Below are 57,671 nucleotides of genomic sequence, written 5' to 3' on the forward strand. Positions count from 1 at the left end.
TTTTGGATTAAAGCTTGCAGGAGAGACAAGACCGGTTCTCGGACAACTTGATTTTTTATCGGGGATCTATGTGCGGACTGTGTAACAAGATTCCCGATAATCCCGCCCAGGCGGGACGGGAATGACAGTTTTAGAAATCAGTTATGAGGTTTGTGAATTATCCAGGTTAAATAATACTCTAGTTCTTTATTTTATGGTTTCCACATTGGGGATCAGGCAGATAAATTTAAATTTTTCAGAGCCGGTATTGCGAAATTGATGCTCTTCATTTGGAGAAACCAACACTACATCTCCAGGATTTAGCTCGTGCTTTTTGTCTTTCCCGATCAATTCACCTTTTCCTTCAAGTACCAGCACTTCATGTTCATAATCATGAAAATGATAGGGTGAACTTCCGTTTTCATCAACTTCAAATAATCGCATCCTGAAATTAGGTGCGCCATCTTCTTCAGAAAGCAACAGGCGCATTTTAACCTTCTCAGCGCCTTGCATATTTACTTCTCTCAAATTCACATTTTCCATTTTTTTTACCAGCATAAAATCCTCCATCATTCATTGTCTGTTTTTTGTGAAACTAAAAAGTCTCTAATTATATCCAACACTTCCAGTTTTTTTGATTTTGTTACTCCATGAATCTCAATGAATTTACTATGCCCTCCACCTTTAACCTCCATGCTTTGTTGAAGTGTGGATATAATTAGACGTAAATCCGGTGAATCTTCACGACTACATGCTACGATGACTATAACCGGATCCTGGTTTGTGTGAAATATGACGCTACCGAGAATTTCTTTACTAACAGCACGCGTCAGAAATTTTAGATCTTGAATACCTTTTTGCTCAAATCCCAATTGCAAAATATCTTCTTTTCTTTTGTGACATCGGGCAAGGATCTCTTTTGCCTCAAACAACAATAATTCTTCCCCCATTTTCCGAACCTGTTTCTCACGTTCGGCGAGGTTGGCTTTCAAAGCGATCACCTCGTCAGCCATTTCAGGATCGGTTAACGACAAGTTCTGGGCAATTTTTTGAGTCGTAATGACACGGTTTTGATAATCTTCCAGCGCCCTCCATCCCGCTTGAAATATAATCCGGATATTACCCCGGACTTTTTCCCAGGATAACATTTTGATCATTCCCACTTCGCCGGTGGTTTTAACATGGGTTCCTCCGCATGGATCCAAATCAAAATCTTTTATTGAAACAAGCCGAATGGGCCGATCCATTTTGGGTGGTAATTTACGGAGATTCAAAGACTCTAATTGATGATGTTGAACCCAGGTACTTTCAACCGATCTATTTTCAAAAACAATTCGATTTGAATACTCCTCTAACTCCAGGGCTTTTTCCCATGAAAATTCCTTTAATTTTACGTCGATAGTACTCTTTGTTTCACCAAGAGAGGATGATAGCGTATCGACACGGAAGCGCTCAAATGTCTGCGCTAAAATATGAAAAGCGGTATGTTGCTGCATAAAAACATAACGGCGATGCCAGTCTATTTTTCCGGTTATTTTATTCTCTTTGAGCGGAATTTCCATTAAATGAAGAACCATATCTCCTTCTTCCAGCACTTCCAACACAGGCTGATCATTCAATGTGCCCAAATCATGCATTTGACCACCCGAGGTAGGATAGAAAGCCGTTTGATCTAAAACGACAGCAAAGTGATCTCCCTTGCGAAATTGTTCAACCAGGTTGGCCTGAAACTTCGTTAAATAGCTGTCATCATAGTACAACCTATTTTCGATGGTACTGGCTGTTTCAAAATCTGCTTCTCTCAACTCAATCCTTTAGTTTCTTTGGATCCTTCGGAAAACCGAAAGATTTACTTTCTATTTTGTAGTAACGCCGGTAAACAATAACACCTAAAACAACCCCGATACAATCGGCAAACCAATCTAGCCATTCACTTGATCTGCCAAGAACAAATAATTGGTGGATTTCATCGGAGGCGCCATAGAGAATCCCTGAAATAATCGAAATTAAAAGAAGCTTTTTGGAAATGGACTCCATGCTGCCAAAATGTATTGCCCTGGCGGTTAACCAACCCAAAATAAAGAATTCAATGATGTGTAATACTTTGTCGCTTAATTTAACGCCAATTGCCGGTAAGCCGCCTTTAAATGATGAAAGATAATAAATAAAAACGGCATAGAAAATGACTGGAAAAACAAAGAACAAAACCTTAAAAATATTTCTTTTTTCGATTTCTGAAATTACTCCTTGTTGCTAATAAATACGTTCAATCTTCGGTCGCGAATACTTAGATACAAGATCTACTTCCTGGTTTTCCAAGTCTGCAAGAGTTTGAGAAACATTTTCCATAATATCTCCGGCGATGACTCCCCTTTGACCCGTTTGCCACGCCGCGCGATCTCCAGCCAATCCATGAAGATAGGCGCCCAATACTGCGGCATCTATGGCCGTCAATCCCTGGCCCAATAAACCCGCAATAATTCCAGTTAATACATCTCCGGCGCCGGCTGTTGCCATACCCGAATTTCCGGTAATATTGAAAAATATATTTCTATTTGAATCACCTATAATTGTCGGCGCTCCTTTTAATAGAAGAACCACTTGCCATTTTTTCGCAAATTCCCGCACAATTTCAACAGGAGCTTTGAGGATCTCTTCAGAAGAAATTTTACATAAGTGTGACAGCTCACCCACGTGTGGAGTTATGATTATATCACCTTCATAATCTTTGAATAAACTTATATCTTCTGCAATACTATTCAAGCCATCGGCATCAATTACAATAGGTAGCGATTGCTCTTTTAGCACACGATGCACAAAAACTATCGTTTCAGAATGGCTGGATAATCCGGGACCAAGCGCTAAAACACGGCTCCATTGCAATGCTTCATGTAGCGCATCATACGCATTGGCTGAAATACTGCCAGTTTCAGTTTCCGGTAACGGGACCGTCATAACTTCTTGCAATGCGGCTTCAAAGATAACGTTTAAACTCTTTGGACATCCCAGCATAACCATTCCGGCCCCTGATCTCAAGGCAGCCTTTGAGCACAGCATTGCCGCTCCTGTTAGCCCGGTAGATCCTGCCAAAACCAGTATTTTGCCGAATTGATTTTTATAGGCATTCTTAGGCCGGTCAGGAAGCATTATTCTATAATCACCTCTTTGAGGCAAAAATGCTTGAGCACCCAATTTTTCAAACGCAAAATCCGGGACATTCAAATCCGCGATAGCTAGCTCTCCGACAAATGTTTTTCCCGGATACAACAGCATTCCGGTTTTTACATTTCCCATTGTTACGGTTAAATTGGCTTCAACGCATTTACCCAGAATTTTGCCTGTATCGCAATCTAATCCCGTGGGCGCATCCACAGCCACAACGTCGCCTTTATGAGAATTTATTTTTTCAATTATATCCAAATAAATTCCCCGAATATCTCCTTTTAATCCTGTCCCCAATAACGCATCGATAAGGATATCATAAGATTGTAAATTCAAATTCGGATCCCAGGATAAAAGCTCGATAATGGGCAACCCTAACTTAACCGCGATGTCCAGGTTGATTTTCGCATCACCGGAAACTTCCGCTTTTTTACCGACCAGCCAAAAATGTGCGTTTGCTCCCATTCTGTTCAACTGTCTGCCAATCACAAATCCATCACCGCCGTTGTTACCCTTGCCGCAAAATATCCCAATGGATTTGCCAGCTATTGGATGAAACTTTTGTGCAATATGCTGGGCGGTTTTTAATCCTGCATTTTCCATTAAAATTAATCCGGGAATACCCAATGTATCGATAGCAAATTGATCGGCTTTACGCATTTGTTCAACAGAGAGTATATATTCCATGATTGTCTTATTTTTCAATCAATTATAACAAATGCAACGGCATATTGGTGGCAATGTGATAGTGACAGGTGAATGGTCGTTTCTCTCAATTCACTTTTTGTGTGAGAATTAAGACAGATTTGGGGGGTCCCGTTTTTTTTGTTAATGATTTCACAATCGTGCCATGGAATGGTTTGTTTCACTACCTGGTTTGCCGCTTTATAAAAAGCTTCTTTTGCTGCAAAACGGGCAGCCAATGAATTAACTCGATAGCTACCATCGGAAAGCCGGCAGTAGTCCAGTTCTCGTTCGGTATAAATCTTACACAAAAAACGCAGACCATATTTATCGGTCATCAACTGAATTCGCTCAATTTCTATTATATCAACTCCAATAGCCTTCAATTTATCTCCATAGGATTCGTAAAAAAAGGATAAGACAAAAGCTCAGTTTATGCAAGTAATTTGCTATAATACGCTTGATATAATCATGAATATACTTTATTTTAATGAAATTATTATCATTCAACTTTGAGCGTGTCGTGATTCAGGAAATTGATCGACTATTAATTCATAGAGTGCTGGCTGGCGAAGATCATGCATATGACGAACTCATGAAAAGATATCGTCAAAGCGTTTACAATCTGGTTTACCGAATGATCGAAAACCCGCAAGTTACAGAAGATATTGTTCAAGAGACATTTATCAAAGCCTATAATGCTTTGTCATCCTTTAACGAAGAATTTGCTTTTTCTACCTGGTTGTTTAAAATAGCGACCAATCATTGCATCGACACATTAAGGAAGAAGAAACTCCGCACCTATTCCCTTGATACACCCATCCAAACTAAGGATGGTACCGTGCAGCGAGATTATGCCGATGATAGCTATAGCCCGGAAAGTTTTACCATCGCTAGCGAACATACTTCCATCATATTAGATGCGGTGGAAGATTTACCGGAAAAATATAAAACCGTTATTAACATGCGGCACCGGGATGATAACTCTTACGAAGAAATTAGTGAAACTTTGCAAATTCCAATCGGAACTGTAAAGGCGAGAATTTTCCGAGCCCGGGAAATATTAAAAAGGATTTTAAAAGAAAAGGGCTACGTCCACCCTATACGGCAGGGTTCGGGGAAATAGTTGCAAGCTACATCCTCAAATTTTGCAGAACTCAATGATACCTATTAATGTATTTCTGCAGGCTCCTTGTTAAAAAACAGCAACTTCCATAATATTAAAAAATTAAAAATAGATTCCCTTCGACGGGTCCGGACACAGCTACCTGTATGACATTTATGGACTTTTTTTGATCTGTGATAATCCGTGTTCGTCTGTGGCTGAAGTGCTTCCACAAAATCCTCGATCATTGGTAGCCAAAAATCGTCGACCGGCCGCTGCGCTTTTCCAGCTTAATATCACTCAATAAACTGGACTTGATATTAATCTTGAAATAGAATCGTTTGTAGGGTCCGGTTGGTGTCCATGAAAAACTCGCCTCCCAGCAGTGCAGATCACGATAAATGGATATATCCTGAGCTACCATAATTTGTTTTTTAAGATCATATCTTGCATTATAATTAACACGCCAATTTTTTGTTAACTGCATGTTACCTCGCATATTCAGCCAAATTGTTTTTGTGGGAAAGTTCGGATTGAATTTTGAAACTTGATAGCTGAAAGAAAAATTGGCCTGCCATGGTGTTTTTCCTGCAGAACGCATCTCCCCCGCTTCTTCAAAGCGGTTTCTTGTGGGCTTTGATCGATCCAGTAAATCTCCTGCAACGGAATCAACTGTTGTTTCCGTTGCCTGTTTGCCAAAGCTAAATGTTTTATAGTCCAACCTTAATGAGGAAGAAATATTAAAATTCGTTAATCGCACCGGTTTCCAAGGATTCTCTTTGTACAAGAATTTATTGACCTGCCCAGTCGTTCCAAATTTGTAGAACGTGTGCCCCATACTCAATGTTAAATTAAATAATCGGCTGGGACTCACCCTGAGATTAGATGAAATACCAGACCACTTTAAAGAGTCCAATTTGAAATTGTGGCTCGTGGACAAACTATAGCTGAATAAATCAACCTTCTTTTCATTTTCCCCACTGCCGGTTTTCATTTGAAATAAGTTATTCAAACTCAAAGCAATACTTTTCTTTCCTCGAGATGGCGTAGAACCAAAGGCGCTGCCGCTAAACCGGTCTTTCCTAACAATGTTTCCCAATGTGTCCTGAATTTCCTGGTAATAACCATAATCCGGATCGGAAAAATCCGGTTGAAATTGAAAGGAAATACTGGGGGTCATAATATGTCGAATCGAAACACCTCCCAACCTACTGGTTTGGAACATACCATATAACTTGGTGTTTGCGCTTATACTGGTATTAAATGTTCGCCTGACTGAAAATCCGTTTTTATCACGAGACTTTATTGTATTGGTCTCTTCATCCAAAAAATACTCCTTTTTACGATCTTGCCAGATCTCTTCATACCTGAGGTTTTGAGAAAATGAGAAATATTTAAACAATCGCAATGGCGCCGAAAAACTGAGGTTATGCTCAACTCCCGCAAATTTGTTGATATTAAATGTGGTGTCAGTCTGAGTAAAAGAGGTATCGGTTTGAACGATGGTACTAGTCTTAATAGAACGAGTTTTTGATCGTCGGTTTAACATCTGGTTGTTGTAGGAAAAATAAATGTTCTCGAACCATCTCTTTTCATTTGAAGCGCTTGATGAATTCTTCTTTGACCGAAACAAATTGACCAACGGTTCTTGACCATGGCGAAAACTTACCTGGGGAAAAGTTTCGGTGAGATTATTTGTGTCCAAAAATTGGCTGCGGGATAAATTAACCGTCAGGCTGTTTCGGCTTTTAGGCCAACTCTTGGTTAGGGTTGCATTCGAACGGATTTGTCTCGTAAGCCTTTGCTCGCGATTAGCGCTGAATTCCTGGTAGTAACTCGCATCACTCACAAAAGAACCGCCGGCACTGATTCTCATTGTTGGCGAAATCGTTTGAGAGTGCCTGAAATTAACATCCCAGCGTCGCTCCTTTTGGGTATCACTTATATTCTTACGTACCATCGATCCGGATATGGACCCATTTAACAGATACCGTAGAGCATAATTTGTGGTTGAATGCAGCATGATACCGGTTTTTTCAAAAAAATCTACTTCCATTCTTGTATCCCAGTATTGACTTGCGGCCCAGTAATAACCAAGTCCACGAAGATATCTTCCCTCAAAAGAACTCTGGCCATAACGGGGAACCAATATTCCCGAATGCCTGCCTTTTTTATTAGGAAAGACACCATATGGCAAAGCAATCAAGGGAATTCCACGAAGATACAGCACTATCGGCTTCGCAATCACTCGGTCTTTAGGAATCATTTTCATCTTACTACTTTTAAAATAATAGTGCGGGTCCGGTAAACTGCAGGTACTAAATGTTCCACCCTTCACAAAAATTTCATCTCTCGAATTTAATTTCACTGTCGATCCGATATAATACCCCTCTTCAAATTTAGTACGGCCTTTTGTGATCCGACCCTTTTGGGTGATAAAATTATAGACTATCTTTTCGCCTGACATTTCCTGTCCATTATCAATAAATACCGGGTAGCCGACCCATTTAGGTTCGCTGCCATTTTTGCCATCGGTAGCCGTTGTGTCCAACATCGGTTCGGCAATCAGGGTGTTCAGCTTCCAATCGATTGTTATTAATCCTGCATTTAATTGCATCCCTTGGTACTTTACTTCAGCGTCGCCGGACAAGCGAGTAATTTTTGAACCCGCTTCAATATTGACATTATGCGCACGATAGTCAATGGTGGTATCGATATCCGGTTGTTCAGTAAATGTATAGTTGCGTAATGTATCAGGGGGTGTTTGCGCAGATAAAGAATCCCCGACCTGCAAAAGAATGAGTATAAACAAAAGAACAATGTAAAAGATCGATTTCATGATCGACTAATTTGTGAATACCATCGATCCTGCCCCGATAATTCCGGCATATTCTCCAAGTTCAGCTCTTCTAATTTCAACCATAGATTGTGGAATTGACATAGAATGTTTTTGTAGGGATTTTTTCATTGGATCAAACAATACCGAACCGGCATTGGAAATACCTCCTCCAATTGCTATCATATCCAGGTTTAATAAATTGATTACGGAACCCAAAGCAATCCCCAAATGCGTGCCTACATTATTCATGACTTGAATGCATAACTTATCACCGGCGTTTGCAAGATCCGATATTCTTTTCGGAGTCCATTCATCCTCAGGCAATTCATTCAATTTGGATTTTGGATTTTGCGAAATCATTTGGTTCGCTTGTTCCACAATCCATTTGGAACCAACATATCTTTCGATGCATCCATTTTGGCCGCACTTGCATTGGGGCCCATCAAAATTCACTGTGAAATGCCCAAATTCTCCAGCTATACCAATTGAACCATGGTAAATCTTCTTATTAAAAACCAATCCAGCTCCGACTCCTGTACCAAGAACTACCAGCATAAAATAATTTGAGTCGCGACCAGCTCCAAATAAACTCTCTGCAAATGCAGCAACCGTTCCATCATTGTCCACAAAAGTTGTTAAACCAAATTCTTTTTCTATGATTTCTTTTAAATTTTCCTTGTGCCAATTAGGAAAATTAGGGGGGTCATACACCTCCCCGGTTCCAACTTTTACCTGACCTGCGCATCCAATACCAATTCCGACAATGTTATTATTAAGATCCAGGAGTTTCTTTATTTCCAATTTTAAATTTCGGATTATTTGTTTTGGGCCTTTTCTTGCTTCGGTATCCCTGTAGGATAAATGTTCATATTCGCCAGATTCCATAACAATCGCTGTCTTTAAATTTGTGCCACCAATGTCAACGCCAATAGATTTCTTCAATATTCTACTTTTCTCCCGCATTCTTGTTTCTTCGTTTTTGCCAAAGATGTATTAAATATTCGTTTACCTGCTTTTCATAACCATTGTTGGAGGGGTGATAATAAATTCTATCTGCAAGTTCCTTCGGTAGATATTCCTGGTTAGTAAAATTATTTTCAAAATTGTGAGGATATTTATAATCTTCTCCATAACCGGCTGTTTTCATCAGGGGTGTCGGTGCATTCCGTAAATGTAACGGAACTGCCAATTGCTTATGGGTTTTTACATCTTCCAGTGCTCTCTGAATGGCTAAATAAGAAGCATTACTCTTCGGTGCCGATGCCAGATAAGTTGCCACCTGGGCAAGCACCAATTTAGCCTCAGGCATTCCTATGTAAGTGACGGCTGTAAATCCCGAAGTAGCAACCACGATCGCCTGGGGATCAGCGTTACCAATATCTTCAGATGCTAGAATGATCATTCGCCGTGCGATAAATTCTGGTTTCTCCCCGGCATCAATCATTCGCGCCAACCAATGGAGCGCGGCGTCGGGATCAGAGCCACGGACACTTTTAATAAATGCAGAAATGACATCATAATGATAATCTGCATTTTTATCGTAATATAATGACCGGCTTTGAAAAGCTTGCTGCAGTATTTCATTCGTTATTTTAACTTCATTTCCATCACTTTTTCCACCCATGGAAACAGCCAATTCAAGAGCGCTTAGTGCGACTCTTGCATCTCCGGATGACATCCGGATCAATAGTTCGATGCTGCTATCCGAAAAATCAATTTGAAGCTTGTTCAATGTTTGATCTGATGATAAGGCATTGTCAATAATCTCCCGGATTTCATCTGCTTCCAGTTGAAATATTTGGAAAACCCGGCAACGAGATAAAAGCGGTGAATTCACTTCGAATGATGGATTTTCAGTCGTCGCCCCAATTAAAATGATCGTACCGTCTTCAACTTCATGCAATAAAACATCTTGCTGCGCTTTGTTGAAACGATGGATTTCATCTATAAAAAGAATGGATCTCTTTTGCAATCGGTTTAAGTTGATTCTGGCCTGCTCCAATACTTTGCGAACCTCTTTTACCCCAGCAGCAACTGCGCTTAAGGAATAAAACGAGCTTTGGGTTTCGTTTGCGATTACTCTTGCCAGGGTGGTTTTCCCGACACCTGGCGGCCCCCAAAAAATCATAGAAAACAATTGATCACTCTTTATTGCTTTGTAGAGAATTTTATCTTCACCTAAAATGTGCTTTTGTCCGACAATCTGATTTAAATTTTGCGGACGGACACGATCTGCCAACGGCCCGGTTGGCTTTTTAGACGAATCTTGAGGATCTTGTTTTTCAAACAAATCTTGCATAAATCTCCTAAAAAGTATCGCTAACCTATTATTTTAATTTGGCTTAATTTAATTGAATTCGCTAGGAAATTCAATAGAAAGCGGGAGCCGCTGGCAGGACATCAAGAGGATAAATTATACTATAAAGAAAAAGCGGCTGATAAAATTAAGTATCAACCGCTTTTTAATAACTAAAGAACTATATATAAGCGAACTAGGACTTGGTTACATCTTCCTCTGCAACAATCACTTCTTCAACTTTTACATCCTTTTTGCCAACCTCTTCAAGCGCTTGTTCTTTTGTTTTTAATTCATCTTTCAGGGAATTGATATCCGTAATCAGTTCCTTTACGCTTTCATCTTTTTCCAATTCGGAGACTTTACCTTCTGTTGTTTTCCCATAAACATATTTGCCAAGCTCTTTGAACTTACCATCAGTTTTTCTTTTCAATCCGGATATGGCCAATTTTAACTTGCTAATTGCTGTGAATTCTTTGGTTTTTTCCGTTGCAAATGTAATCGAATCCTCAACCCCTTTTTTAATATCTTCCCAAACTTTTGCAGCCATTTTTAACCTCCTTTTTTAAGATTTACTTTTTTTATTAAATTGATCAATGATATCAGAAAAATTTCGGAATTCAATAAACTCAATTTCGTTTTTTAAACAATGTTTAGCAAGGTCATTTTTGGCAAAAATTATATCGGCTTCCTTTATTGCACAAACATCTGATAATCCATCTCCTATCAGTATCAATTCATCACCCGGTTCCTTAAACCGGCGAAGATGGTATCCCTTGCAATTAGCACATTTACCACATGACCATTCATAATAAGGAAACTCCGCTTTTAATTTACCATTACTCCAAAATAATTTATTGGAGTATACGGTTAAGTAGTTTAATTCGTTTCGTAATAATAATGGTTGTATATAAAAATCCATCCCATCACTAACAATGCTTACCTGATCTGAACCGGCTTCACATTGTTTGACAAAATCGAAAAAAAACGGATCGATTCTTTGACTGTTTATGAATTCATACAATTGATGCCGGGAAATATTTAACTGCGCAACCGAATGGAGGTACATCTCCTTAGAATCTATCTTGCCTTCTTTCCATAAATCGACAAAACTTTTGGCTTTCCCGTTTGTGAATTTGGTAAAGAACTCGTTTCCTACATCATTGAGGCTAATCGTGCCATCAAAATCGCAGAATACTTTAAACATATCCTGCGACTTTGCTCCCTTCGGTTTCTTGCTGGGGGAAATTGTAATAACTATAAATATTTCGGATCGTCACAAACTTCCTTTAGTTGTTTTATGCTGTCTTTTCAGAACTTGGAAAATATTTTTATCTCATCGCAAAAAAGACAACTATTTCTCTTTTAAAACCGCTTGTGCAGCGGCTAACCTGGCAATTGGCACCCTGTATGGTGAACAGCTAACATAATTCATTCCCACTTTGTGGCAGAATTCAACGGATTTCGGCTCTCCTCCGTGTTCTCCGCATATTCCGATTTTAAGATCCGGTTTAGTAGATCTACCTTTTTCCACACCCATCTTGACAAGCTGTCCGACTCCTTCCTGATCTAATACCTGGAACGGATCTTCCGGAAGAATATTCATCTCTTGATACGCTGCCAAAAACTTTCCTGCGTCATCCCTGCTGTATCCATAAGTAAGCTGGGTTAAATCGTTGGTACCAAAAGAAAAGAAATCGGCAACTTCGGCAATCTTGTCTGCGATAAGAACCGCTCGGGGAATTTCAATCATTGTTCCAATTGAATAATCGACTTCTATGCCGTATTCTTCTTGAACCCTTTTGGCAACTTTCTCAATAATTTCCCGCTGGTGGATCAATTCTTCTTTGGTTCCAATGAGGGGGATCATAATTTCCGGGTAAACGTTGATCCCTTCTTTTACCAATTCACAAGTTGCTGCAATGATTGCATGAGCTTGCATTTCGGTTATTTCCGGGTAAACAATGCCCAGGCGGCAACCGCGATGGCCTAACATCGGATTGAACTCGCTTAGGCTTTCAACTTTGTTCCTCACATCTTCCAAAGAAATACCCATTTCATCGGCCATCTCTTGCTGTTGCTTTTCTTCGTGAGGTAAAAATTCATGCAACGGTGGATCAAGAGTACGAATGGTTACCGGTAAATCTTTCATAACTTTTAGGATTTCGTAAAAATCGCCTTTTTGCATGGGAAGCAGTTTGTCGAGCGCAGAGCGACGACCCGCTTCATCATCAGCTAAAATCATTTCCCGCACCGCTTTTATACGATCCCCTTCAAAAAACATGTGCTCTGTTCGACAAAGTCCAATTCCTTCCGCACCGAAATTCCGGGCCACTTTGGAATCATGTGGCGTATCTGCATTGGTGCGAACATTCAATTTGCGGATGCCATCTGCCCATTCCATCAACCTGCCAAAATTTCCGGATAGCTGGGATTCGATCGTTGCTACCTCTCCCGTCATAACCTCACCCGTCGTTCCATTTAAAGAAATATTATCGCCCTCTTTAATTACGAGATCTCCAATTCGGATTTCTCGATTCGAGTAGCTTATATTCAAAGTGCCAACACCTGCAACACAACAAGTACCCATTCCACGCGCTACAACCGCGGCATGAGAAGTCATGCCACCTCGGGAGGTTAAAATTCCATTAGCTACATGCATTCCCCCAATATCCTCCGGTGAGGTTTCGATTCGGACCAGGATGACTTTTTCTCCTCGTTCCACCCACACCTCCGCCTCATCGGCATGAAATACAACCCTACCCGTTGCAGCACCTGGCGATGCCGGTAATCCTTTAGCAACTACATTTTTTTTCGCTTCAGGATCAAATTGCGGGTGCAGCAGATGTTCGAGTTGATTCGGGTTAATTCTCAGTACCGCTTCATCGCGAGTGATTAATCCTTCATCTACCATTTCCACTGCGATTCGAACAGCTGCTTCTGCTGTTCTTTTGCCATTCCTGGTTTGAAGCATCCACAATTTGTTTCGTTGAATTGTAAACTCAATATCTTGCATATCCCGGTAATGATGATCCAGTTTTTTGTATATTCCAACCAATTCCTGATATGCTTCAGGCATATATTCTTCTAATGATAAAGCTTTTTCTTTCCTGACCTCTTCCGGCATATCGCATTGAATAGCTGTTAGTTGACTATGCTTTTGGGTGATTTGTTGAGGTGTTCGAGTTCCCGCAACAACATCTTCACCCTGTGCATTTATTAAATACTCTCCAAAAAACACATTCTCGCCTGTAGCCGGGTCACGAGTAAAGGCAACGCCGGTTGCACAATCATCACCCATATTTCCAAAAACCATCGCCTGAACATTTATGGCTGTTCCCCAATCTGCTGGGATTCCATTCAGTTTTCGATAAGTGATCGCTCTTTGGTTCATCCAGGAATTAAATACAGCGCCGATAGACCCCCATAACTGTTCCCAGGGATCTGTTGGGAAATCGGCTCCTTTCTTTTCTTTAATCAACATTTTAAAAAGGGTAACCAATTCCTTTACGTCAGCTGCTATGAGATCCGCATCTAGTTTAACGCCCCGAACAGCCTTCATTTCATCGATAATAACTTCAAACGGATCCTCTGCTTCTTTTGATTCCGGCTTCAAATCCATAACGACATCGCCATACATCTGAACAAATCGACGATAAGAATCCCAGGCATAGCGTTCGTTGTTAGATTGTTTAATAATCCCCTGAACGCTTACATCATTTAAGCCGAGGTTAAGGACAGTGTCCATCATCCCCGGCATCGAAGCCCGAGCGCCTGACCTGACCGATAGCAAAAGCGGGTTGGTCGAATCATTAAATTTAGCGCCCATACTATTTTCAACTTCAGAAATAGCTTCTTTAACCTGGGCTTCTAATTCCTGGGGATATTTATGGTCATTTGCATAGTACCTTTTGCAAACTTCGGTTGTAATTGTAAAACCAGCGGGAACCCGAATTCCCAGGTTGCTCATTTCAGCTAAGTTTGCTCCTTTTCCTCCCAACAAATGTTTCATTTCAGATTTGCCTTCAGCTTTGCCATCGCCAAAGGAGTATACCATTTTAATAGACATCAATTGCTCCTTAACTTATTATCATTCGAATATAAAACTTTAATTAAAGACAGCGGAATCTTTACTAAACTCTTACTAAAAAAGAAATTTATCTACTTTAACTCAACTCCTGCAATCCCCTGAAAATCACTTTTTACATCCCTTACAATATGTTACCCAAAACCAATTTTAAGACGGTCGTTTGAAGAGGAAATCTGAAACTAAAGGACGTATCTATTTTCCAAGTTTCATTGAATATTCTGTAGGATTGGTTAGAACTTCAAATGCGGTTTGGAAAATATGGTCTTCTTGAAGATTAGATTCAACCTGACCGCGCGACCCATTTAACTTTGCGGCAATCTCTTTTCTTAGATTCTTTTGGATAAAGTCTCTGTGTGCTTCAAATTGATTGTTTTTGATTTGATTTAACGATTCGCGTATTGAGATCAGTTGATCCTCAAGTCCCGCGAAATTATTTTCTGCAATTATTTTTTCAAGGTTTTTAATTTCTTCTTCTCCCTCCAGATCGAAGGTGAATTCATTTTCTTCTATATATTTTCTAAATTCAGCCAATAATTGATCACTTATGCCCGGCGTTTTAGTAAAACTTCCGGAGTATGAAATGGCAAAATTAAAAAACATGGATTGTCGAATTAGGGCTCTTTCATAACTGGATAATATTTCGGGGTCAAATTCTATATCCGGTTTTATACCTCCGCCGCCATATACGATCCTTCCAGATTTAGTGCGGTATTCTTTTCTATTTGTTTTTGAAGAATCAGAAATTAGTTCGGAATCCTGATTTCTAAATATGTGGCTGTCTCTATTTAAACGGGACAGCTTCTGAATCAATCTACCGCTGGGAACGTAATATTTTGCAGTTGTAAGTCGAAGTGCCGTGTTTCGAGAAAAAGGAACAACTGTTTGCACTAAACCTTTACCAAAAGTTCTTGACCCAATGATTAATCCACGATCCAAATCTTGAATGGCGCCTGCAACAATTTCTGAAGCTGACGCTGAAAATCCATTCACCAGGACAACCATAGGCAAATCCGGTAGAACGGGCTCGTTTGGCGAATGATATTTCATATTCGATCGTTCCGAGCGGCCTTTTGTATAAACAACAAGCTCTCCTTTTGGTAAGAACAGGTCTGCTACATTAACAGCAGAATTCAGAAGTCCACCAGGATTATTCCTTAAGTCTAAAATTAATCCTTTCATGTTTTTGGCTTTAAGTTCCTTCAAAGCTTCTTCAAGCTGATCGGCAGCATACTTGGAGAACCGGGTTAAACGGATATAACCGATGTCATCTTTTATAATGTCAGCATAGGAAACGTCATGAACGACAATCATGGCTCGTACCAATCTAAATTCAAGAATGTCTGCCTCTCCAGATCGCTTGGCTTTTAATCTTACAGATGTACCAGGCTTTCCCCGTAACAATTGTGCAATTTCAGAAAGAGAACGATCTTCTGTGTTCTTTCCATCAACTTCAATAAGTACATCTCCTTCATGAATATTTGCTTTCCCTGCAGGATCGTCTTCATATGGCGGTTCAACAACAACTGTTAATCTCCCTCTTTTGCTTATCGTCATTCCCACACCGCCGTATTTTCCTTCGGTTACGGTACGGAGATTGTCATTTTCTTCCTGTTCCACAAAATTTGTATACGGATCGAGCCGACTGGTCATCCCTTCAATACCGGCTCTTATGAAAGCTTCCGGATCAACCTCCTCGACGTAGCGGAATGATATCTCCTCATAAATACGCTTGAAAAGCGTCATGTTTTTCTTGAGTGTCACATAGAGATCGGGATCCATGGTGGTCGAAGAATTTGCCAGCCAACCACTGAAGGTAATTGCAACTAAAATTAGAACGATGATAACATAAGGTTGAGTTTTTTTACTCATAATTCCTCCGACAGTATTTCGAAAAATAAGGTTCGTTTAATCATTGCTTGAACGAAAACTCGAATAACAGTGTCCCTATTGCAAATTAATTCCAGCTAAAAACATGCGAGAATGACAGATAGGTTCTTTTCGACCAAACACTAATTTAAAAGTTTTTTTTTAAATCTGTTTTTATAAGTTGCCAAATCTTTTTTGAAATTTCCTCTATTTTATCATTTCCATTAATTATTTTTACCCGGTCCGGCTCATCTACGGCAAGTTGTAAATATCCTGCCCGTACTTTTTGATGAAATGACAGCTTTTCATTCTCCAACCGATCACGATTAAAACCCGCTTTTCGCTGACGATCTGCAGCCATTTGTGGCTCCACATCGATAATTAAAGTAATCTTGGGTTTTACACCATGTGTTGCAATGTGATTTGCCATTTTGATTTTGTCAAGTTCAATGCTTCTTCCATAGCCTTGATAAGCTACTGTCGAATCATAAAACCGATCACAAATTACGATTGAACCACGATTAAGTTCTGGAATGATTTTTTCTACGATTAACTGAGATCGTGCAGCAGAGTATAATAGTAGTTCCGTGTAGGAATTCATCATCGTTAATGATCGGTCCAATAAAATTTCTCGAATAAGTTCTGAAATTTTTGATCCTCCCGGTTCTCGAAACAGATATACCGGGCAATTCTTTACAGTATAGCTTTCTTTTGTTTTTTTGTACAATAATTCAGACTGAACGGATTTTCCGCTGAAATCAATTCCTTCAAAACTAATCAATAGTCCTTTACCCGGTTTCATACAGCCTTCCCGTTATAAATCAATCAATTTCCACTTGCCCCCATGAAAACGCCAATAGTTCAACAATACTCTCATCATTTCATCAATACTCAAAACAATCCAAATGCCTCCCAACGAAAAGCTGAAAATAAATGCAACAACCCATGTTGCGCCAATTTCTATGACGATCACAGAAATCATTGAAAGAAACATCAACCATTTAAGATCACCTGCGCCCCGAAGATTTCCACCCATAACCGTATTCAATGCCTTTGGGATTTGAATCAAAGCAAAAATTACGATAATACTCATTGCCATTTGAATAACTGTAGGGTCATCTGTAAAAATTTTGATGAGCGAATCGTTTAAAAATATGATACAAGAAACAATCAAAAGAACAAAAACTAAAGTCACGTAGACCGCTGTTTTACCGGTTTGCTCTGCACGTTGGTGTTCATTCGCGCCAATGTTCTGACCCACCAAGGTCATGGCGCCTAAACTGAATCCCATAAAAACCATGGACAGAACTGCTTGTATTCGCATAAATACTTGATGGACTGCTAGAAATAAAATTCCTAATCTAGCAACATAAAACGTGATAACTATTTGGCCAATTGCCCAGGATAATTGTTCAACAGTTGTTGGTAAACCAATTTTAAAGAGCCTTTTAAAACTCTTAAGATTCGGTGTTGTAATTTCCCGAAACGAAAGAAATAGCCGGCTTTTTCTTGATCGTAATATATATATCGTGAGAAAAAAGCCTATTGAGTGAGAAATACCCACAGAATAGGCTGCCCCACGAACCTCCATTCGAGGAAACCCCAATAAACCAAATATTAAGATTGGCGCCAAAATTAGGTTAAGCGTATTGATGATTAAATTCAAAAACATAGAAATTTTCGTGTCCCCGGCTCCTCGAATAATTCCGACAGCAATAAAATTTGTGACAATCAGAGGGGCAAATACTGAAAGAATTTGCAGGTACTGAACTCCGGCCTGCTGGGCGATAGGTTCGCTTTCGCGAATTAACTTAAATAGTAATGTTGCGCCGAAGTACCATGTGAGTCCCGTTAATATCGAAATAATGATGCCCATTAAAAGAGCCTGGGCCATTATGTGGTTGGCTTCCCAAGTATTGTTCGCCCCTAAATGACGATTGATGATAATAGAGCTACCCACAACGAAAGTCAAAAGAAGTGTGAAAAATAATATGATGATCTGGATGGCCATCCCGACACCGGCGAAGGCAGCTGCACTAATCATACCCACCAGAATAGCTTCGATTGTCCACATGATTGTTTGTGAAGATAAATCGACAATCGCAGGCAACGAAGTTTTTAGTATGTCCTTTAGTGGTGAGCTAGTTCTCATTGGTTAATGAGGTAGAGGAAATATGTTGATGGATTATAATCAAATTATTGGTAATAATCTAAGCCAAGATGCGTAATTTGTTCTTCGCCCATTAAATACCTGAGAGTATTTTTCAATTTCATATGCTGTATAAAAAGATCGTGTTCCGGGTATAAGTCGGGTAAACACATCGGACTTTTGAGATAAAATGACAGCCATTCTTGAATCCCTTTCATACCTGCCCTTTGTGCTAAATTCATAAAAAGGACAAGGTCCAAAACTATCGGCGCTGCCAAAATGCTATCCCGACAAAGGAAATTTATCTTGATTTGCATAGGATATCCCATCCAGCCAAAAATGTCTATATTATCCCACCCTTCCTTATTATCCCCCCGGGGGGGATAATAATTTATACGAACTTTATGATAAAAATCTTTGTACAGATCCGGGTATATATCCGGTTGAAAAATATATTCAAGGACGGAGAGCTTACTTTCTTCTTTGGTTTTAAACGACTCCGGATCGTCTAAAACTTCACCGTCCCGGTTGCCAAGAAGATTGGTTGAAAACCACCCGGATAATCCAAGTAATCTGGCTTTAAGGCCTGGTGCTAAAATTGTTTTCATAAGGGTTTGACCGGTCTTAAAATCTTTTCCTGCAATAGGAACATTTTTCATGTCGGCAAGCTGGATCATTGCAGGAAAATCTACCGATAAATTCGGCGCGCCATTAATAAACGGAATCCCACATTGCAGCGCTGCATAAGCATAAAGCATACTTGGAGCAATTTCAGGATGGTTTGCATCTATAGCTTTTTCGAAAGTATCCATTGATTGGTGAATTTCGCCAGTCTTGATGAAAATTTCGGTACTGGCGCACCAGATCATCACAACATCTCTTAGTTGGTACATTTCCTTAAACGATTGAATATCATCCATCAATTGGTTGGCTAAATCTCGTTTGGAATTTCCTGTCTTTACATGAGTTCCAGATAATTTTTTAACATACTCCTGGTTAAAAACAGCCTTTTGCGGCTTCATGGATTCGAGCTCGTCTTTGACAGAATCCAAATGATGACGTTCCAATACACCCGCTTTTAAAGCAGCTTGATATGCATTATCTTCGAAAATATCCCAAGAGGTAATGACTAAATCATCAAGGTTATATAATGGAACCAACTCTTTTATGAGCGGGTTTTTGTGTTCGGTTCGTTTTCCTAACCGAATGGCGCCCATTTGGGTAAGTGATCCTATCGGTTTGGCTAACCCTTTTTTTATGGTCTCAACACCTGCGATAAAAGTGGTACTGACTGCCCCTAATCCTACCAACATAATCCCAAGCTTACCTTCAACGGGTTTAATATCAGCCCTATTTGTCATCTCAACCTCATCAATTGTTCTTCAAAATTCTTCTTTTCGGCTAAAAACCACATTAACCCATTTTGTCAAATTCATCAATGATTTCATCTTTCTTTCCGTTTTCCTTGCTATAAATGAAGTATATTCTCTGGATAGCCGTGACATTTGTCATTATCGCAAGTATGACCATTCCTACTGACAATGCATATACATGAATGAGCGCCGCCGCACCCATTGTGATTATTCTTTCTGGCCTTTGGAAAATTCCAACTTTGCAAGAAAACCCCAATCCTTCAGCTCGTGCCCGAACATAACTAACCATCACAGACCCACCCAAAGCAATACAACTTGCTATAGATGATTTAAACATATCTTGAGAAATGAAATAATATGCAATACCAAAATAAACAATCATTTCTGCCTATCTATCCAGCGTCGAGTCATACAATGCCCCAAAGCGAGTTACCTGGTTTGATGCACGCGCTATTTTCCCATCCAGAATATCGAATATTCCCGAAAGAAAAACAAAAACGGCTCCCAATCTGAGGGAACCCGTCGCAAAAAAATAACCGGAAAACATACTAATACTAAACCCAACGGTTGTAAAAGCATTCGGATTAATATTTAATCGGACAAGAAAATTGCCTAGTGGTTCAATTATCTTTAGAAATGTGGTCTTCATCGAATCCCAAACATTTTTTATCGAAACCATTTTATCCTTTTCCACCACTAAACCCATCTTCATTTTGACATTCCTTGAACAACTAAAACGAACTCGCCTTTATTAATCCTCTGCTCGTATGTTTGAATTGCTTTTTCTATAGTTGTTCGATTTATCTCTTCATACAATTTAGTTAATTCCCGGGCAATAACTAAGTCACGATTGCCCAAATATTCAAATAATTCTTTTAACGTTTTCAATAACCGATGGCGAGATTCAAATAATACAATTGTCCGTTTTTCCTCACTCAATTGAACCAGTCTTGATCTACGCCCTTTTTTCACCGGTAGAAATCCTTCAAACACAAATCGATTTGTAGGCAATCCGGAAACTACTAATGCAGCAAGTAGAGCTGATGCGCCTGGAGCCGGAATTATCGGTATGTTTTTCTCAATTGCTTGATTTACAAGATAATACGCTGGATCTGAAATTCCAGGTGTACCGGCGTCAGTGATTACTGCAATATTCTCATTGTTCATAAGCTTCTTAATAATAATCGGCGTTTTCTTGGCCTGGTTATAAGAATGAAAACTTGTAACTTTCGTCGAGATCTTATAATGATTTAAAAGCACTCGACTGGTTCTTGTATCTTCTGCAGCAATCAAATCAACTTTTGAAAGAACATCACATGCGCGATATGTAATATCACCTAAATTCCCGATTGGCGTACTAACAATATAGAGAGTCCCGGTTTCCATCTATTAATTTAATACAGCATGAATCGATTTGCTTAATACTTCGATTCCTTCATCGATTTCACTTTCCGAAATTATTAAGGATGGACGAAATCGTATCGATTTTATACCGCTTTTTAGAATCACCATTTTTCGGGAAAACGTCTCGTTAATAATTTTATCTCGTATTTCCCGTGACGATAATTCGAAAGCTAAAAACAGACCTCTGCCGCGAACATTTGAAACTAGTTCCGGAAAATTCCCAACCAGGTTTTTTAATTTACTAAGAAAATATTCTCCCTGAATCGCGGCATTTTCAACGAGATTGTCTTGAGTAATGATCTCTATGTACTTTTTACTGCGAACGATATCAACAAAGTTACCGCCCCAGGTTGAATTGATCCTGCTCGACTCCTGAAACACATGGCCTTCTATATCATCGATCCTTTGGGATACAACAATTCCACAAACCTGTATCTTTTTACCAAAGCACAAAATATCCGGTTCTATACCAAAGTGTTCAAAAGTCCACCACATCCCGGTAATTCCGGCACCGGATTGAATTTCGTCAAAAATCAACAAAATATCATTTTGATCACATATTTGTCGCAAACTTTCGAAAAATTCCTTGCGAAAATGGTTGTCCCCTCCCTCTCCTTGGATCGGCTCTATGATAATTGCTGCAATGTCATCCGTGTTTTCCTGAATCGCATTTTTAATCTGATTTATACTTTCTTGTTCAAGTTGAATCACCTTATTCCTACTTTCCTCATTCAATGGAAAAGTGATTTTAGGATTTAGAACTCTGGGCCAATCAAATTTGGCAAAATACATGGTTTTACGTGGATCTGCTGTGTTCGTTATGGAAAGAGTATATCCACTTCTGCCATGGAACGCTTCTTGAAAATGTAAAATTTTTAAACCCCGCTCTTCTTTATAACCTTTGGCAAAGTTCTTTCTTATTTTCCAATCGAATGCTGTTTTTAATGCATTCTCAACAGCAAGAGCGCCGCCGGAAATTAAAAAAATATATTTGAATACATCTTTTGGTAAAGTGTTTTCAAAAAATGTTTCTACAAATTCTGCAAGTTCCGTTGTATAAAAATCAGAATTGGAGGGCTTCTGAGTTGCGGCTAATGCAAGCTTTGACTGAACATCCGGCATACACATTTGGGGATGGTTAAATCCCAATGGATTACTGGCAAAAAAAGTAAAAAAATCCAAATAACGATCGCCACTGCGGGCTTCTACAAGATAATTGCCACAACTGTTTCTTAAATCGACTACAAAGTCATAGCCATCTACCAACATGTGCTTACTTAAAACACTCATTACTTCGGATGGCTTGATTTCCATTACAATCTCCTAAGAACAGATTTGATGTGTCTGCTTTCTTATATTTATCGATTATCAATTTGGGCTTTTTGTAATTTATTGCTGAAGTCCACATAACATGTTTTTACTTCGGAAAAAAATTCGTAAACCTGCCAGCCGCCTTCTCTATGGCCATTGCCTGTTGCCTTTACACCACCAAAAGGCATATGGCATTCAGCGCCAATCGTCGGCCCGTTAATGTATGTAATTCCGGCTTCTATGTCTCTCATCGCTTTGTATGCTGCATTGATGTCTTTTGTATAAACCGAAGAAGAAAGCCCATAAGTGGAATCATTCAGAACATCAACACCTTCATCGAGAGATGAAACTTTCAAAACAGATAAAACCGGTCCAAAGATTTCTTCCTTGGCTATTCTCATATCCCTGCTAACATCTGTAAATATTGTGGGTTTGTAGAACCATCCCTTTGCTAAACTTCCCAGATTTGCTGTTTCTCCTCCGCAAAGCAGTTTGGCACCTTCGTTTTTTCCAATTTCAACATATTTACTTATAATTTCAACCTGGGATTGATTGATAAGAGGACCTACTTCGACAGACTCATCAAGACCATCGCCAAGCTTTAAGTTGTTTGTCCTTTTCACCAGCATCTCTAGAAACGAATCATGAATTTTCTCATCCAGAATTAGTCGACTGGTAGCAGTACAACGTTGTCCGGTTGTTCCAAATGCTCCCCACAAAACACCTTCAAGAGCTAATTCCAGGTTGGCATCTGCCATAACAATTTGACCATTTTTTCCACCCAACTCCAGGGACACGCGTTTTAATTGAAAGCCTGCATTTTGATTTATGGATTTACCAACTTTTGTCGAGCCGGTAAAAGAAATCAAATTAATAACGGGATGATTCACAATGGGATTGCCAACTTGCGATCCCGTTCCATGCACCAAATTGATAGCGCGTGGAGGAACCCCCGCTTCTGCCAGAATTTCAACAAAAAGAGTCGCTGTCGCTGGCGTATCTGATGCCGGTTTAAAAACAATCGTATTCCCACAAGTTAATGCTGGAAAAATTTTCCATGTTGGTATTGCCATTGGAAAATTCCAGGGTGAAATGATCCCTGCTACACCAATTGGAATCCGGGTAGTCATATTGAATTTATTGGGTAATTCCGACGGAACCGTGCGGCCAAATAAACGACGACTTTCACCAAAGGCATAATAAGCGGTATCTATCCCCTCTTGTGTATCTCCTCTGGTTTCGGCCAATATTTTTCCCATCTCACGAGTCATTAGCCTGGAAATCTCTTCTTTTCTAGCAGACATAATATCACCGGCTTTTTTCATAATCTCCCCTCTTTCGGGAGCAGGCACTAGCCGCCAACTATCAAAAGCTTTCCTTGCAGCCTCAACCGCTTTGTTAACATCCTCTTCATTTGATTTGGGAAAAACGCCGACTATTTCATCCCAATTAGCCGGATTTCTGTTTTCAAAAGTTTCCCCGGAAAAGGAATCCACCCATTCACCGCCAATAAAGTTTTTGAACTGTTTAGTCATTCATTCTCACCTTTTACAAAAATTGAAACACAATATATCAATAAAATGTATAACCACAAAGGATATGAAAGAATTGATGAAATGTCAAGGCAATGTACTTGCTACAACCCCTTCCCTCAAGATCAAAATTCCCCTCCTTATTAAGGATGTTTTTAGCTGAAAAGGAAAACCCTTTCTTCCGTTTATCGCCATCTATTTGATTTTCAAGAAGTAAGGAAATTTGAAGTGTTTTGATTGCTAGCAGACTAAATAAAGTTAACTCATTTAGTTCGGGCAAATTCAATTCTTCTGTTGGCTGCCCTGCCTTCCGGCGATGCATTTGAAGCAATTGGATTTGATTCTCCATACCCAACGGCTCTCATCCTTTCCGCTGCAATTCCCTTTTTAATAATATAAAGTTTTATAACATCCGCTCTTTGCTGTGAAAGTTTTAAATTGGCCGTCCAATCACCCGAGCTATCTGTGTAACCACGGATTTCGATTTCGATTTCCTGATGATCTGTAAGGGTTTGAAAAACAGTGTCAAGAACGATGAATGATGCAAATGTAAGCCGGGAGCTGCCACTTTCAAAATTTATTCCCTTTAGAATGATCGGCGTTTCTTTGGTCAAGATTTCCGGTTTTTCATCAGGGCAACCATCACCATCTTCAAATCCATTCATGTTCTCAGCTTCGTTTGGACATTTATCCTTATCATCTTCGATACCATCCCCATCATTATCTGGATCAGGACAACCATCATCGTCTTGAAAATTGTCTATATCTTCCGCTATATTAGGGCATTTATCCCTAAGATCAGGTATTCCGTCCCCATCATTGTCGATGTCCGGACAACCATCCTCGTCTTGAAATCCATCCAAATCTTCAGGCAAGTCAGGGCAACTATCAAGTTTGTCGAGTATTCCGTCTTCGTCATTATCTAAGTCAGGACAACCATCTAAATCTTTGTAGTTATCATAATCCTCCGCTGCATCGACACAGAGGTCCCATCGATCAAAAATACCATCTCCATCGGTATCCTTATTGGGATTATTGAAAAATGTCAGTCCTATTCCCACTTCTGCAACAGCTCGATTGTCATCTCCCGTTCCAATTGTATCTTCATTACCTTTTAGTAAATAATGAATTCTTGCAAATAATGATGTACTAATTCCAGCCGATAGAAATTTTTCAACTCCGACTCCAACTAAAACGGATACATTCGTTGTCCTTCCATTGATGCTCTCACCCTGATCCCAAACAGATTCTGTCCCTCTCATATCCCGAACATCCCAATTCAATATACCGCCACCAAAAGTAAGAAAAGGGCGAAAGCTTTTGTTTGGATCGGGCAACCAATCTAAACTTAATGTTACCGGATAAAGTAGCGTTTTAAAGTTACCCGTGGGCTGGAATTGAGAACCATTCGGATCGCGAGGATAAACCCAACCATATGCTCCATTAAACTTAAGAGTAAATTTTTCAGATATTCCGTAAGAAATTGAAATTCCTCCCCATTGATCTATCGTACTATGGTCTACATCACCCAAAATCATCTTCACGCCAGAAGCATACGCTCCAACTCCCAAGTGGCCTTTGGTTTCCTGAGCTTGAATTAAACTGTGCCATCCTAAAGAGGTTAGTAGCACCAATGAAAGTGAAAACTTCATCCTGTTCTCCTTAGTATTGTTGTACTATTAGAATCCAGTTGTGTTACTATGTATCAAAAAATGAAGCATAATTCAAGGAAATATTAACTTAGAATTCTTTTAACTGCCTACATTTCAGCCAAATAAATCGTTTCTACTTGATTGTAGAATTTTTGGTACATATATTGTAGGAATTTGTAATCAGTTCATACATAACGAGATAAATGTTCAGATGAAATGAATAATATGAAATGAATAATTTTTAAGGAGTTACTATGAGAAAGTTAATATGTATAGCAACATTAATGTTGCTTGTAGTTGGAAACGTATATGGGCAATATAATAAAGGCGCCGGTATAAACTTGGGACAGAATTTTTTGTTTGGAGATTCACCTGTAACTGATACCGGTTTAAGACCAAAAATTGAAGCTTATACTTATTATCAGTTTTCTCCTAGGTTTACTATAAAATTTCAAGCAGGCTATGGAGAAATGAAAGCTGTAATTAATAAAAGCACTTTTAAAACAGCCATGATTCCTATTGAGCTGATAGGTAGCTATGCTTTAAAAGACTCGCCTACTTTTCCATTTTTACACGCCGGAATAGGACTTGTGAATATTAAAAATGTCGGAACACCGAATAATTATAATTCAAAATTTGTGAGCCACCTTATTGGTGGTTTAGGAATGAATATCGCAATTAATCCTAATTTATCTTTTTTGATTTCTAGTGATTTTCGGTATATAAAAAATGATATGGTCAACGGAATAGATGGCGGCTTTTTCACCGATGGTTTTATTAGTTTTCAAACAGGATTGGCTTTTAATTTTAACAAAAAGAAATATAAGAAAAAACAGGAAATTATGCCGAGATCTGATGTGATTGCCGATGCAGAAATACCCGAAGCAATTCCACAACCCCAAGATAGTGATATTTACCAGGATATGATAAAACTTCGGTCTCGCATTGACCGGTTAGAAATAGAAATTGCACAAAAAACAAACCGAATAAACCAACTTGTCACCAATATAACCAGCAAAGATAAAAACATTAATAAATTGGAAACGCAAATTGCTGAATTAAGAGACACAACTCCTGAAGTACAGCCTTTAAAACGACCTGAAACACAAACAGTTCAAGCCTTGCCTGCAAAGATTAATAAATTCGGTACCTCTCAAGTGAAACAAAAATATGATGTGGCTCTTGCAAATTTTAACGATCGAAATTACAATGCCGTTATCATAGGTTTGTCCGATCTACAGGAAAAAAATTCCAACCATTCACTCGCTAGTAATTTTGCTTATTGGATTGGCGAGTCTTACTTCGCATTGAAAAATTATAGTGAGGCATTAAAGTCTTTTACAAAAGTAAATACTTTTAAATATTCATCAAAATTAGATTACGCCTTGTATATGGAAGGGCGATGCTATTACAACATTGGAGATAATAACAAAGCTGCGCAGATATTCGGGGAATTCTTACAAAAATATCCATCAAGCGGACTATCCGCAAAAGCTGCTAGTTACTTACAAAAGGCTCAACAAAGAATAATTTCATAATCATTTAAGAAAAAATAAAAAGCCTGATTCGAAAACTCAATCAGGCTTTTTATTGTAATTTATCTTTAAAAAACACTTTTAACTGATCAATACCCACCCTTATTTGCTCCATCGTATCCCGATCTCTAACCGTAACTGTCTGGTTTTCAATAGACTCTGTGTCAACTGTTACGCAGTAAGGCGTTCCTATTTCATCTTGCCGTCTATATCTACGGCCAACTGCCCCTGATTCATCATAAAAAACTGTCGTATGATTTCTTAATGAGTCGGTAATCTTCCGAGCTATTTCAGGCATGCCGTCTTTTTTAACGAGGGGAAAAACACCTACTTTTATCGGGGAAATGTGAGGAGAAAATTTCAACACAACTCTCCGGTCTCCCTTCACTTCTTCTTCCCGATATGCATCGATAAGTGTGGTCAGTAATGTTCGATCACATCCTGCAGAAGTTTCTATAATATATGGAACAAAACGATCACGAGTCGCTTCATTAAAATAAGACAGATCTTTCCCTGAAAATTTGATATGCTGCTTTAAGTCAAAATCCGTTCGGTTATGAATTCCCTCAAGTTCTTGCCAACCAAAGGGGAACTCATATTCGATATCAAAAGCCGACTTAGCATAATGAGCAAGCTCGTCTGCATCATGTTCATGAAATCTCAATTTGTTTTCAGTAATACCCAAACTTACATACCAGGACATGCGTTCCTCTTTCCAATAATTCATCCATTCCTGGTCGTTCTCCGGTTTCACAAAATATTGCATTTCCATCTGTTCAAATTCACGCGTGCGAAAAATAAAATTTCCCGGAGTGATTTCATTACGAAAGGCTTTGCCGATTTGACCAATTCCGAAAGGTACTTTTTGCCTGGACGATTTTTGCACATTCACAAAATTAACATAGATCCCCTGGGCGGTTTCCGGACGCAAGTAAATAATACTTGAGCTGTCTTCCACGGGGCCAATATTTGTTTTAAACATCAAATTGAATTGGCGAGTATCCGTTAATTCTCCACCACAGTTCGGACATTTTTCACCTTCCACCTGGTCTTCTCGAAAACGCTTCTTACAATTTTTGCAATCTACCATAGGATCGGTAAAACTATCTACATGTCCGGATGCCTCCCATATTTTGGGGTGCATTAAAATGCTGGCATCCAATCCTTCAATGTCTTGCCTGGAAGTAACCATGGATTTCCACCAAAATTCCTTGATGTTCTTTTTCAATTCTACGCCCATCGGGCCATAATCCCAACAACTGTTAATACCTCCATAAATTTCGCTTGATTGGAAAATAAATCCCCGTCTTTTACATAACGAAACCAATTTATCCATGATCGTTTCAATTTTTTTTGCTGACATTCAAACAGCTCCTACTCTATTTTCATTGGGCCTAGAAATTTTTTTAAAAAATCTTAGTGCCTTTAATTCTTTTATTCCCTCAACATGATGTTGTAAAAATCGCCATATAATATACTTAACTTCACTTAGGATAGCATCTTCTATTCTTTTGTCAACTAGCTGAATTGGGGTGGAATCACGTAATTCCAAAATCAAATGAATACATTCTATTGAAATTTTTATAACTCCCTCAGTGCCAAACTTACAATTCGAACAATAATAACCACCAAGAGAAAACTTGAATCTCACGGTTTCATTGGCCGGGAATTGCCCACATTTTAAACAGCGTCGAAGTTTCGGCCTAAATCCTGAAGTTTCCAACCAACGCCAAACAAATTGATATAGAATTAATTCCGGGTTGTTGGCTTTTTCAATTGATGTGAGTGTTTCCACAAAATATGAATATAGTTGGGGATTTGGATGCTCTTTCATTTCTAATTGATTGACGATCTCCGCAGCTGCCAAAGCTAAAGAAAACCGTGAGATATCACTTGAAAAGTAATGAAATGACTTAAAAATATCCGCCTGGGAAAGCGTTTGTAGCTCTCTGTTTTCTTTTAAATAATAAACCAATTGAACTTGATGTAAAAGATCTATGGCGCCGCCAAATTTACTTTTAGGGCGACGAGCTCCTTTTGCAATCAAAGCAACTTTTCCATAATCTTTGGTATAACAAGTCACTATTTTGCTGGATTCAAGGTAATCTTGCGACCGAATAATAATACCCTCTGTTTTAATGATGTTCATAAAATCATTAACTAAATTGGGTTAAGTAGATTGTGATCATTCCAAAATAAATTAGCACCCCTAAAATATCATTGCTTGTTGTAATAAGTGGACTGGTTGCTATGGCCGGATCAATATCCAGTCTTTTTAACACAAACGGAAGAATCGTTCCGGTAAGAGCCGCATTAATAACGACAACAACCAATGCGAGAGCAATAACAAACCCTAATCTAAAATCATGAAACCAAAGGCCGGAGATTAAAAAAATCGCTAGTGCAAGTGAAAAACCCAGTAGCAATGCAACCCATAATTCCTTACGCATTCTTCTTCCTGTTTCCAACATGCCAATTTCACCGGTGGTTAATCCACGAATGATAACAATCGCTGACTGGTTTCCAACATTTCCGCCAATTGCCATAACAAGAGGAACAAAAAACACAATATAAATCGCACGAGTTAAAGACGTTTGAAACTGGCTCATCAAAAATCCTGAAACAATTTCTCCCACAAAGGAAATCGCCAACCACGGTAATCGAGCGCCTGTGATACGTAGTATAGAGGTCTCCTGAATGTCAATATCTGTAATACCGGCTATTTTCTGAACATCTTCGCTCGCTTCATCTTCAATCACATCAACAATGTCATCAATGGTTATTCGTCCTACCAGTTTCTTTTCATCATCAACAACCGGGATAGAAATCAAATCATATTTCTTGAATAGTTTCGCAACTTTCTCCTGATCGATGCTTGTACTAACGGAAATAACATCTTCATTCATAATATGTTGAACTTTTACGCCTGGCCGGGCCAATAATAGTTTTTGCAACGGAACAACCCCATTTAACACCTCAGAATCATCGATCGCAAAAACATTGTAAATTTCATCGACTTCTTCAGTCCTTCTTCGAATCTTCTGAATTGCCTGATCTACGGTCAGTTCTTTACTCACCGCGACGAATTCTTTAGCCATGATTCCGCCGGCAGTATCTTCTTCGTACAAAAGAAGTTCCCGAACTTCTGCGGAATCTTCTTTGTCAATGGAATTAAGAATTTTCTCAGCAACCTCTTCCTTCAAGCCGCTGATAAAATCCGCTGCATCGTCAGAATCCATCTCCTTAACAATTTCTGAGATTCGGGCTGTGTCTGCTTGAGCCAAATACTCGGATTGCATCGGTGGGTTCAGTTCAAGTAGTGTTTCGGAAACAACATCAGGTTCAAGAAGATTGAATAAATAAGTTCGCTCGTCCCGATTTAGGTGCCGCGATAATTCGGCAATATCGGAAGGATGCAAATCTTTTGCGATGTTCAAAATAAATCCGTCAGCCTTTGAACCAATCAAATCCTTTAAATCATCAAGTGTTGATTCGATCCATTCGGGATTTAATTTTGGATCATCTTTTGGTGCAAGTGTTGGCTCAGTATTTTCCATTCTTTTACTGGAACCTCCTCGGCTCTACGATGAAATTCAAATGGTTGATTTTCAAAATCATCTTGGGAAAAAAGAGATTTAAGAGAATTTGTCAACAGTTTCCTTCGCTGGTTGAATGCTTTTTTAACCACCTGTTGATAGGTTTGTAATTCACAACCAAGATTAACATTTTTGCGGCATTCAAGAGTAATCACCGCAGAATCCACTCTTGGTTTTGGTCTAAACACACTATTCGAGACAACAAACCGTTTTTTCACTGAATAAAATGTTTGAACCAATACGGATAAAATACCATAATCTTTATTTCCATGAGAAGCGACAATTCTTTCCGCTACTTCTCTCTGAACCATGAAAACAGCTCTCCTTACTTGTGGATATAAATCAATCAATTTAAACAATACCGAGCTTGTAATATTATAAGGCAAATTTCCCACCCACTTTAACTCCTTCTTCACAAAATTCTGTTTTTCCAAAGTCCAATCTAAAAAATTTTGATGAATAATATTTATGTGGGAATACTTTTTTAATGTATCATTAAGATATTCAACACACCGTTTATCTATCTCGATTGCATATACCGTATTCTTGAGTTCAAAAAAAAATTGGGTCAGGATTCCTTTTCCTGGTCCAATTTCAATGAGTACATCGTTCGGAGAAATATCAAGCAGTGAAATGATCTTACTAGCTATATTCCGATCTATAAGAAAATTTTGACCCAGTGATTTTTTTGGAATGATATTCTCCATCTGCTGATTCCATAGTTTAATACAATCTTTCAGTTTTTTAATTTAGGAAACAAACAAAATGCATGATCCGTCGTTATGCGGCCAACTTCTTCCACGGTTATATTTCTAAATTCCGCTTGTTTTTGGGCAATTTCTTTCACAAAGCCCGGTTCGTTTCTTTTGCCTCGATATGGAACCGGCGCCATAAAAGGTGCATCTGTTTCCAATAATTGATCGCTTAGCTTAACTGCTTTTGAAATCTCTGCCGTTTTGGAGTTCTTAAATGTTATCGTTCCTGTAAATGATACCGAAAATCCCAAATCTAATACTTCCCTGGCCGATTTTTCATCTTCGGAAAAGCAATGGAACACCCCTGTTACATTTTTAAATTGTTTTTTCTTCACACAATTAATCAAATCGGCATATGCCTCACGGTTGTGAATAATCACGGGTGTTTTTGTAACTTTGGCCAATTCCAAAAATTCCATAAATACTTGTTTTTGTGTGTCCCGGGGGGCATAATCCCAATAGTAATCCAATCCTATCTCGCCAATCGCTACCACTTTTTCATGATCCATTAATTTTTCAAATTGATCCATTTGATTGTTGTTGTAACTTTTAGAATCTTGCGGATGTGTGCCGACTGCGGCATAAACCGATCCATATCTTTCCGCAAGCTCAATGGCATACTGGCTGGTTTGGAGATCAAGACCCGGGACGATTATCTTACCGATTCCGGACTCTTCTGCCCGCAAGATTACTTCATCCAGATCCTTTTGAAAATCTTCTAAAGTCAGATGACAATGTGAATCAATAAGCACTACTTAACTTTTGATCCCGGTTCAATATCGCGGTCTAAAATTAGCAAAGAAATATTATCTTCACTTGAGGCAGCCAAAAGCATTCCCTTAGACTCAACACCTCTGATAACTGCTGGCTCCAGGTTCGCTACTACCACAATGTGTTTTCCAACCATCTCCTCCGGCGAATATGCCTTTGCCAACCCGGCAACGAGCTGACGCTTTTCTGATCCCAGATCAATCTGGATTCGCAGCAACCTATCGGTGTTTTCTACTTTTTCTACTTCAAGTATTTTTGCAACTTTTAAATCCAATTTACTGAAATCTTCATATGAGATAAATTCCATCAGTTTTTCCTTTGTTTTTTCAATCGCATCTTTGGGTGTTTCCTCTCCCGTAGCGGTTTGAGTCAATCGTTCGATTTCTTTTTCAATAACTTCGTCTGAAATTTTGGGAAAGAGGATTTGGGTGCGGCCCAATAGATGTCCCGTTCGTAACGTTAATTCACCAAGATCGTCCCAATTTTGTTTCTCAATTCCTCCGTTTAAGTTCATCATTTGCCAAATTCGAGCAGCACTAAATGGAATAAACGGGCTACTGACTATAGCTAATGTCTTTGTGAGTTCCAGGCATAAATTCAAGGTAGTTGCACAACTCACGGGATTTTCCCGTCTTGTAAACCATGGCTGTTTGTCATTAAAATACTTATTTGCAAACCGGGCCAAATCCATCATCGCTTTTACAGCAGGACGAAATTGAAACTTTTCTAAATATTCTCCAACTTGAACGGGTAATTCTTTCATTGCTGTTATAGCTTGTTTATCCAGTTCGTCCAGCTCCGAACGAATTGGAACTCGCCCGGAAAAATATTTTTCAATAAAAGTTAACGTTCTATGAACAAAATTACCGAGTATATCTGCTAGTTCAAAGTTGTATCTGGATTGAAAATCCTTCCAGGAAAAATCAGAATCTTTAGTTTCTGGTAAAAGCGAGATTAACGAATAGCGCAAGGGATCCGGTGGAAACCTGGTTAAATAATCATCCAGCCAGATGGCATAGTTTCGACTCGTGGAAATTTTACTGCCGGCAATATTCAAAAATTCGTTTGCCGGAATCTCAGCAGGCAAGACGTATTCCCCGCGCTGCATTAAAACTATAGGCCAAAAGATGGCATGAAAAACAATATTATCTTTACCGATAAAATGAACCAGTTTAGTGTTCTGATTGATCCAATAGTCTTTCCATTTTTCAGGATTACCGCTTTTCTTGGCCCATTCCTTTGTCGCAGAAATATACCCGATAGTAGCCTCAAACCAGACATACAACACTTTCCCTTTCATATTCTTAAGCGGAACCGGTATTCCCCAATCCAGATCTCGGGTGATTGCCCGATCTTCCAGTCCCTTTTCAAACCAGCCATTACAGTAATTTATCACATTGTTTTTCCAATGGTTCTTTGATTTTATCCATGCTTGGATTTTATCCTGAAATTTACCTAAGGGTAAGTACCAATGTGTGGTTTCCCGAATAACCGGCGTTTCCCCGCAGATGGCACAATGAGGATCTATTAATTGCATGGGTTCCAGCCATGTGCCGCAAGATTCACATTGGTCCCCTCTTGCCCCATCCTTTCCGCAATTAGGATTTGGACACACACCCTCAACATAACGATCTGCCAGAAATCGCTTACAACGCTCACAATAAAACTGCTCTTCGGTTTTGGTAATCAAATCGTTGTTTCTGTACAAGTGCAAAAATATTTCCTGGGATGTGCGATGATGGACTCTTAGCGAGGTTCGCGAAAAATTATCGAAACTGATGCCAAACTGTTCGAAAGCTACTTTATGGTTCTGATGATAAAAGTCTACAACCTCTTGTGGTGTAATACCCTTTTTGTCCGCTGTAATAGTAATCGGTACACCATGTTCGTCTGTCCCACAAATAAATATGATATCCCGGCCTTTTAGCCTCTGATAACGAACATAAATGTCTGCTGGTAAATAGGCTCCGGCAATCTGGCCAATATGAAGCGGACCGTTAGCATAAGGTAGGGCGCTTGTGACTAAAATTCTCTCATTTAGTGTGGCTTCGATCATTGTTTTCGATCTCGATAAAATAGCTATGCTGCAACTTGCTGAAGCTCAATTAAGTCGTTTAAATAATTAATAAAAATAAGGTCAATGTAGATATTTCTATCTACTAGTTCAATATAATAATCTGTCTTTTCCAGGGCTTTTGAAATTTTGCTTGAATTATAAATAGTGAGTAGTTGATCGAGCTTTTCCGGTTCGTCAGCATTGAATAACAAATCATTTGACGAGCCTGTTTGATAACTCAAAATCTGAACATCTCGCAACCAACTTATTGCACTTAAGAAAAGCTCTCTTATTTCGCCACGGTTTTTTCCTCGCGTGAGTTTACCGATCAACTGGAACCTCTTGTTGATATCTACTTGTTTTACGGTCAGCAATAACTGCCAGGCTTCATCACGCAACCGATAAAAATCGACTTTAGTTAGATCCATAGCTTTTCTAAAATTGCCCATGGATAATCTGGAAATTATTGCACTTTTATCTTCGCTAATTCCAAGTTCTAAACATTTTTCTTTAATTTCGTCTCTTCTCAACGGCGAAAACTTGATCTTCTGGCAACGGGAAAGGATTGTCGGTAATACCTGGTCTAACCTTGATGTAGTCAAAATTAAGATTAGATTTTCGGGTGGCTCTTCGAGTAATTTCAATAGAGAATTAGCTGCTTCCATCCTCATTTTTTCTGCTTCGGATATAATAAACACTTTCGTTTCTGCATTGAATCTTGTAAAACTGGCTAATTTTTTTAATTCGCGGATCTTGTCTATCAATATTTCCGAACTTGATGAGTAAGAAGAAGATAAATACGGATTTTTTGAAAGTTTTTGTAAATGTTCAATTGTTTCTTTTTCTGCCAGGTTTTTGGGACCGGAAAAGACAAACTTGAAATCGGGATGTGTTAGTGATCCGATTTGCCTGCATGCGTTACAATTCTGACAGGGCTTTTTTGACTCCGCCCAACAATTGATTGCTTTTGCGAATTCTATGGCTGTAATATTTTTACCGCATCCTTCCGGTCCGTAAAATAAAAAGGAATTAGCCAAGCGATTGTTTTCTATGATTCTTGTAAGGATAGCTTTTACCCTGCTTTGCCCAATAATCGAACCGAAATCTATTTTATTTTCAGAATCATCTGATGCTTTTGTTTTCTTTACTTCAGCGGGAATATTTGTGAATAAATCATTCATTATACTATTCATTTATAATTGACGCGATACAATACGTCTATTTTTCGTTAGCCATTTTATAGGATTGATGGGCTTATCACTTTGTCGGATTTCAAAATGAAGCATTGGTCCGGAATCGGATTCACCAACCCTTCCAATTAAATCTCCCGAATATACTCTCTGGCCATATCCCACCGATATCTCAGATAGATGGGTATAAACCGTGTAATAATTGCCGACATGCCTGACCATAATGACATTACCCCGCCCGCGCAACCAGGTGATTACGCTAACCACTCCTGGAAATACAACTCGGACCTCATCTCCAACCGGGGCTCGAATATCTACGCCATCATTTTGATAATGAGTATTGGTTACCGGGTTTTTAATCCGGCCGAATTGCTTAATAATTTTACCGCTAACCGGCCAAAAAAGCTTTCCTTTTGTCGTTGCAAAACTTCTGCCTGTAAGGGGTGGTAAAACGGAATCTCTCACTAGGAACCGCTCAATCTCCTTGGCTGCAAGCTTATATTCTTCTATTCTTTGGGCTATGAACCTGGTATCGTTGCGAACTGTCGCCAGAATATTTTCTTTGTCCGATTTTTTCGATTGAAGTCTAGATTCTTCTGTGTTCTTTTCGGCCAGGATCTTTTCATGGGCATCTAACTTAGCTTTATTTAGTTTATTCGTATGTTCGATATCTAGCTTTTTATCCTGTAGGCTTAGTACGCGACGCTTGTCGGCTTCTGTGACTTTTTGTATATATTTCACCCAGACAATAACCTGGTTAAACGACTTTGCTGTTAACAAAACCTCCAGATCACCAAGCTTCCTTCGTTTATAGAAATTAACCACCCGGTTGGAAAATATTGCCTTTTGTATTTTGAATTCATCTTGTAAACCCAGGAGTTCATTATTGCTGGCGACAATGCTTCGTTTTAATTGAATTTCTTCATGCCTTAGCTGCCGGGTAAACTTATGCATCAAATTGATTTCCCGGTCTATTACCTGTAGCTGTTCTAATGTTGACATTTCTTTCTGTTTCTGATCTTCCAGCTTTTGCCTGTATTTGCTGAGCTCCAAACGTATACCTTCCAACCGGGAGTTTGGAATTTTATCCTGCGCTTTGGATTGAAACGAAAAAAAGGCGACAAATGACAATATTAATATTAAATTTTTTATTAATCTTGTAATTTGCATGATCATTAAAATCAAAATATATACTTAATCAACTTATTTATATTAAAACTCTGCGCTTCTTTGTGCACTTTTAATCATAAATTGCAAGCCTAAAGGATAGCGGTTTACTTAAAAAATATCCAGCAAAAGGTGATGGATCATGGCGGTTGAATTACAGTTCAGTTTAATGTAGGCAAACAAACCTTCCCTAATATAGCATGCACCCGAGCTCCAGTAGCAGAAGGCACGTTATTGGGTTTTCCCAGCAAAGTAAAATATGCAAGGATTGCAAAGCAGGCTGCTTCTTTAATGTCTGGATCAATTCCAATAATTTCTGAAGTCAAAATCTCTGAGTCCGAAAAATAACTCTGTAATCTCTTCATTAAAAATTGGTTTTTCACTCCCCCACCGCTAACGAGGATTTCATTCCACTTTTTTTGTTCTTGTAAATTATTAATCGCATAACTAATGGTTTTTGCTGTAAGTTCGGTAACTGTGGCCAATACATCCAAATGAATAATTCTTTTCTTTTCTATCCTATCCCGTGCTTTTTCCAAAAATGTCGACAAAAACAATTCTCTACCGGTTGATTTGGGCGGAAATTTATAAAAATATGGCTCCTCCAGTAACAACTCTAATAAATCGTCGTGTATCTTACCTGATTTTGCTATTTCGCCATCCTTGTCGAACGGCATTCTAAAATAACGGTTTGCAAAATAGTCAATCAAAACATTTCCCGGTCCAGTATCAAAAGCCACGATATTTTCAGGTTCAACTTTTACTGGCAGTGAGGTTATATTAGCGATCCCGCCAATATTCAAAACGATCCGGTTCTTTTGTGGATGGATAAAATACAAAGCATCAAAAAAAGGAACAAGTGGTGCACCCTCACCGCCCAAAGCCATATCTGCGATTCGAAAATCTCCCACTGTTAAAATTCCGCAACTATTAGCAATAATCGCAGGATCACCAACCTGCAACGTTCCGGCTTTGTGCTCCTTTGCTTCCTCTCTTTTTGGCAAATGGATGAGGGTGTGTCCGTGGGATCCGATAAAATCAATGCTTTCAGAGTTTATTTTTTTTTCTCCGAGAAATTCTAGCAGGTAGTCCGAAAAGAGAAAACCAAGTTCAAAATTTAATCGACAAATTTCTTCTAATGAACTTTTGTTGGGAAACATGTTCCTTAAAATTAATTCCTTGATATTTGGTGCATACGTTTTTGTATCAAATGATAGAACTTCAAATCCCGGAGGTCCATTTGAAGTTGACTCGATCCGGAGATGAACCATGTCAAGGCCATCGACAGATGTGCCGGACATTAATCCAATGGCTTGAACAATTTTTTTGTTTTTTAAATTCTCAAGCCATTTCATTGGATGATTTCAAATTAGACAAAATTTTATCCGTGACTTTAATCTTTAATTTTTTTAACCCCAATAAAATAGCCCCCTTGACCGGTTCTAGTTCCGGCTCGTGAATATTAATCAATTTAAAATGCTTTCCCAGGTAAGATTGCAATTTCGGCATTACCTTTTCCTTCTGAAGAAAAATAGAACCTACCGTTGCAACTTCTATAGAACCCTCTAATTTTCCCATTTGCCTTGCTATCGAAAGTATTAAATTCCCCAATTCCTCGATTGACCGCAATATGATTTCGTTTGCGATTTGATCGCCTGAAGCCGCTTCACGAAATACCAACGGAGCAATATCCGCTATCTCTTCCTTTACTCCCTCTTTTGCTTTATAGATTCTCGGAATTATCTCATGTATAGATTCTACTTTAAAATGATTTTCCAAGCAACTGCGTAATTTTGTTGATGGTCCCCGGTGATCATAATCTTTGAGTGCGGCTATCAATGCTTGTTGGCCTATAAAATAACCACTTCCTTCATCGCCTAATAAATAGCCCCATCCTCCGGATCTAAACAATTGGCCTGAGTCGTCTACCCCAAAACAAATTGACCCGGTTCCGGATATAGTAATGATACCTTCCCTTCCGATAAATGCCCCGATCAGTGCAACATATGCATCGCTGGTAACAAAAACCTTATTCTCAAACCCTAAAGACTCAACTGCTTTTTGTGCCCTTTTTTGATCTGGTTCCCGTCCTGCTCCGGCAAGCCCAAGCGACCAAAACACAATTTCTTCTGGTTTAAGTTTTCGTTTTTCAATAAAACTCGTAACTAAAGTTGAACAAACTTCTTTGACTCCTGTTTCTCCAACAACTAATATGTTAGATGGACCCGCTTCGGTGGTGCAGATTGTTTTTCCGTCCAGATCACTTAAAACCGCTTTTGTTTTAGTTCCCCCGCCATCGATTCCGATTAAATATTGCATAATACTCTAAACTAAATAATTCAACAGCGGATAACACTGAAAAAAGTTATAAAGCCTGTCTTTTATCTTGATTTCCTTTTGGAGGGTTCTAATTACTTTGTTGTTTTAGCTTATTGTTTTGTACAAAACATTTTCAGTGTTCTTCGATCAAAAAGGGAAAGCTAAATCAAATTTCCTTTTTTCATATGATTGGTTATCCAGGCCGCAACCATTGCTTTTATCAGTGCTCCCGGTATAAACATAACAAAACCTACCATCAATGCTTTTTTTAGTGGGAGATGATTCCCCATATATAGCTTTGAAATTAGCCATAAATAAGGGACTCCCAAACCAAAAATCCAAATTTGCCCAATAACATTAATAATAAAAATCCTCCTAAAACTCTTTTTGTTTTCTTTTTCTCTGTCTATCCTTTTGCCGACCCAATAGGCACATATTGGAAACGAAAGTAAATATCCAAATGTGGGGGTAAAAACAACTCCCAAACCTGATGTTCCGGCAAAGACCGGAAAGCCGATTAATCCTAAGGCGAGATATAACAACATGCTATAACCGCCCCAAATAGCGCCCAATAAATTCCCCGATAATAATACAAATAACGTTTGCAACGTAAAGGGAACCGGAAACATTGGAATACGGATTTGTGCACCCACCGCAGTTAACGCAGCCATAAAACTGGAAAGGATTAATAATTTTAGCGGTGTGTTGACACCGGATTTGATTATATTCATAGAAATCTGTTGAAATTTATGTTGTTTCGTTACAAAATTAAGGTTTAATCCAAATCAATTCAACTGGTATACCATTGCTTTTAACAATCAAAATATTTTCTTTAACCCAGCAAAAACTTAATTTTTGGGTTAGCTCAGCACTTTTAGGGATTATCTTTCTCTTTCACACCACCGATGTCGGTGCATTTCAGCCCAGTAAAATTTCGCTGCCTACAAATTCCAAAAGCTTACAAACGGAGCTACTTTTTCCTCGTTATAGAAATTTAGAACCCAGAATTGCGTTGGTTCTTAGCGGCGGTGGTGCCCGGGGTATTGCTCACATCGGTATATTAAAAGTTCTTGAAGAGAACAATATCCCGATTCATTATATTGCCGGAACAAGTATGGGTAGTATTGTGGGAGGACTATTTGCTTCCGGGTACTCGGCTGACGAAATTTGGCAACAGTTGAGCAGCATTCTTTGGCAAGAAATCATCGAAGATAAACCACAACGAACAAGCCTGCTCTTTTCAAAAAAACAATCCGAAAACCGTCACTTGCTTCAAATTCGTTTAAAAGGCACAAAACCCTATATACCCCCGGCAATTTCTCCTGGCCAAAAAATGTATAACCTGCTTTACCAGTTGGTTCTCAACGCGCCATATCATGCAACAAATAATTATGATAACCTGAAAATACCCTTCCGTTCTGTTGCAACTGATTTAATCCGTGGAAAGACTGTTTTGTTTGATCATGGAGATCTTGCTCAAGTGATGTTGGCAAGTTCGGCCATTCCATTATTATTCTCTCCGGTTTCGATAGATACCTTCCTGCTTGTAGATGGCGGCGTTTTAGCAAATATCCCAGTTCCAGGAATAGTAGAATTTAATCCTGATTTGATCATTTCTATCGATACGACTTCTCCCCTTCGACCAAAAGATAAAATCCTTTTACCCTGGCAATTAGCCGACCAGGTTACAACCATTATGCAAGTCAGCCAGAAAAACAAAGCAAGAAAAGAGTCGGATATTGTAATAACACCAATTTTAAGGAATCGTACGAATACGGATTTTGATAGTCTCGAAATCGTTTACCAAGCCGGTATTGATGCATGCCGGAAATCTATCGGGACAATCAAAAAGGCAATTCAAAACATCGTAACAACCGAAAATTTTCTAGATAAAAAATATTACATTGCCAACCTCACGGTTAACGGCTCACACAGTTTTGAGAAAAATGGTTTTTTACCGGAAGTCGGGACCTCCGTAGAAAAAAACAAACTCTTAGATACATTTCAATCTCTATATAATTCCGGTCTTGTTGATTCCGTATACGGTTTGGAAGTAGATTCAAATGCGGTTGAAATCTTCGTTACATTTTCTCCTATTTTAGAAGAAATAAAATTTACTAACAACCAACAACTGTCAGATAGTCTTCTCGCTTCGATAATGAGAAACAAAAAGGGTAAGTCATTTAATATTCACACATGGCAGCTGGATCGTGAAGACATTTTAAAACTCTATCGAAAGAATGATTTTCCACTAGCCAGAATTTATAAGGAAACTTTGGATCGTTCTTTGGGCATTCTTTCCATCTTTATTGATGAAGGAAAAATCGAATCCGTCAATTTATCCGGAAACAAGAGAACTCGTTCTTCTATTATTCTGAAGGAATACGGTTTAAAAAGGGGTGATTATTTTCGTAACTCCTTGTCCCTTAAAGGGGTAACAAATCTTTACGGAATGGGGCTTTTTGATCGTGTTCAACTTGAATATACCTGGCGTAATGATAAACTTTATCTAAATTTACGCGTTGGAGAAAGACCGTCAACTTTAGTAATTTTAAGTTATAATTTCAGCAAGGATTACGAATTTCAATCTCTTTTTCAATGGCTCGATCACAATCTTTTCGGACTTGGTAATCAAATTAAGATCGGTGGAATTGCCGGAAAAAGACACCTTTCCGGAGATTTAGAAATTCAGTTTAATCAAATATTCAACTCAGATTTTTCATTTCAATTCCATAATTACTCTTTTCAAAAACGATTGTATGCTTTTTCACAAGGAGATATTTCCGGTGAGTATAAAGAACAACGCACCGGACTTCGTGCTTCATTTGGAAAACAGTTAAGGCGAGACGGCCTTTTGTCAACCGAATTCAGCGTAGAAAAAATTCGGCTGAAACCTGTCTTTGGATTCGGTTTTCCTGATTATAAGGACACCCTTGTTAGCCTAAAATTACAGTGGGTTGTTGACTCACTTGACAAATTGCCCTTTCCCAAAAATGGAAGATACAATCTGTTTTATTATAAAATGTCCCCCCAATTTTTTGGTAATAGAAAATCGTTTTTTAAAATCTATTCCAGGTTCGAATCTTACTATAGCTTTTTAAAACGATGGACCGTTAGTCCAAAAATTGTTTGGGCTGCTGCGGAGAATACGACACCCTTCCCGGAATTTTTCGATATGGGAAACAATGATCACTTTTATGGGTTTCGTTTAAATGAACTTCGCGGCCGGAGATTAATCCGAGCGAATTTGGAATTGCGCTATTTTATGCCGAGTAAAATACCAATTGATACTTATTTCTCTATTCGATACGATTTGGGGGCAATATGGAAAAACAGTTCAGATCAAATTGTAAGCAAGGATTTTATATCTGGGATTGGCGCTAAAATTTCTTTCGATTTAATCCTTGGTATCTTTTCTTTCAGCTATGGTGAAAATTCGAAGAATGGAAAAGACCTTTCTTTTGATTTAGGCTTTCAATTTTAAGACAGAAACGGCAATTCTTCAACTATAAATAGTACTGATTCATTTTGAAAATTCAATTTCTTTTATGATCGTTGTATTGAAGCTTTATCGTAACATTCTGGTAACTTCTATTTATTAAAAACAGCTTCTTTTATAGGTAAAAGTAGATTCTCTACGACGGAAAGTCCCACAATTTTTTTGAATGACATATTCTAGCTCTTTGGGGGGAATCCAATGCACTCTCGATAAACAACTGTATTCTCCGCGAACTCTGCATTAATATCTCGGTTCCTGAGAAATACTGTACCTGCCTAACTCTCCTCACCTTCCATTAAAGCGGCAACATCAGCCACTTTATCTCCTGGGTTTAGCCTGATTAGTCGAACGCCCTGTGTGTTTCTGCCAATAATCGGAATGGTCTTAATCGGTAAACGTATGATGAGACCATTAGATGTAATAATCATCAAATCTTCCGTTTCGTAGACACAACGAATTGAAACCAACTTACCTATTTTTTCCGTGGTTTTGACAGCGATTACACCTTTTCCGCCACGACGAGTAATTCTGTAATCTGGTACATTACTTCGTTTTCCATAGCCATTTTCAGACACTACAAGAAGAGTTGCTCCGCGCATGACAGTTACCATTCCAATCACCTGATCGTCCGAAGCTAATTTTACTCCCTTTACACCAGCAGCGGTTCGTCCCATGTTTCGAACTTCTTTTTCGGCAAATCTTACCGCTTTGCCTTTTTTGGTGGCCAGAATAATTTCCTGTGTTCCGTCTGTCATTTTTGCATCGATCAGCCTATCCTCTTCTCTAATAGTAATAGCGGCAATACCACCACGCCGAGGTTTACTGAAAGCGCTTAATTTGGTTTTCTTAATAATACCTTTCTTTGTGGCAAAAACAATACTGTGTTTATCATCAAATTGTCTCACCGTAATCGCTGCTCGAACGAATTCGTTCTTATTCAGTTGCAGTAAATTTACAATGGCCCGCCCCTTGGTTGCACGGCCTGATTGGGGAATATCATAAACTTTTTGCCAATAACACCGACCTTCTGTCGTAAAGAACAGAACGTAGTGGTGAGTGGAAGCCACGAATAATTGTTCGACAAAATCTTCTTCCGTATTGGAAGCACCGGTGGAGCCTTTACCTCCCCGAATTTGCCTTCTATAACCGGTAACCGGGAATCGTTTGATAAAACCTCTATGAGAAATTGTAACGACCATATCCTCTTCGGCAATCAAATCTTCCAGATCAAATTCTTCTACAATGTGGAAAATCTCGGTTCGTCTTGCATCACCAAATCTATCTTTTAGCTCCAAAAGTTCATCTTTAATAATTTTCATTCTTAATGCTTTGCTTTCCAAGACACTTTTCAAAAGTGCGATTTGTTTTATTATCTCCAAGTTTTCATCTTCTATTTTCTTTCTTTCCAGGCCGGTCAATCTCTGTAAACGCATTTCTAATATTGCCTGTGCCTGTATTTCGGAAAGCTTAAATTGTTCCATTAAATTTTCTTTTGCATCACTTGGATTCTTAGATTTTTTAATGAGTGCAATGATCGCATCAATATTGTCTAATGCGATTTTTAAACCTTCCAAAATGTGGGCGCGTTTTTCCGCTTTCTCCAGGTCAAATTGTGTTCTTTTTACTACTACTTCATGGCGAAAATCAATAAAATGCTGGAGTGCTTCATGTAAATTAAGTGTCTTGGGTTCGCCGTTAACTAATGCAAGAAGATTCACCCCAAAGGTCGTTTGCATTTGTGTATGCTTATATAGTTGATTTAACACGACTTCTGCTACTGCATCCCGCTTTAAATCCAGGACAATACGCATTCCGTCACGATCCGATTCGTCCCTGATATCACTAATTCCTTCAACTTTTTTCGTCTGAATCAAGTGAGCTATTTTTTCTTGCAATCTTGCTTTATTCACCTGGTAGGGTAACTCGGTTACAATAATACTTTCTTTACCGTTTTTATTTGTTTCAACATTAGCCCGTGCCCGCAAAATGACCCTACCCTGACCTGTTTCATAAATTTGCTTTAATTCCCTGCTTCCATAAATAATCGCTGCTGTTGGAAAATCCGGGCCTTGAATAGCTGTCATTAAACGATCTAAATCTGCTTCCGGTTCATCTATTAAAATGATTAATCCATCGATAATTTCGTTTAAGTTATGAGGCGGAATATTTGTGGCCATTCCGACAGCAATTCCGGTTGCTCCATTCACAAGTAAATTTGGAAAGACCGATGGTAAAACCGTCGGTTCTTCTAAGGTTTCATCAAAATTCGGAATAAATTTAACCGTGTTTTTTTCAAGATCCCGCAAAATCTCCATTGAAATCTTCGATAATCTAGCTTCGGTATACCGCATAGCTGCCGGTGAATCACCATCTACAGAACCAAAGTTTCCTTGACCATCAACCAGTGGATACCGAAGAGAAAATGTTTGGACCATTCTTACCATACTATCATAAACTGCTGTATCGCCATGGGGGTGGTACTTTCCTAGAACCTCGCCAACAATCCTTGCACTTTTTTTATAAGCTTTATCCGGGGTTAAACCCAAGTCTCGCATACCATATAAAACCCTCCTGTGTACCGGTTTCAATCCATCACGAACGTCCGGCAACGCTCGAGCAACAATCACGGACATCGAATAATCCAAATAGGACTTTTTCATCTCTTCTTCGATATAAACCGGAATGACTCTATTTCTATTTTCAGACATTATTTATCTAAAATCTCCTGTAATTCTTCTTTATTAAACATCTAGGTTTTGTACATATTTAGCATTTTCTTCAATAAATTTTCTGCGAGGCTCTACTTTATCTCCCATCAATGTATTGAAAATATGATCTGCTTCGAAAGCCTCTTCAATTGTTACTTGGAGGATTGTTCGATTATCCGGATCCATCGTTGTATGCCAAAGTTGATCCGGATTCATTTCACCAAGACCTTTGTATCTTTGAATGGTTATGGATTTTTTATTTACCTTTTTGAAATACTCATCTCTTTCATCATCATCGTAAGCATAAAATTCTTCTTTGCCATTTTTAATTCTATATAAAGGCGGCTGGGCAATATAGATTCTGCCTAACTCTATTAATTCTTTCATGTAACGAAAGAAAAAGGTTAATAACAATGTTCGGATATGAGCCCCATCCACATCGGCATCGGTCATTATAATAATTTTATGATAACGTACTTTTTCTGGGTCAAATTCATCTGTACCTATTCCGGTACCTAGGGCTGTAACCAGGGTTCGAATTTCATCATTTGCAACAATCTTATCCAACCGCGTTTTCTCAACATTTAATATTTTACCCTTAAGTGGCAATATTGCCTGAAACCTTCTATCCCGACCTTGTTTCGCCGAGCCGCCTGCAGAGTCACCCTCAACCAGGTAAATTTCGGTATGTTCCGGATCTCTTATTGAACAATCGGCAAGCTTGCCCGGTAAACCGCTGCCCTCCAACGACGTTTTTCTTCGTGTTAATTCTCTGGCCTTTTTTGCTGCATCCCTGGCTCGTGCGGCAATAACACATTTTTCTACAATTCTTTTCAGAATTGGTGGATTTTGTTCAAAAAAGAGTCCCAGTTTTTCACCGCATATAGATTCTACTATTCCTCTAACTTCACTATTGCCGAGCTTTGTTTTTGTCTGGCCCTCAAATTGTGGATCTAATACTTTGATGCTGATAACAGCTGTTAATCCTTCGCGAACATCTTCTCCCGTTAGCGCTGCATCATCATTTTTAAGAAGATTATTTTTATTGGCATAATTATTAATGGTTCGTGTTAAAGAAGTCTTAAAACCAACAAGATGCGTTCCTCCTTCTTGAGTTGGAATATTGTTTACATACGAAAATATATTTTCAGTGTAAGAATCATCATATTGAAGGGCTATTTCAACATCCACATCATCACGGGATCCATGAAAATATATAGGTTGTTTATGAATTGTATTCTTGTTTTCTTCTGAATAATGAATGAAATCAATTAATCCGCCTTCATAATGAAATTCTTCTTTTTTATCCGTTCGCTCATCCGTAACGTAAAAGGTAACTTCTGAATTTAAAAAAGCCAGCTCCCTTATTCGCTGGATTAAAATCTCATATTGAAAACTTACTTTACTAAATATCTTCGAATCTGCCAGAAAATGTATTTTGGTACCTGTTTTTTTTCGTGAACCGGTTACCCTTAATGGAGTACTTACTTTACCTCTCTTAAAATCAATCGAATATATTTTCCCATCCCTGTAAACTTCAACCTTCAACCATTCTGATAATCCATTAACAACAGAAACACCGACACCATGCAAACCACCCGAAACTTTATAGGAGGATTGATCAAACTTACCACCGGCATGTAAGGTTGTCATTACAACTTCAACAGCGGGCTTTTTCATTCCAGGATGAATATCTACAGGTATTCCCCGGCCATTATCTATAACAGTAATGCTTTCATCCTTGTGAATTGTTAGATAAATCCTATTGCAAAATCCCGCCATCGCTTCATCAATACTGTTGTCGAGAACTTCATACACCAAATGATGCAAGCCTCTTTGAGATATGTCGCCAATATACATTGCCGGTCTTTTTCGAACTGCTTCCAAACCTTTCAAAACGGTTATCTTATCTGCATCATATGTCGTTTGTTTGGATAACTTTGTCTCTTTTTCCTTTACTACCATAGTCTCTTGCTTTCCTTCCGTTAAACAAAAATAATATCTTTTATAAAATCACTGCCAACTTGGTTATTAATATTTTTTTTAATTTCCAATCTGAGTAACATAAGCTCTGTTCGCCAACTATTGTTTAGTACCTGAACAAATAATTTTCCATCAGACACTTTGATGGCTTTAGTAACTTTTGAAATTCTTGTTCCTACAACATTATTCCATTCTTTTACTGTCTGCCCTTCGAGAACTATTTTTTCCAGTTCATATTTCTTAATGATATTTTTAATGATATCATTAATCGCAGAAAAATTATTTTGAACCATCGTTAATTATTCTGTTCCAAAACTTTATCCTCAAAAGACTCGCTTTGAATATTGATATATTCAATTTTTTTGTTATAAATCGGTTTAAGTTCGATGCTAATATCACTTTGGTGAGTAGACAAAAAAATTTGTTTTAGTTCCAAAAAATATTCCGTAACCGCTTTTTCCCTTATTTCGTCAATTTCACTATAAACATCATCTAATAAAAATATAGGATTTTCAAGTTTCTTATCCCTTAAAATTTTGAACTCTGCAATTTTCAATGACAATAAAAAACAGCGATGCTGGCCTCTCGATGCATATTTACGAACTTCATGTTCATCAATAAAAAAAGTTATTTCATCCAGGTGTGGTCCTATAATTGTACTGCCCCTGATTATTTCCAAATTTCTATTTTTTTCCAACACCTCTTTGAAATCCTGATAATCATTTAAATCAAGATCAAAATTTGGTTTATAACTAATAGAAAAATTTTCTACATACGAAGTTATTTCCTTATGAATTGGAATTGCATACAATTCTAAATCTTTCAAAAATTCCTTTCTCTTCAACGAAATGGCTTTCGATTTGTGAAACAATTCTTCATCCCATGGTTCAATTTTATCTAAAAATTTATACCTGCTTTTTTTCGCATCCTGCAAAATTTTATTTCGCTGTTTCAAAATCCGAACATATTCTTGTAAAAGTTTAAAGTAATCTTTATCAAGTTGGGACAATACGAAATTTATAAATCTTCTTCGCTCAAATGGTGGGCCAGAAGTTATCGAATCATCTTCCGGTGTTAATATTACAATCGGAAATGATCCAATCAATTCAGACAATGATTCAATTTTAGAATGATCAATTCTAATTTGCTTTCCCAATTTTGTATCATAATAAATCTGAATATTTTTCTCTATACCACTGTCTAAATAAATATTTGCTGTTAATCTAAAATTGTCTTTTTGAAATTGAATTAAATTAGCATCATTTCGTGTACGAAAACTTTTACTCAAACAAACAACAGAAATAGCTTCCAATAAATTGGATTTTCCAAAACCATTTAAACCATAAACGACATTTATAGAATCACAAAAATTATATTTTTTGCTGGAAAAATTTCTGAAATTTTCAACATTCAAATTCCTTAAAATCAATAAACGCTCCGTTAGTCAGAAACGGAATAACTGCTTTCATCAATAGCAGTTGTCTTATTTTCAGCAGAATTTTCTGTTTTATAATTTTCATTTAACCTGACAGGCATTAGCAACATAAGTAAATCTTCATTTTCTTTTTGCTGCATCGGTAAGATCATCGTAGCAGTAATAGAAGTGTCCAACAAAATCCTGGTTTGTTCCGTATCAACATGTTTTAAAACATCCAAAAAATATTGAGAGTTAAATGCAATATTTAAAGGATCTCCTTCTAATTCTCCATCTAATTCTTCCCGGCCTTCGCCGCCAACATCAATATCCTGAGATGAAACTTCAACTTTATTGCTTTCCAAAGATAATTGAATTTGATGGGTTAAAGTACTCGAAAAAATAGAAACACGGCGAATACTGCCAACTAAAAAATTCGTATTTAGTACTAATTTTTTAGTATTGTTTTTTGGAATCACGTTGTCATAATCCGGATATTCACTTTCCACTAAACGTGAATATATTCGAATATTCTCTAGTTCAAAAACTACATAATTCTTACTAAATTCTATCTTAACATTACCCTCAGACTGTTCAATATTCTTATTCAACAGAGACAAAGCTTTTATGGGTACAATAAATTCTGTATCTTCACCTTTATACATAAAATTTCTATTTATTATTCGCGATAATCTATGGCCATCCGTGCCGACCAGTCTTAACTCATTTGACGAAATTTGAAATAAGACACCCATCAATGCTGCACGCAATTCATCCATGGAAACAGCAAACATAGTTTTTTCTATCATTCTTTGGACTTGCTGTTTTTCCATTTCAAAACCGTTCATATTTTCTTCAACTGGCATTAACGGAAAATCAGCACCAGGATCTCCAACAATTCTATACTCACCTCTATTTGTGCTAAGTTTAATTCTGTATCCATCTTCCTGTTCAAAACGAATTTCTTCATTTCCCAATTCTCTAATAATTTCATTTAAGAATTTTGCAGGAATAGCAATGACACCATTTTCTTCTCCATTAACCTCGAATGAAGTTGAAGTTAAAATTTCCAGATCAGTTGCTGTTAATTTTAATTGCTTATCTTCTAATTCAAACAAAATATCTGTTAATATTGGAGACGTTGTTTTAACAGGCACAACTCCAATAATTTTTTGAAGCGCTTTATGAATTGTGTTTCGCGCTACAGAAAATTTCATTTTAGTCCTCCAATATAGATTTCTAATTAGGTTAAATTAAAGCTATTTGAAAAATAGAAAGATATAAAAGTATTCAAATTACCGATAATAAGAATTAATTTCAAACTATTTGTTCATATTATACATAAAGGGTATAACTGTTTTTATTATTATATTTATAATTAAACTTAGTTGTTATAGTAGTCTTGTGGATAATGTTAATAAATTCTATCTTATTGTTTATAACTTATTGATTATTATAAACATATATTTTTATAAATTTATTATTTTTGTGGATAACAAGTTTATAACTTCCTAATAACCGTGTAAAAAAGTTTTTATTAATATTCCAAATTTAACTCTTTTTTTTCTTTTTTTATTTATCAACATAGAAAACAGCAAATATAAACATTTTGATGTGGATTACTTTTTTAGATTAAAATTGAGATTCGTTTTAATAAAGTTGGATTATTTATGAATTATAGTTTTAAGCTTAAAGTTTCCTAATTGTCATCCCGTCGCGCAATGGAATATATTTCCATAAAAAGGGAATAGTAAAAATAGTAGGTATAAATTAGTTGGAAAATAGATTTCTTCTGGATGATAGTGATAAGGTTTATGAATAGATTAGGTAAATAGATTTTTTTAATTATATTTGGGAAAAATTTAAATTGACTTTTTCGATAGAAAACTCGACCCCATTAACGGATAAGGGGTTAAATTTATTTTATAGAAGTTTTTATTAGAATGATATATTAGAATGATATACTAAATCAAATTAGAAAATTATAATATGTTGTATCACTAATTTTGATTTTTTTTATATTTAAAAATTAAACGGATAATTCAATTTTTCTTCTTATTTTTTCAATTTCCAGGGAAAATTGTTTATCATTTTTTATTTTCTTTTCAATATTTTGGCAAGCATGAATTACTGTACTATGATCCCTTCCGCCAAAATGCAACCCGATAGTTTTCAATGCATAATTTGTTAATTCTTTAGAAAGAAACATAGATAATTGTCTTGCTAATACAATCTCTTTTTTTCTGGTTTTTGCTCTTATTAAATCTTCTTTAATCTTGAAATAATCACAAATAATACGTTGAATCATTTCGATAGTTAAAGGGGTATTTTTTTTCTTAATGAAGTCTCTTAATACCCGTTTTGCTAGATCCAAAGAAATGTCCTCACCATTAAGTGATGCGTGAGCAAGTAGTTTTATCAAGGCGCCTTCTAGTTCCCTGATATTTGAAGTAATGTTAGTTGCGATAAATACGATAATATCATTATCAATTTGAATATTATCTTGTTCCGCTTTTTTTTGTAAAATAGCCATCCTGGTTTCAAAATCAGGAACCTGAACATCTACGATTAATCCGGATGTAAAACGAGAAATGAGTCTTTCTTCCAGTCCTTTAAGTTCGGAGGGAGGTCGATCACAGGATAATACGATTTGCTTGCCTTTTTGTTGAAGCTCATTAAAAGTATGAAAAAATTCTTCCTGGGTTCTTTCCTTGCTTGTAAAAAATTGGATATCATCAACTAATAGCAGATCAACGCTTCGGTATAGTTTACTGAATTTTGTTGTACTATTATTTTGAATTGAAGTAATAAAATCTAAAGTGAATTTTTCACTGGAAATATATAGAATTCTATGTGCTTTGCCATTCTCAACAGCAAAGTTACCAATTGCTTGGGTAAGGTGTGTTTTTCCCAACCCAACACCACCGTAAATTAAAAGAGGATTAAATGTTGTTTTTCCCGGTGCTTCGGCTACCGCCAATGAAGCTGCTTTTGCAAATTGATTACTGTTTCCTTCTACGAAATTATCAAATGTATAACGGTCATTTAACCGTGTGTTTGTCGGCAAGGACAATTCGTTTGTGATAGTTGGTTTTTCCTGATAATTGTTAACACCTGGAAAAGAGTTTTCTATTAAAGCTATGGTATAATTTATTGATGGGACAAAACCAAATACGTCGAGAAATACATTATTAAAGAGATCCTTGTAATGTTCTTCAATCCATTCATAGTGAAATCGACTTGGAACTTGGATTACTAGCTTTGAATCATGAATCCTTAATGGAACAATGGGCTTGAACCATGTAGAAAATGTTTGCGGAGGTATCTTCTTTTCAATTTTAACAAGGCATTTATTCCATGTTTCTTCTATACTTTCATAAACTTCCGGCATTAAAAAAGTTCCTTTTTTTGACGATTGAAATTAGGTTATCTTGTTCATTAATATAAGTATATAAAACAACCAATTATTTTAATAATTGATTTATAAAGAATAATAAAATTGGTTATCCACATATTATCCACATAAAAAACATTCTATAAATTTAACCGAAAATAAGGATTGTTTAAGTAAAAGTCAATTGAGTATATAAAAAATTTTAAAGATTGTAAAATCCTTTTAATTTCAAAAAAAACTTGATTTTTGTGTGAGCTGTATTTTATATTCTTATCTATTTTTTGAAGCTATTTTTAGTAAAAACAGGGCATAAGGAGTATTGATGAAGAGAACTTATCAACCAAGTAATAGAAAAAGGAAAAATGTTCATGGTTTTAGAGAAAGAATGAGCTCTCGATCCGGCCGGGACATATTAAAGCGAAGACGCGCAAAAGGAAGAAAAAAATTATCCGTTAGTGATGAATTTGGTCCTAAATAAATAAAAAAAAGAAATTGGTAATTAGAAACACTCTAAAAAAATACGAAATAATACGTGGAAAGAAAGAGATACAAAGAGCGTTTGAGTCAGGATTTAAAAAAGCGGGTACTTTTATAACGGTTTTTTATCTTAAAGGAAAAACCAGAAAAATCGGGTTTACTGTTTCCAAGAAGTATAAGAAGGCAATAGATAGAAATAGAGCAAAGCGAATAATGAAGGAGATTTATCGAACAAATAAGGAATATTTTTCATCTGGGGTATGGCTGATCTATTGTAAATATTTTGAAACTATACCAGCTTATAGCGATATGAAAGATGATATTTTGCAAATTGTTCAAAAAATAAAAGTAAATGAGTAAAAAGATTATTGTTTTTTTCATTCGTTTATACCAAGCAGCTATTTCTCCATTATTTCCACCGACATGTAGATTTTATCCATCTTGTTCAGAATATAGCATTCAAGCCTTTCAAAAAAAAACTTTTTCCCGCGCAATACGATTAACTGTTTGGAGAATATTACGCTGCAACCCATTGGTTAAAGGCGGGTATGATCCTGTTGAATAAATTAAGAAAGTTATAATATAAAATTATGGATAAGAAAACGATTATTGCGATTGTTCTGGTTGGACTGATTATTATCTTTACGCAGACAGAAATTTATAAACGAATAGTTATGCCGGTACCCCAGAATGTTCCTGCAGAGTCCTTCTTTGATGAAGAGATTATTGAAAGACCCGATCCCACAGAAGAAGAAGATGAATCATTAAGAGAAAGTCAAAGCATAACAATTCCAGCTGAAGTTAAAACTTTAGACAGAGAAGTTGTGGATGAGTTTTCAACATTGGGAACCGAAGAGAAGGTGGAAGTGATAAATATTGTTTCCAATTTATTTGATGTTAAAATATCAAATAAAGGGGGTGGAATTATTCAGTGGAAATTAAACACTTACCTCGATGCCGATAGCAATAACGTAAATCTTGTTCCCAATACCGAAATTGGAGTTCCGGGTGTTGGGATGATTCTAAGTCTAGAGTCAATACAATTCGACAACTATATATATTCATCGATTATACATACTCCCAGTGCGGGACGGACTATTTTTTTAGAAAACGAGAATGATGTATTTAGTATCAGTTATCGACTGGATTTTTCCGAGGGAAAGTCAATTGAAAAGAAATTTACTTTTTATGGAAATCGATATGATTTCGATCTGGAGTTAAACTTAGAAGGATTTGCTAACTTGGCGATTGATAGAAGCTACCTTTTGCGATGGGATTCTGGTTTGCTACCTACGGAATATCCCCTGCTTGATGATTTATCCTATAACAAAGTTTATGCTTACCTTGGAGATGACTTACAAGATTTTGAGACAGATGAAAGCGAAAGAGGAATCGAATCAAAAGAAGTAACCGGAACAGTTCATTGGGCTTCATTAAGAACAAAATATTTTTGTATAGCAATAGCCCCAATTGATGTCAAGGGAAGAGGTATCATTTATTCTGGGAGTGAAATCCAAATAGAGCCAGAGGTAAACTTCACACATTACAAATTTGCCATCAATATGCCTTTTGCCGCAGGGACCAACCAGTTAAATAGATTCAGTTTATATTTGGGGCCCATTGAATATAATAGACTTAAAGCGGTAAATTTTGAGCTTGAAGAGTTAATTATGAATTCCGGAATTTACGAAAGTTTATTCAGACCTTTCAGTATTTTAATTTTAATATGTCTAAAGTTCTTACATAAGTTTATTTCAAACTATGGCGTTGTTATCATCATTTTTTCAATTTTGATAAAAATAATCTTATACCCGCTAACACACAAAAGTTATACTTCGATGAAAAAGATGCAACTGGTTCAGCCACTAATGACTGAATTGAGAGAGAAGTATAAGGGAGATTCCCAGCGTTTAAATAAAGAAATGATGAAGTTATACAAAGACCACGGGGTCAATCCCCTGGGAGGCTGTCTGCCAATGTTACTCCAAATGCCACTTTTGATTGGTTTATTTATTGTATTTCGATCGACGATTGAACTACGGGGAGCGGAATTCATTTGGTGGATTTCAGATTTATCGAAACCGGATACTATTTTTACACTGCCATTTTCTCTGCCAATCTACGGGAACCATGTAACAGTACTCCCGATTGTGATGGCGCTGTCGATGTTTTTACAGCAAAAAAGTACTATTTCAGACCCTCGACAAAAAATGATGATATATTTTATGCCGGTTTTCTTTTTGCTGCTTTTTAATACATTTCCTTCTGGGCTGAATTTATACTATACTCTGTTTAACTTTCTTACGATTCTGCAACAGAAATTTGTAAAAACAGACACAATTCAACTTAAACCGGTTGAGAAAAAACCGGTTCGTAACAAGAAAAAGAGAAAATAGCATAGAATTATTAGTTTTGTTTTTTGAAATGGGGTTGTCGAAAATGCCCACTTTTACTACCTGGGAAGGGAATCGAAAGGTAGTTTAACTTGAGGAAGAACAATACGTTATGATTCCTCCAAACAGGATTGTGTTTATTTCTTTCTGAATTTTTCAATAGCCCTTTAATTTAAAGAATGAGTTTCTTTACTGATACAATTGCTGCAATTTCAACTCCTTCCGGTGAAGGTGGAATTGCTGTCGTTCGAGTAAGCGGTCCGCAAACATTAGAACTTATACAGAAATTATTTTTGCATAAGGGGTGGTTTGGTGGCGATGAATCTCACATTGCGCGGGTGGGTTATTTCCTCGATAAACCAGGGGGAGAAAGAATCGATCAAGTGGTTGTAACATTATTCAGAGAACCCAATAGTTACACCGGTGAAAATTTAATAGAAATAGGATGTCATGGAGGTCAATACCTGGCGGGATTAATTTTGGAAACTATCCTTCATGAAGGGGCATGCTTAGCAGAACCGGGAGAATTTACCAAGCGAGCCTTTGTCAACGGCAGAATGGACCTTGCACAGGCGGAATCCGTAGCAGACTTGATACACGCAAAAACCCGGCAGAGCGTTCGCTATGCGATGCGTCAATTACAAGGTGGTTTCTCGGATCAGGTTAAAGGAATACAAAACAACATACTTGAGTTATTGGCTAATCTAGAGTTGGAGTTGGATTTTTCGGAAGAAGATATTGTAATCCTTCCCAAGCAACAAGTAGTTAACCAGGTTGACAAATTAATAGAAAAACTAAACGCTCTTTTGGGAACGTACCAACGAGGAAGAATGATTCATGAAGGAATTAGAACGATCATTGTTGGTAAACCGAATGTTGGTAAATCCAGTTTGTTTAATGCCTTACTTGGTTTTGAACGAGCAATCGTTGATCCTACTCCCGGGACAACTCGCGATGCACTAGAAGCACAACTGGATATTGGGGGCGCTCTTTTTCGCTTAATCGATACGGCCGGAATACAGAATTCCGATGAGAAGATAGAGAAAAAGGGAATAGAGATTACGGAGTCTCACTTGAGAGATGCGGATTTGATATTGTTTATATTGGATTTAACGACAGGTTTTAAAGAAGAGGATCAAGTCATTCTAAATAAAATACAGAAAATAGTTACTGAAAAAACCAAAGAGTTTACACCTGGAGTTATTGTTTTATGGAATAAAAGCGATATTGTGACGGACGATTCCCATGAAAATGTATTTCCGGAATGGAAGACCATTATTATATCCGCTGTCAGCAATAAAGGATTGTTGAATTTGCACGAAGCCCTTGCTAATTATTTAATTCCCTCAAATGGAAAACAAGAGGAAAGACAGGATGAATTGATTACCAATTTACGACATCGTAATGCATTGCAAGGAACGGTGCAAAATTTGGAAAGGGCAAAAGTAAACGTTGAAAATGGAATCGGGAATGAATTTATTGCGGTGGATGTACGAGAATCTTTAGATTCCATAGGAGAGATTATTGGAAAAAAAACACCGGAGGACATTCTACATTTTATATTTGACAATTTTTGTATAGGCAAATAATGTTTCACGTGAAACAAAAGAACTACGGTTCTTGGAGAAAATGAATGATAAAATCTGTTTATGATCCATATGATGTAATTGTTATTGGGGCGGGACATGCAGGTTGTGAAGCCGCTTTAATTGCCGCCAGAATGGGGGCCAAAACATTACTGGCAACAATGAACATTTTTACTGTTGGACAGATGTCCTGTAACCCTGCGATGGGAGGATTGGCAAAAGGACATCTGATTCGTGAGATAGATGCCCTGGGTGGTGAGATGGCACGCAACACGGATAAAACGGGTATTCAGTTTCGTATGCTGAACAAATCCAAAGGACCCGCTGTTCGGGCGCCGAGAGCACAGTGTGATCGAAAAGAATACGCATGGCAAATGCGTCTCACTATCGAGCACCAACAGAATTTGCATCTTAAACAAATGATGGTTGATGGCATTTATGTAAAAGATCAGAAAGTTGCTGGAATTAGATTAAAATCCGGGACTGTGATTTTAGCCAGGGCGGTAATACTAACTGCCGGGACATTTTTAAATGCCAGGATGTATACAGGCCTTTCTCCGATTGAAGGCGGAAGAGCCGGAGAAGAAGCCGCAAAAGGTGTTTCGTCTGACCACGAATCTTTAGGATTTCGATTAGGTCGGCATAAGACCGGAACACCTCCAAGGATAGATGGCAAGACTGTGAATTTCGACAAAATGGAAGTTCAACCGGGAGATGATCCTCCTCCGCCATTTTCCTATCAAACAGAGAGTCTTGAGCTCGAACAAGTACCTTGTTATTTGACATACACAACGGAGGAAACTCACGACACTTTACGCACAGGACTCGATGAATCTCCTATTTTTACAGGACTAATCAATGGTGTAGGACCTCGTTATTGTCCCTCAATTGAGGATAAAATTGTGAGGTTTAGTGACAAGAAAACACATCAACTTTTTCTTGAACCGGAGGGAAGAGGAACCACAGAAATGTATGTGAATGGATTTTCGACTAGCCTTCCGGAAGACGTCCAGGTTCGAGCACTTCGCACTGTCCCAGGTTTGGAAAATGTTGAAGTAACTCGCCTGGGATATGCTGTGGAATATGATTTTTTCCCAACAGATCAAATCAAACCAACCCTGGAAACAAAGAGAATTGAAGGATTGTATTTTGCCGGGCAGGTTAATGGCACATCCGGGTATGAAGAGGCAGGTGCCCAGGGAATCATGGCGGGAATTAATGCGGTGTTAAAAATTCGAAGCGAAGAGCCTCTTGTTCTGGAGCGTTCCGATGCGTACATCGGTGTTTTAATCGATGATCTTGTTACTCAATGTCCCGAGGAGCCCTATCGAATGTTTACGTCAAGAGCCGAATACCGACTACTATTACGGCAAGACAATGCAGATA

47 protein-coding genes (1 of these 47 running past the window's edge) are annotated in these 57,671 nt (G+C 37.8%); 9 read left to right on the forward strand and 38 right to left on the reverse strand.

The features are described from left to right. Positions 1 to 186: 186 nt before the first annotated feature. Genes IIC38_00550 through acpS form a run of 5 tightly spaced genes read right to left on the reverse strand, consistent with a single transcriptional unit; the run spans position 187 to position 4,211 of the window. Positions 187 to 537, reverse strand: coding sequence for a cupin domain-containing protein (locus IIC38_00550; protein ID MCH8124450.1), 351 nt, complete (start codon positions 535 to 537; stop codon positions 187 to 189). An 11-nt stretch (positions 538 to 548) separates the two neighbouring features. Further along, positions 549 to 1,784, reverse strand: coding sequence for a hypothetical protein (locus IIC38_00555; GenBank protein ID MCH8124451.1), 1,236 nt, complete (start codon positions 1,782 to 1,784; stop codon positions 549 to 551). A gap of 1 nt (position 1,785) precedes the next feature. Continuing rightward, positions 1,786 to 2,184 (reverse strand): VanZ family protein, encoded by a 399-nt coding sequence (gene vanZ / locus IIC38_00560; GenBank protein MCH8124452.1) that lies wholly within the window; start codon positions 2,182 to 2,184, stop codon positions 1,786 to 1,788. A 48-nt stretch (positions 2,185 to 2,232) separates the two neighbouring features. Continuing rightward, positions 2,233 to 3,828 (reverse strand): NAD(P)H-hydrate dehydratase, encoded by a 1,596-nt coding sequence (locus IIC38_00565; protein MCH8124453.1) that lies wholly within the window; start codon positions 3,826 to 3,828, stop codon positions 2,233 to 2,235. Between the two features lie 14 nt (positions 3,829 to 3,842). Beyond that, the gene (gene acpS / locus IIC38_00570; GenBank protein ID MCH8124454.1) at positions 3,843 to 4,211 is read right to left on the reverse strand and encodes a holo-ACP synthase; all 369 of its coding nucleotides are present in this window, start codon (positions 4,209 to 4,211) and stop codon (positions 3,843 to 3,845) included. Between the two features lie 104 nt (positions 4,212 to 4,315). Here acpS and IIC38_00575 point away from each other — a divergent pair, with 104 nt between their 5' ends. Then, positions 4,316 to 4,951, forward strand: coding sequence for a sigma-70 family RNA polymerase sigma factor (locus IIC38_00575; GenBank protein MCH8124455.1), 636 nt, complete (start codon positions 4,316 to 4,318; stop codon positions 4,949 to 4,951). Positions 4,952 to 5,174: 223 nt separating this feature from the next. On the opposite strand, the gene IIC38_00580 is transcribed toward IIC38_00575, so the two are convergent. From IIC38_00580 to IIC38_00655, 16 genes are all read right to left on the reverse strand, one after another. Continuing rightward, positions 5,175 to 7,769 carry an LPS-assembly protein LptD gene (locus tag IIC38_00580; GenBank protein MCH8124456.1) on the reverse strand — a complete coding sequence of 865 codons (2,595 nt, stop codon included), beginning with the start codon at positions 7,767 to 7,769 and terminating at the stop codon, positions 5,175 to 5,177. A 6-nt stretch (positions 7,770 to 7,775) separates the two neighbouring features. Beyond that, positions 7,776 to 8,732 carry an ROK family protein gene (locus IIC38_00585; protein ID MCH8124457.1) on the reverse strand — a complete coding sequence of 319 codons (957 nt, stop codon included), beginning with the start codon at positions 8,730 to 8,732 and terminating at the stop codon, positions 7,776 to 7,778. Next, complete coding sequence (locus IIC38_00590) at positions 8,716 to 10,068, reverse strand: replication-associated recombination protein A (protein MCH8124458.1); 1,353 nt, start codon at positions 10,066 to 10,068, stop codon at positions 8,716 to 8,718. Before IIC38_00590 ends, IIC38_00585 begins: the two co-directional genes overlap by 17 nt. Positions 10,069 to 10,261: 193 nt before the next feature. Then, positions 10,262 to 10,615 (reverse strand): hypothetical protein, encoded by a 354-nt coding sequence (locus tag IIC38_00595; GenBank protein ID MCH8124459.1) that lies wholly within the window; start codon positions 10,613 to 10,615, stop codon positions 10,262 to 10,264. A 15-nt stretch (positions 10,616 to 10,630) separates the two neighbouring features. Further along, complete coding sequence (locus IIC38_00600) at positions 10,631 to 11,272, reverse strand: MtnX-like HAD-IB family phosphatase (GenBank protein ID MCH8124460.1); 642 nt, start codon at positions 11,270 to 11,272, stop codon at positions 10,631 to 10,633. A gap of 147 nt (positions 11,273 to 11,419) precedes the next feature. Next, the gene (locus IIC38_00605; GenBank protein ID MCH8124461.1) at positions 11,420 to 14,134 is read right to left on the reverse strand and encodes a pyruvate, phosphate dikinase; all 2,715 of its coding nucleotides are present in this window, start codon (positions 14,132 to 14,134) and stop codon (positions 11,420 to 11,422) included. A gap of 213 nt (positions 14,135 to 14,347) precedes the next feature. Further along, positions 14,348 to 16,024, reverse strand: coding sequence for a S41 family peptidase (locus IIC38_00610; protein ID MCH8124462.1), 1,677 nt, complete (start codon positions 16,022 to 16,024; stop codon positions 14,348 to 14,350). 145 nt (positions 16,025 to 16,169) lie between these two features. After that, positions 16,170 to 16,823, reverse strand: a complete 654-nt coding sequence (locus IIC38_00615; GenBank protein MCH8124463.1) for a dTMP kinase — start codon at positions 16,821 to 16,823, stop codon at positions 16,170 to 16,172. A gap of 12 nt (positions 16,824 to 16,835) precedes the next feature. Continuing rightward, a complete protein-coding gene (locus tag IIC38_00620) occupies positions 16,836 to 18,173 on the reverse strand; it encodes an MATE family efflux transporter (GenBank protein ID MCH8124464.1) in 1,338 nt (445 codons plus the stop codon). Between the two features lie 44 nt (positions 18,174 to 18,217). Further along, entirely contained in the window at positions 18,218 to 19,531 is a 1,314-nt protein-coding gene (locus IIC38_00625; GenBank protein MCH8124465.1) for an inositol-3-phosphate synthase, read from the reverse strand. A gap of 52 nt (positions 19,532 to 19,583) precedes the next feature. Then, complete coding sequence (locus IIC38_00630) at positions 19,584 to 19,925, reverse strand: hypothetical protein (protein ID MCH8124466.1); 342 nt, start codon at positions 19,923 to 19,925, stop codon at positions 19,584 to 19,586. A 6-nt stretch (positions 19,926 to 19,931) separates the two neighbouring features. Continuing rightward, positions 19,932 to 20,255: a CDP-alcohol phosphatidyltransferase family protein gene (locus IIC38_00635; protein ID MCH8124467.1), complete on the reverse strand. Its 324-nt coding sequence runs from the start codon at positions 20,253 to 20,255 to the stop codon at positions 19,932 to 19,934. Continuing rightward, on the reverse strand, positions 20,252 to 20,929 hold the full coding sequence (rsmI, locus tag IIC38_00640) for a 16S rRNA (cytidine(1402)-2'-O)-methyltransferase (GenBank protein MCH8124468.1): 678 nt from the start codon (positions 20,927 to 20,929) through the stop codon (positions 20,252 to 20,254). The genes IIC38_00635 and rsmI overlap by 4 nt, the downstream gene beginning before the upstream one ends. Positions 20,930 to 20,932: 3 nt before the next feature. Next, positions 20,933 to 22,261: an L-lysine 6-transaminase gene (locus tag IIC38_00645; GenBank protein ID MCH8124469.1), complete on the reverse strand. Its 1,329-nt coding sequence runs from the start codon at positions 22,259 to 22,261 to the stop codon at positions 20,933 to 20,935. Between the two features lie 44 nt (positions 22,262 to 22,305). Next, positions 22,306 to 23,793: an aldehyde dehydrogenase family protein gene (locus tag IIC38_00650; GenBank protein ID MCH8124470.1), complete on the reverse strand. Its 1,488-nt coding sequence runs from the start codon at positions 23,791 to 23,793 to the stop codon at positions 22,306 to 22,308. 260 nt (positions 23,794 to 24,053) lie between these two features. Then, positions 24,054 to 25,442 carry an OmpA family protein gene (locus IIC38_00655; protein MCH8124471.1) on the reverse strand — a complete coding sequence of 463 codons (1,389 nt, stop codon included), beginning with the start codon at positions 25,440 to 25,442 and terminating at the stop codon, positions 24,054 to 24,056. Positions 25,443 to 25,696: 254 nt separating this feature from the next. Between IIC38_00655 and IIC38_00660 the strand changes: the two genes are divergently transcribed. Beyond that, a complete protein-coding gene (locus IIC38_00660; GenBank protein ID MCH8124472.1) occupies positions 25,697 to 26,980 on the forward strand; it encodes a tetratricopeptide repeat protein in 1,284 nt (427 codons plus the stop codon). Between the two features lie 49 nt (positions 26,981 to 27,029). Here the strand turns inward: IIC38_00660 and IIC38_00665 are convergent, their stop codons facing one another. From IIC38_00665 to IIC38_00715, 11 genes are all read right to left on the reverse strand, one after another. After that, positions 27,030 to 28,313, reverse strand: coding sequence for a glycine--tRNA ligase (locus IIC38_00665; protein MCH8124473.1), 1,284 nt, complete (start codon positions 28,311 to 28,313; stop codon positions 27,030 to 27,032). Between the two features lie 27 nt (positions 28,314 to 28,340). Then, positions 28,341 to 29,126, reverse strand: coding sequence for a DNA repair protein RecO (gene recO / locus IIC38_00670; GenBank protein ID MCH8124474.1), 786 nt, complete (start codon positions 29,124 to 29,126; stop codon positions 28,341 to 28,343). Positions 29,127 to 29,133: 7 nt separating this feature from the next. Further along, positions 29,134 to 30,534, reverse strand: coding sequence for a magnesium transporter (mgtE, locus tag IIC38_00675; protein ID MCH8124475.1), 1,401 nt, complete (start codon positions 30,532 to 30,534; stop codon positions 29,134 to 29,136). Then, positions 30,486 to 31,280, reverse strand: a complete 795-nt coding sequence (gene rsmA, locus IIC38_00680) for a ribosomal RNA small subunit methyltransferase A (GenBank protein MCH8124476.1) — start codon at positions 31,278 to 31,280, stop codon at positions 30,486 to 30,488. Before rsmA ends, mgtE begins: the two co-directional genes overlap by 49 nt. Positions 31,281 to 31,309: 29 nt before the next feature. Beyond that, positions 31,310 to 32,080, reverse strand: a complete 771-nt coding sequence (locus IIC38_00685; GenBank protein MCH8124477.1) for a TatD family hydrolase — start codon at positions 32,078 to 32,080, stop codon at positions 31,310 to 31,312. Then, a complete protein-coding gene (gene metG, locus IIC38_00690) occupies positions 32,080 to 34,155 on the reverse strand; it encodes a methionine--tRNA ligase (GenBank protein ID MCH8124478.1) in 2,076 nt (691 codons plus the stop codon). The genes IIC38_00685 and metG overlap by 1 nt, the downstream gene beginning before the upstream one ends. A gap of 23 nt (positions 34,156 to 34,178) precedes the next feature. Next, the gene (locus IIC38_00695; protein ID MCH8124479.1) at positions 34,179 to 35,336 is read right to left on the reverse strand and encodes a DNA polymerase III subunit; all 1,158 of its coding nucleotides are present in this window, start codon (positions 35,334 to 35,336) and stop codon (positions 34,179 to 34,181) included. A 12-nt stretch (positions 35,337 to 35,348) separates the two neighbouring features. Continuing rightward, on the reverse strand, positions 35,349 to 36,515 hold the full coding sequence (locus tag IIC38_00700) for a peptidoglycan DD-metalloendopeptidase family protein (GenBank protein MCH8124480.1): 1,167 nt from the start codon (positions 36,513 to 36,515) through the stop codon (positions 35,349 to 35,351). 158 nt (positions 36,516 to 36,673) lie between these two features. After that, a complete protein-coding gene (locus tag IIC38_00705) occupies positions 36,674 to 37,867 on the reverse strand; it encodes an anhydro-N-acetylmuramic acid kinase (GenBank protein ID MCH8124481.1) in 1,194 nt (397 codons plus the stop codon). Further along, entirely contained in the window at positions 37,854 to 38,831 is a 978-nt protein-coding gene (locus IIC38_00710; GenBank protein ID MCH8124482.1) for a hypothetical protein, read from the reverse strand. Before IIC38_00710 ends, IIC38_00705 begins: the two co-directional genes overlap by 14 nt. Positions 38,832 to 38,992: 161 nt before the next feature. Further along, positions 38,993 to 39,562: a biotin transporter BioY gene (locus tag IIC38_00715; GenBank protein MCH8124483.1), complete on the reverse strand. Its 570-nt coding sequence runs from the start codon at positions 39,560 to 39,562 to the stop codon at positions 38,993 to 38,995. Between the two features lie 74 nt (positions 39,563 to 39,636). Here IIC38_00715 and IIC38_00720 point away from each other — a divergent pair, with 74 nt between their 5' ends. Beyond that, positions 39,637 to 42,315, forward strand: coding sequence for a patatin-like phospholipase family protein (locus tag IIC38_00720; protein ID MCH8124484.1), 2,679 nt, complete (start codon positions 39,637 to 39,639; stop codon positions 42,313 to 42,315). 290 nt (positions 42,316 to 42,605) lie between these two features. Here the strand turns inward: IIC38_00720 and gyrA are convergent, their stop codons facing one another. The 6 genes from gyrA to dnaA all read right to left on the reverse strand — a co-directional run bounded on the left by gyrA (position 42,606) and on the right by dnaA (position 51,826). Continuing rightward, entirely contained in the window at positions 42,606 to 45,038 is a 2,433-nt protein-coding gene (gyrA, locus tag IIC38_00725; protein MCH8124485.1) for a DNA gyrase subunit A, read from the reverse strand. A 33-nt stretch (positions 45,039 to 45,071) separates the two neighbouring features. Then, positions 45,072 to 47,003 carry a DNA topoisomerase (ATP-hydrolyzing) subunit B gene (gene gyrB, locus IIC38_00730; GenBank protein MCH8124486.1) on the reverse strand — a complete coding sequence of 644 codons (1,932 nt, stop codon included), beginning with the start codon at positions 47,001 to 47,003 and terminating at the stop codon, positions 45,072 to 45,074. A 20-nt stretch (positions 47,004 to 47,023) separates the two neighbouring features. Then, entirely contained in the window at positions 47,024 to 47,314 is a 291-nt protein-coding gene (locus IIC38_00735; protein MCH8124487.1) for a DUF721 domain-containing protein, read from the reverse strand. A 2-nt stretch (positions 47,315 to 47,316) separates the two neighbouring features. Further along, positions 47,317 to 48,450, reverse strand: coding sequence for a DNA replication/repair protein RecF (locus IIC38_00740; GenBank protein ID MCH8124488.1), 1,134 nt, complete (start codon positions 48,448 to 48,450; stop codon positions 47,317 to 47,319). 11 nt (positions 48,451 to 48,461) lie between these two features. Beyond that, a complete protein-coding gene (gene dnaN / locus IIC38_00745) occupies positions 48,462 to 49,652 on the reverse strand; it encodes a DNA polymerase III subunit beta (protein ID MCH8124489.1) in 1,191 nt (396 codons plus the stop codon). Between the two features lie 812 nt (positions 49,653 to 50,464). Then, positions 50,465 to 51,826 carry a chromosomal replication initiator protein DnaA gene (gene dnaA, locus IIC38_00750; protein MCH8124490.1) on the reverse strand — a complete coding sequence of 454 codons (1,362 nt, stop codon included), beginning with the start codon at positions 51,824 to 51,826 and terminating at the stop codon, positions 50,465 to 50,467. 325 nt (positions 51,827 to 52,151) lie between these two features. Between dnaA and rpmH the strand changes: the two genes are divergently transcribed. The 6 genes from rpmH to mnmG form a co-directional block, all read left to right on the forward strand. Further along, positions 52,152 to 52,307, forward strand: a complete 156-nt coding sequence (gene rpmH, locus IIC38_00755) for a 50S ribosomal protein L34 (protein MCH8124491.1) — start codon at positions 52,152 to 52,154, stop codon at positions 52,305 to 52,307. Between the two features lie 20 nt (positions 52,308 to 52,327). After that, complete coding sequence (gene rnpA, locus IIC38_00760; protein MCH8124492.1) at positions 52,328 to 52,666, forward strand: ribonuclease P protein component; 339 nt, start codon at positions 52,328 to 52,330, stop codon at positions 52,664 to 52,666. Next, entirely contained in the window at positions 52,659 to 52,871 is a 213-nt protein-coding gene (gene yidD, locus IIC38_00765; GenBank protein ID MCH8124493.1) for a membrane protein insertion efficiency factor YidD, read from the forward strand. Before rnpA ends, yidD begins: the two co-directional genes overlap by 8 nt. Positions 52,872 to 52,896: 25 nt before the next feature. Continuing rightward, positions 52,897 to 54,702 carry a membrane protein insertase YidC gene (gene yidC, locus IIC38_00770; protein ID MCH8124494.1) on the forward strand — a complete coding sequence of 602 codons (1,806 nt, stop codon included), beginning with the start codon at positions 52,897 to 52,899 and terminating at the stop codon, positions 54,700 to 54,702. A 176-nt stretch (positions 54,703 to 54,878) separates the two neighbouring features. Continuing rightward, the gene (gene mnmE / locus IIC38_00775; GenBank protein MCH8124495.1) at positions 54,879 to 56,288 is read left to right on the forward strand and encodes a tRNA uridine-5-carboxymethylaminomethyl(34) synthesis GTPase MnmE; all 1,410 of its coding nucleotides are present in this window, start codon (positions 54,879 to 54,881) and stop codon (positions 56,286 to 56,288) included. 44 nt (positions 56,289 to 56,332) lie between these two features. Then, on the forward strand, positions 56,333 to 57,671 hold the 5' portion of the coding sequence (gene mnmG / locus IIC38_00780; protein MCH8124496.1) for a tRNA uridine-5-carboxymethylaminomethyl(34) synthesis enzyme MnmG. 578 nt of this gene lie beyond the right edge of the window; the window shows 1,339 of its 1,917 coding nt (coding positions 1–1,339); its start codon is at positions 56,333 to 56,335; the stop codon falls past the right edge of the window.

The sequence above is a fragment of the candidate division KSB1 bacterium genome, from assembly GCA_022566355.1.
In the GTDB taxonomy this organism is placed as follows: domain Bacteria; phylum Zhuqueibacterota; class JdFR-76; order JdFR-76; family DREG01; genus JADFJB01.

Excerpts from the sequence above, each read along its gene's own strand:
- IIC38_00550 (MCH8124450.1), bottom strand. The coding sequence starts at position 537 with ATGCTGGTAAAAAAAATGGAAAATGTGAATTTGAGAGAAGTAAATATG.
- IIC38_00565 (MCH8124453.1), bottom strand. The coding sequence starts at position 3,828 with ATGGAATATATACTCTCTGTTGAACAAATGCGTAAAGCCGATCAATTT.
- IIC38_00575 (MCH8124455.1), top strand. The coding sequence starts at position 4,316 with ATGAAATTATTATCATTCAACTTTGAGCGTGTCGTGATTCAGGAAATT.
- IIC38_00580 (MCH8124456.1), bottom strand. The coding sequence starts at position 7,769 with ATGAAATCGATCTTTTACATTGTTCTTTTGTTTATACTCATTCTTTTG.
- IIC38_00585 (MCH8124457.1), bottom strand. The coding sequence starts at position 8,732 with ATGCGGGAGAAAAGTAGAATATTGAAGAAATCTATTGGCGTTGACATT.
- IIC38_00590 (MCH8124458.1), bottom strand. The coding sequence starts at position 10,068 with ATGCAAGATTTGTTTGAAAAACAAGATCCTCAAGATTCGTCTAAAAAG.
- IIC38_00595 (MCH8124459.1), bottom strand. The coding sequence starts at position 10,615 with ATGGCTGCAAAAGTTTGGGAAGATATTAAAAAAGGGGTTGAGGATTCG.
- IIC38_00600 (MCH8124460.1), bottom strand. The coding sequence starts at position 11,272 with ATGTTTAAAGTATTCTGCGATTTTGATGGCACGATTAGCCTCAATGAT.
- IIC38_00605 (MCH8124461.1), bottom strand. The coding sequence starts at position 14,134 with ATGTCTATTAAAATGGTATACTCCTTTGGCGATGGCAAAGCTGAAGGC.
- IIC38_00610 (MCH8124462.1), bottom strand. The coding sequence starts at position 16,024 with ATGAGTAAAAAAACTCAACCTTATGTTATCATCGTTCTAATTTTAGTT.
- IIC38_00615 (MCH8124463.1), bottom strand. The coding sequence starts at position 16,823 with ATGAAACCGGGTAAAGGACTATTGATTAGTTTTGAAGGAATTGATTTC.
- IIC38_00620 (MCH8124464.1), bottom strand. The coding sequence starts at position 18,173 with ATGAGAACTAGCTCACCACTAAAGGACATACTAAAAACTTCGTTGCCT.
- IIC38_00625 (MCH8124465.1), bottom strand. The coding sequence starts at position 19,531 with ATGACAAATAGGGCTGATATTAAACCCGTTGAAGGTAAGCTTGGGATT.
- IIC38_00630 (MCH8124466.1), bottom strand. The coding sequence starts at position 19,925 with ATGATTGTTTATTTTGGTATTGCATATTATTTCATTTCTCAAGATATG.
- IIC38_00635 (MCH8124467.1), bottom strand. The coding sequence starts at position 20,255 with ATGAAGATGGGTTTAGTGGTGGAAAAGGATAAAATGGTTTCGATAAAA.
- rsmI (MCH8124468.1), bottom strand. The coding sequence starts at position 20,929 with ATGGAAACCGGGACTCTCTATATTGTTAGTACGCCAATCGGGAATTTA.
- IIC38_00645 (MCH8124469.1), bottom strand. The coding sequence starts at position 22,261 with ATGGAAATCAAGCCATCCGAAGTAATGAGTGTTTTAAGTAAGCACATG.
- IIC38_00650 (MCH8124470.1), bottom strand. The coding sequence starts at position 23,793 with ATGACTAAACAGTTCAAAAACTTTATTGGCGGTGAATGGGTGGATTCC.
- IIC38_00655 (MCH8124471.1), bottom strand. The coding sequence starts at position 25,442 with ATGAAGTTTTCACTTTCATTGGTGCTACTAACCTCTTTAGGATGGCAC.
- IIC38_00660 (MCH8124472.1), top strand. The coding sequence starts at position 25,697 with ATGAGAAAGTTAATATGTATAGCAACATTAATGTTGCTTGTAGTTGGA.
- IIC38_00665 (MCH8124473.1), bottom strand. The coding sequence starts at position 28,313 with ATGGATAAATTGGTTTCGTTATGTAAAAGACGGGGATTTATTTTCCAA.
- recO (MCH8124474.1), bottom strand. The coding sequence starts at position 29,126 with ATGAACATCATTAAAACAGAGGGTATTATTATTCGGTCGCAAGATTAC.
- mgtE (MCH8124475.1), bottom strand. The coding sequence starts at position 30,534 with ATGGAAAATACTGAGCCAACACTTGCACCAAAAGATGATCCAAAATTA.
- rsmA (MCH8124476.1), bottom strand. The coding sequence starts at position 31,280 with ATGGAGAATATCATTCCAAAAAAATCACTGGGTCAAAATTTTCTTATA.
- metG (MCH8124478.1), bottom strand. The coding sequence starts at position 34,155 with ATGATCGAAGCCACACTAAATGAGAGAATTTTAGTCACAAGCGCCCTA.
- IIC38_00695 (MCH8124479.1), bottom strand. The coding sequence starts at position 35,336 with ATGAATGATTTATTCACAAATATTCCCGCTGAAGTAAAGAAAACAAAA.
- IIC38_00700 (MCH8124480.1), bottom strand. The coding sequence starts at position 36,515 with ATGCAAATTACAAGATTAATAAAAAATTTAATATTAATATTGTCATTT.
- IIC38_00705 (MCH8124481.1), bottom strand. The coding sequence starts at position 37,867 with ATGAAATGGCTTGAGAATTTAAAAAACAAAAAAATTGTTCAAGCCATT.
- IIC38_00710 (MCH8124482.1), bottom strand. The coding sequence starts at position 38,831 with ATGCAATATTTAATCGGAATCGATGGCGGGGGAACTAAAACAAAAGCG.
- IIC38_00715 (MCH8124483.1), bottom strand. The coding sequence starts at position 39,562 with ATGAATATAATCAAATCCGGTGTCAACACACCGCTAAAATTATTAATC.
- gyrA (MCH8124485.1), bottom strand. The coding sequence starts at position 45,038 with ATGTCTGAAAATAGAAATAGAGTCATTCCGGTTTATATCGAAGAAGAG.
- gyrB (MCH8124486.1), bottom strand. The coding sequence starts at position 47,003 with ATGGTAGTAAAGGAAAAAGAGACAAAGTTATCCAAACAAACGACATAT.
- IIC38_00735 (MCH8124487.1), bottom strand. The coding sequence starts at position 47,314 with ATGGTTCAAAATAATTTTTCTGCGATTAATGATATCATTAAAAATATC.
- dnaN (MCH8124489.1), bottom strand. The coding sequence starts at position 49,652 with ATGAAATTTTCTGTAGCGCGAAACACAATTCATAAAGCGCTTCAAAAA.
- dnaA (MCH8124490.1), bottom strand. The coding sequence starts at position 51,826 with ATGCCGGAAGTTTATGAAAGTATAGAAGAAACATGGAATAAATGCCTT.
- rpmH (MCH8124491.1), top strand. The coding sequence starts at position 52,152 with ATGAAGAGAACTTATCAACCAAGTAATAGAAAAAGGAAAAATGTTCAT.
- yidD (MCH8124493.1), top strand. The coding sequence starts at position 52,659 with ATGAGTAAAAAGATTATTGTTTTTTTCATTCGTTTATACCAAGCAGCT.
- yidC (MCH8124494.1), top strand. The coding sequence starts at position 52,897 with ATGGATAAGAAAACGATTATTGCGATTGTTCTGGTTGGACTGATTATT.
- mnmE (MCH8124495.1), top strand. The coding sequence starts at position 54,879 with ATGAGTTTCTTTACTGATACAATTGCTGCAATTTCAACTCCTTCCGGT.